Below are 57,671 nucleotides of genomic sequence, written 5' to 3'. Positions count from 1 at the left end.
TGTATTCCGGCAAGGGAGATCCGAGAGTTACCAAGGTAGGAAAGTTTATCCGTGCGACAAGTATCGATGAACTTCCTCAGTTAATAAATATTTTAAAAGGCGATATGGCGCTTATCGGCCCCAGACCGCCGCTGACTTACCATCCGTGGAAGTGGGAGGAGTACACCGACGAGCAAAAGCGTATGTTTGAGGTTCGTCCGGGCATTACCGGTTGGGCGCAGACACACGGCAGAAAAGACGTCGAGTGGCACAAGCGCATTGAGCTGAACGTGTGGTATGTCGACCACATTTCCTTCGGGCTGGATTTCAAGATTTTCTGGCTCACGATTTTCAAGATTTTTACGAATGCAGATAATGAAAACAAAGGCGAAACAGTGAAGAAATAAGGTTACATTATGGCGCTGAAATTAATGTACATCACGAATAAGCCTGAGATTGCGCAGATTGCGGAGTCGTCGGGCGTCGACAGAATTTTCGTTGATATGGAATACATCGGCAAGGCAGAACGCCAGGGAGGATTGGACTCCGTACAGAATCACCATACGGTTGAGGACGTGCGTACCATGAAGCAGGCGGTTGAGAGTGCCGAGGTTTTGGTGCGCGTAAACCCGATTCATGAGGCGACTGATGAGTACACTTCATCCAAGCAGGAGATTGACGATGTCATTCAAGCCGGCGCGGATATCATTATGCTGCCATATATCACAAGCGTTTCGCAGGCGGAAGATTTCCTGTCCTACGTTGGCGGCAGGGCAAAAACCATGCTGCTGATTGAAACGCCGCAGTCTGCTGAAGCTTTGGATGAAATTCTGGAGCTTGACGGCATCGACGAAATCTACATAGGGCTCAACGATTTGAGCCTTGGTTATCATAAAAAGTTTATGTTTGAGCTGCTTGCCGACGGCACGGTTGAGGGCTTGTGCCTAAAGTGCAAGCTGAAAGGAATTCCCTACGGCTTTGGCGGCGTCGCATCGCTCGGTAAGGGAATGTTGCCCAGTGAGTATATTATCCGAGAGCATTACCGCCTTGGATCGACCTGCGCTATTTTATCGCGCAGCTTTTGCAATGTTGATAAAGTAAAGCACATCGGCATTATCAGCTCGACCTTCATCGACGGAGTAAAGGAAATCCGCGAGCTTGAAGCCGAATGCGAAAGCAAAATGAGCTATTTCAGAGAAAACGAAAGGGTAGTCGCAGAGCGCGTTCACGCGATTTGCGAGGGATAAGCGATGAATCTGTTGGTGACAGGCGCCTGGTCTGACGGCAAAAATTGCATAGCAGAGCTTGAAGCGATGGGGCATACCGTCACCTTTATGCAGTTTGAAAAAGATGCGTTACCCTGCTCTTATGATTGGGCAGAAGGCGTTATTTGTAACGGCTTGTTCCTAACCCACCCGATTGAACAATTCACGAATTTACGATATATCCAACTGACCAGTGCAGGTTTTGACAGAGTTGATATGGACTATGTCAAATCGCATGGAATAGAAATACACAACGCACGCGGCGTTTACAGTATTCCGATGGCAGAATTCGCCCTCTGCGGTGTTTTGCAGCTATACAAACAAGCGGCGTTTTTCCGAGAGAATCAGAGAAAACATCTTTGGGAAAAGCACCGCGGTTTGCTGGAATTGGCAGGCAAAAAAGTCCTGATAGTCGGCTGTGGCAGTGTGGGAAATGAGTGCGCGAAACGATTTAAGGCGTTTGATTGCTCGATGACAGGTGTTGACTTGTTTCCGAGAGAGGACAGCTTGTACAGTGAGATGTTGCCATTAGATAAGCTGGACAACGCACTCAAACAAGCGGATATTATTGTTATGACACTGCCCTTAACCGAGCAGACAAAACATTTGATAGATAATAGTAAGTTAAGTTTAATGAAAGACAGCGCAACGCTCGTCAATATCGCAAGAGGCGCAATCGTAGATACAGAAGCGCTGATAAACCACATAGATCACTTCACCGGCGCTGTTCTTGATGTGTTCGAGGAAGAACCGCTGAACAAGAACAGTCCCTTGTGGGAAAAACCAAACATCATCCTAACCCCTCATAACAGTTTTGTCGGTGACAGAAATGCGGAGCGGTTGAGAGAGGTTATTATTAAAAATCTATATAGATAGAGGGAGAAAACAATGAATAATAATGATTTTATCACATTGCTTGCAAAATACCCATATCTAAAAGAAGATCTGTTTATTCGCGGCTTTTTATTGACCGATAAAAAGCAAACAAACACAAATGACTTTCCATTTTACGGTAATTGGAAGGAAGAGGAACACTGCGGATATTATTTCATGGCGCATAAGCTTGCCGGAATGAATGTAATAGAGCAAGATGGTTCCGCGTTTTTTATTCTTGGACACGCCTATAATCCGTTTACAATGGAAATTGATGAAAAGATTATCTTGAAACGTATCGCTGATGCATACGGCACAGATGATTATATTGACCGTATTAATGAGATTACCGGCGTTTTTGTGTATGGCTCTATTGTAAATGGTACTGTGGAATATTTTGTTGATCCATCCGGTATGCAGTCTGCTTGCTATGGAGTTGTTGACGGTAACTTTTATTTGTCCTCTCACCCCCAATTGATATGTGATATCTGTAATCTGGAGATGGACAGCTTTGTTAAAGAGTTAATTGCTTATAAATGGTACGGCAGAGTAATGGGACCTTATTTGCCTGCTGATTTGTCTCCGTTTGCGGAGGTTAAGCGTATTGTACCGAGTATTCAATATTGGTATAAGGATAAGAATGTAACGCATAAGCGTTTTTGGTATTTAACGGAGAATAAAATTGCCAACGATACTGATGAGTATAACAAAGTGATTGAACAGGCAGGCGATATTCTTCGTAATAATATGACATTGATTTCTAAAAAGTGGCAGCGTCCGTGGGTTTCTTTGACCGGAGGAATTGATAGTAACACTACTTTTGCCGCTGCAAACGGTAATTACGATAAATTTGAAACTTTCAGTTATATCTCTGCCGAGAAAGAGATACCTGACGCTGCAGCAGCAAAGAAGATTTCCGAGCGGTTCGGCGTTACCAGACATGAGTACAAAATCCCTGATAACAACGACGCAATCAAGGATTTTGAAGCAAGGCGTGAGCTGTTCCGCCATAACAACGGTTACATTGCGGAATTATATGATAATGAAATTCGCAAGAAACTATATTTGAGAGATAACGCAAAATGCGATGTTGAAGTAAAATCTTGGGTTTCCGAAACTATCAGAGCGTACTGGTATAAGCATTATGGACGTAAAAAGTTTCCACCGCTCTCACCAAAACTTTTTAGGAATCTCTATAAGATTTTTATTATGAACAGAAGCTTGGCGCATAAGATTGATAAGCTGTTTGCACAGTATATTAAAGATTTTGAATACGAAAAAATCCCAGAATCCTTTCCGCCTGCTGATATGCACTATAACGAGGTGACTTGGGGCAGCTGGGGCGGTTTGAACATCACCGAGATGAAGTATTGCTTTGACATTACTTTTGCGTATAACAACCGCAAATTCTTGGATTTGATGTTCCGTGCTCCGCTTGAAAAGAGAATTTCAGACCAACATCATTTGGATGTAAAGAAATATTTGAATAAAGACCTTTATGATATGAACATTCGCGTTGTAAATCTTAAAGAGACCGATAATCGTGCGCGTGCGTTGAATGTGATTTTTACTATTAATTCGTTTTTGCCATTCTAAGGAAGTTAGATAATGAAAGTTTTGCTGACTGCAACCGTGCAGAGCCATATTTGCCAATTTCATAAGCCTTTGGTTGAGGTACTGCACGCTCATGGTTGTGAGGTTCATGTCGCGGCGCGAAACAATCTTGCCGAAAAAAACGGCTTGAAGCTTGACTTTGTTGAGAAGGTTTTTGATATTCCCTTTTCCCGTTCTCCAAAGAGTAAGGATAACCTGAAGGCAGAGAAAATGCTCAAACAGATTATCAACGAAGGCAATTATGATGTGATTCATTGCAATACCCCGATGGGTGGTATTGTAACACGAATCGCTGCAAAGCAAGCGCGAAAAAACGGTGCAAGGCTGATTTATACAGCACATGGTTTTCACTTTTATGAAGGCTCACCTAAAAAGAATTGGATGATTTATTATCCGATAGAAAAGTATTTTTCGCGTAAGAATGATACTTTGATTACCATTACTCATGAAGACTACCGCTTGGCAAAGAAGAAATTTCACTGTCAGGTAGAGCATATCCATGGCGTTGGTGTGGATGAGAAGCGCTATTTCCCTGTGAGTAAAGAAGAAAAACTTCGCCTCAGAAAGAAAATGGGCTTTGGTGAGAATCAAAAACTTTTACTCTGTGTAGGTGAATTGTTACCAAACAAAAACCAGAAGATGGCAATTCGCGCTATGAGGAAGATTGTAAAGCGTTATCCTGACGCAATTCTCTTTATCGCAGGCAATGGTCCTGAGAAAGAGAATTTAGAGCACGAGATAAAACAGTGTGGTTTAGAAAACAACGTAATAATGCTTGGCTATTGTACCCACTTGCAAGATTATCAGCATATTATTGATGTTCTTGTTGCGTGTAGCTATCGTGAAGGCTTGCCTCTCAATATTGTTGAGTCAATGCTCTCAGGTAATCCTGTTGTTGCAAGCATCAACCGAGGACACAAGGAACTGATACATGACGGCGAGAATGGCTATCTTGTCAGTCGGGATGATTCAGAAACGATGGCTGATAGAGTTTTAGAGTTGTTAGCCGATAATCAAAAAGCCGACAGGATTCAAAAACAAGCATATGAATTCGCGTTGGATTATAGTTTTACTTCAGTAAAAAAAGAGTTGGAAGATATATATTTTGGAGATAAAAATGCCAAATGGTTATGATTGTTCACAAATAGAGAATTATCAAACGCTGCGAAAACTACAAATGGTTCAACTGGAAATACTTAAATATATTGATTCCTTCTGTAGAGAAAACAATATACGCTATTCGTTAAGTGGAGGCACGCTATTAGGTGCAGTCCGACATGGCGGGTTTATTCCTTGGGATGACGATTTGGATATTTGTATGTTACGAAGTGAATATAATCGATTTGTTCAATTGTGGAATTCTTGTCAACACGATAAGTATTTGCTACAAAGCAAGGATAATACCCCTGCGTTTACACAGTCTTTTGTTAAAATTCGAAAGGATCATACTACTTTCTATCAAGAAGGAGAGTTGCCTGGAATTTATCATATGGGGATATTTGTAGATATTTTTCCAATTGATAGAATCCCCAGCGGAAAACTGAGAAAGTATTTGTTTTATTGGCGAGTAATTAGATATCAAATCTTCATTAGGGAGTTTATTCCATCAGATGCAAGTATTATATCTAAGTTTTTATTACGCATTATTTTTTCTTTGAATTCGACTGAAACTAGGAAAAAGAAAAGAGATAAATTATTAAAAAAGATAACACAATATAATGATGATACTCGTTTTAGATTAGTTGGTATTGATACAATTAATGCTATGAGAAAGTCTTTTTCTTCTAATTTATGGGATGAATTAACTACAATTGAGTTTGAAAAATCATTTTTTCCTTGTTACGCAAACTGGAAAGAGTATTTAACAAATTTTTACGGTGATTATTTGAAGCTTCCTCCAAAAGAAGAACAGACATGGTATCATCACCCAGTAATACTTGATTTTGAACATAATTATGAGGAATTAAAAAATGGGAAGGAACCAGAATAATGAGAATTTTAGCAATTGGTGCACATTTAGATGATATAGAAATAGCGTGTGGAGGAACACTGGCTAAGGCAGTAGAATCTGGTCATACCGTAAAAGTGCTTATCATGAGTAAGTCTGGATACACAAATAATGATGGTAAGATTCAGCGTTCAGATGAACTTGCTGTTGAAGAAGGTGTTCATGCTTTACATACCCTTGGTATTCAGGATATTGATATTCTTGATTTTGCCACAAAAGATATTCCGTTCTGCTCAGATGTTGTCCACGCAATTGATCTCGCGTTGGCTGATTTCAAGCCTGACATAATTTTTACGCACCATCCGTTTGACACTCATCAGGCGCATGAGGGAGTTGCCAAGGCAACTATCGCTGCGGCGAGAAGAATGAACACTGTGTTCTTCTATGAGCCGATTACGCCTTCCGGACGTTCTTATGTGGCTTTCAAACCTCACCTTTATGTTGATATCGAATCCACTGTGAAAAAGAAAATTGAGTCACTCAAATGCCACACCAGCGAATATAACAAATTTGGAGCGGAGGATTGGATTGAGGGCGTTAGATGCCGCAGCGGGTTCCGTGGATATGAGATTGGTAAAAAATTTGCTGAGGCATTTGAAATCCTTAGATTAGAAATGAGCTTTAATGAGTTATGCAATTTGATGTAAACACGATACGGAATCTGGAGCAGCTATTTGGCTCGCCGCTTTATGTTTTTGATGAAGTGGATTTTACAGAAAACTATCGCAGATTTGAAAAGACTTTTCAAAATGTATATCCCGAATATTGTGTTTCATATTCGTATAAAACCAACTATACCCCTTATATCTGCAAACTTATCAATCAGCTTGGCGGATATGCGGAGGTTGTTTCCGGTATGGAGTACTATATTGCTCAAAGTGTTGGATATAAGCCGGAGAGAATCATCTTTAATGGCCCCGATAAAGGTACGGACGGTATAAATGCTTTTTTGAATGGAAGTATCGTAAATGTTGATAATCTCACTGAGTTAAGTGCCCTTTGCGAGATTGCACTAACCAATTCCAACAAAAGTTTCAAGTGTGGGCTTCGTGTAAATTTGGATGTCGGACAGGATTTTGTTTCCCGTTTCGGAATGGATAAAAAAGATATCGCAGAGTCATTTCAAATCGTATCCCAAATACCTAATTTTGCAATAAATGGATTGCATTGTCATATAAGCCGTTGCAGAGGAATTGAAGCTTGGAAAAAACGTACAAAATTCATGCTATCGCTTGCTGATGAGTTTTTTGAAGGAATTCCCGAGTATTTGGATTTGGGCAGCGGCATGTTCGGCGCGATGGCACCGTCGTTTTATGCTCAGTTTTCTGATGTGCCCACTTATGAGGAGTATGCGGAAGTTACCGCTAAGATGGTTGCAGAGCATTACCTGAAAGAAAACAAAAAACCAATTCTTTTTACAGAACCGGGAACTACGTTAATAAATAAATATGTATATTTTATCGGCAGAGTAGATGCGATAAAAAATATCAGAGGAAAAACATTTGCTGTTCTTAATTGCAGCGAACATAACCTTGGGGAAACCTGTCTGTTAAAACAATTGCCGATTGAAGTGATTCATACATCAAGTAATCAACAGCAGTTTGATGATGTAGATTTTACAGGATACACCTGCTTGGAACAGGATGTGATGTATACAGGATACAGCGGAAAGCTGGCTGTTGGAGATTATATTGTTTTCGGCAATACAGGAGGCTATTCCAATGTATACAAGCCGCCTTTTATCAAGCCGAATTGTGCGATGATTTCCGTTAAGAGGGATGGAACTCCCGTGCTGATGAAGCAAGCGGAAACCTTTAATGATGTTTTACATACATATGTGTTTTAAGGAGAATATGATGAAACCGTTACGCGAGGTAACAGTGCTGATTACTGCCGCAGGCAATGTGTTTATGCCTGGAACAACAGCTTGCTTAACCAAAAACGGAGAACGCAAGATTCGATTAATCGGAGCAGATATGAATGATGATAAGACCATGTTGGAAATGGTTGATGCGTATTATCCCGTTCCAAGAGGTGATGACCCTGCTTATATAGATGTTCTTTTGGATATCTGCAAAAAAGAAAAAGTAGAGGTTGTTCTCCCGATTATGTCTGTTGAGCTGAACGCTTTAGCGGGAAACCGTGATCGATTTGAAGCAATCGGTACAAAGGTTGGTGTTTCTGATATTGAAGCGTTGAACATTGCGAATGATAAGCTTAAGCTTTTTGATTATTTGTCTTCCGTCGAAATTCCATGTGCAGCGTATCAAGCAGTACATAGTATGGAAGAATTGAAAAAAGCAGTACAAGCGCTTGGTTATCCTGAAAAGAGAGTGTGCCTGAAAGTGACAAACGGTAGCGGGAGCAGGGGATTTAGAATCTTAGATGCTAGCCAGTCAAAATTCGATGCCTTTATGCATCAAAAACCCACTTCGTGCTTTGCAACATTAGATGAAGTTATAGACATCTTATCGGAAGCACTGTATTTCCCTGAGATGCTTGTGATGGAATATCTGCCGGGAAATGAATACACAGTAGATCTGTTGGCGGATCACGGTAAAGTGTTGTATAACTGTTGCCGTAAGAGTATGAATATGGAAAACAGCATTATGCTTGACGGAATCGTTGAGGATAACAAGGCTGTGAAAGAACTATGTGCAACAGTTACAGAGTCGCTTGGCCTTGACGGAAATATTGGCTTCGACATTCGAGACCGCGAGGATGGAACTCCTGTTATTATGGAGTGCAATCCTAGGATTACGGCAGGGATTCCGACCTTTGCTGCGGCAGGAGTTAACTTGCCTTATTTGAATGTAAAGAGAATGATCGGTGAGAAACTGCCGATCTGTGAACAAAAATACGGAACCATCGTTAAAAGAAGATGGATGGAAATGTATACAGAGGAATAAACAATGGAATTGATCACCGTTTTCACACCGACATATAATCGAAAAGATCTCTTAAAACGCTGTTATCAATGTCTGATTGACCAAACCTCCTATAACTTCAAGTGGCTAATCATTGATGACGGCTCATCTGACAATACTGAGGAAGAGGTCAGAAAGTGGATTGAAGAGGAAAAGAGATTTAAGATCGATTATGTATATAAGGAAAACGGTGGTTTATATACAACCTATAATACAGCCATTCCGTTAATGGATACTGAGCTTTGTATTTGCTACGAATCGGATGATTTTTTCCCTGTAGACAGTATTGAAATTATTGAACGTTTTTGGCCTGAACTGCATAATTCTGAATATGTTGGTTTGATGACAATGTGTAAAGATACTGAAGGTAATTATATTGGAAATACATTTCCGGATGATATCAAATCAATGTATCTTTATGAACGTTTTTTGCGTTATGACAACGGTGGAGATAAGATGTATGTTTATAAAACTGACATCTTAAAGAAAGTTGCACCCATGCCTGAGTTTAAAGGGGAGAAAAATCTCAATCCATTATATTTGATGTACAAAGCAGATAAATATGGTGAATTATTAGTATCAAATGAAGTTTTGTGTATCTGCGATTACCAACCAGGTGGAATGACCGATACTGTTTTGTGGCAATACTATAATAGTCCTAACAGTTTTGCGGAGTGGCGTAAGCAACATATGATGTTTCCCAACGCTCCTAAAAAGTACCTATTCAAAGAGAACATCCACTATGTTTCTAGTTGTTGCTTGGCGGGCAAACTGGGCAAAGCAGTGAAAGAATCACCTAAAAAAGGATATACTGTTCTAGCGCTTTTTCCCGGAATATTATTATCATGGTGGATTCGGTATAAAAACAGAGATAAAAAGAAGTAGTTGATTTTTTTGAGGTAAAAACTATTAGTAGAGGTGGTTGGCAATTTGTTTCCATATATTATCGATGTAGCATTAACGGCATGGATTTCTTCTGCTATTGTCAATCGCTATGATTATAACGGTATTGCACAGTATCAAAACAGAAGAAAAAAGATAATGTTGCTTGGGCTTATATTGTTTATTTGGGTGTTGCTGTTCGCTTTTAGGGGAAAAACTGGTAGTGATACAGCCGGGTATTATGGTGGATATAAAACAATATATAATGATTCATTATCTTTAGATTTTTTATTGAATAATTATCGCGACAAGCTGTATCAAGTAGTAGTTTGGGTATTAAGTAACACTTTTCATGGAAGTTGGTTCTGGGGAAGTTTTGTTGTTGGCATTATTATATATTTCCCTGTTTTATATGTAATAGAAAAAAAGAGTTTAGATGTAAATTTTTCGTGTCTTATATATCTTTCAACTTTATTAGCTTTTTTCTGTTTCAATGGCCTAAGGCAAGGTCTTTCAATTTCATTTACCTTTGTTGCGTATTATTGCGCGCTCCGAGAAAAAAAATACATACGGTATGCTATATTTATGGCAATAGCTTATGGATTTCATGCTGCAGCGTTGTTGATTATACCTTTCCATCTTATTTCTCTTAAAAAGCTAAAGTCAATTTCTACAATTATCCTATTGTTGGTTGCGTTTGTTATGAGTTTTTTCTTGATTAATGTTTGGGGAGATGTGATTGGCTTTTTTAAGGGAGATAATTTGGTTTCAGATTATAAAGATGTTTTTGTTAACGCACATGGTTCAAGTATAATAAGAGCACTGTTTTGGGCGATTCCGTCTATAGTTGCGATATTCAATTATTCAAGGATTAAAAAGCATTTTAGTGATATCGATCACGATATCATTATGGGGATATTTGGCGTTGTTTTTATGATTTATAGTATGCAAAGTGTATCTTTTTCCCAGATGGCGCCATACTTCACAATTACTTCAGTTATTATGTTCCCGAAAATTGTGTTCTCATTTGATAGTGAAAGAAGAAAAAATATTAAAGTTTTAACAATTATTGTATGTTTGGGATATATGCTTTTTTTGTTATGGAATGGGGATTTAGGAATAAATCCATATATTCCGATGTGGGAATCTGGAGCCTATTAGGGATGATAAAAGTTTTGTTTTTTATACCAACTCTGGATAGAGGCGGTGCAGAGAATGTATTAGTGAATCTGGTAAATAATATGGATTATGATAAGTTTGATATAACTGTTCAGACGTTATTTGATCAAGATTCGCAGAAAGATAGCTTAAATAAATGCATAAAATATAAATCATTTCTAAAAAAACAGTTTAAAGGAAATAGCAGGTTATTCGCACGAGTTTCAGCCAATTTGTTGTATAAACAGATTGTTAAAGATAAATATGATGTTGTAGTATCTTATTTAGAAGGACCAACAGCACATATTTTAAGTGGATGTCCGTATAAAGATACTAAAAAAGTTGCGTGGATTCATACTGCGTTTGAAAATGAGCGTGGATTTTATGCTGGGTTCTCGTCGAAGCGTAAAGCCGTAGAGTCATATAAACAATATGACATGCTTGTATTTGTTGCAAAAATGGCACGTGAAAGATTTGAGTGGTTTGCTCAAGGAGAACTAACTCAAAGTTGTGTTTTATATAATGTCGTTGAAAGTGAAAAAATAAGGAGATTATCAAAAGAAGTAGTTACCGATATTGAGTTTGATAAAGATGTTTTAAACTTGATTTCAGTGGGGAAAATTCAACCGGTTAAGGGTTATGATAGGCTTGCTAAGATACACAAGAGATTGATTAAAAATAGAATAAAAGTGCATACATATATTATAGGTGTTGGTGAACAGAAAGCAGAGATAGAAAAATATATTGATGAAAACAAACTAGGTGATACGTTTACATTTTTAGGATTTAAGAATAATCCGTATAAGTATCTTGCTAAAGCAGACTTATACGTTTGTTCATCGCGTAGAGAAGGCTTTTCGAGTGCTGTTACGGAGGCGTTGATTGTTGGTACACCTGTAATCAGTACAAATTGCAGTGGAATATATGAACAACTTGGGAAAAGAAATGAGTATGGAGTTGTTACGGATAATGATGTAGACAGTTTATATACTGGATTGTATCGACTCCTGACTTCTCCGAATCTTCTTTCGCATTATCGTAATCAGGCGAAAATAAGAGCCAAGATGTTTAGTAAGGAAAAAACAGTAACAGCAGTTGAGGATATGTTACTTAACCTATAAAAAGGAGATAATTATGACTGACAGAAAGTTTGATTGTGAGCCATTAATATCTATTGTTGTACCGGCTTATAATATTGCGCCATATATTGTTCGATGCGTAAAAAGCATTCAAGGTCATACTTATTCCAATATAGAGATTATTCTGGTTGAAAATGGCTCTACTGATGGTACTTCAGAAATAGTCGATACATTTTTTTCCGGCGATAGAAGAGTTATAGTGATTCATGAGCGTAGTCAAGGTGTTACACATGCTAGATTGACTGGTGTAAAAGTTGCGTCTGGTGAGTGGATTGGCTTTGTTGATGGAGATGATTATATAGAACCTGATATGTTTGAGCGATTATTGTTCAACGCTAGATTGTATCAGGCTAGAATATCACATTGCGGCTACCAAATGATCTTTGAAGATGGACGCACCAGATTTTTTTATAATACAGGTCGTCTTGTCCGTCAAGATAGATTAACAGGATTACGCGATTTATTGTCAGGACCATTTATAGAACCCGGTCTTTGGAATAAGCTTTTCCATTATAGTTTGTTTAAACAGTTTTTTTCTAGTAGTTTAGTAGATTATTCTATCAAAAACAATGAAGATTTATTAATGAATTTTCTTTTGTTTAAAGAGTCAAATTGTTCAGTTTATGAGGATTTTTGTCCATACCATTATATTATAAGATCTGGTTCTGCTTCAAGAAAAGGGTTAAATGCTAATAGAATTTACGATCCTATTAAAGTTAAACAAAGAATTATAGAAATAGCTCCAGATGAATTGAAAGATGAGGCTATAGCAGCATATATAGCTACTTGTATCAATGTTTATAATATTCTAGCATGTGAAAAGGGACATCGGTATGATACTGATAAAACTAAGATTCGAGAATTAATTCTAAAATGTTCATCTGATTTTGATTTGTTAAGTAAGAGAAGCGGGATGCTTGTAAAGATGATTGTACAAATACCATCGTTGTATCCATTTATCTATCGTTTCTATACAAAGACCTTCCAAAAGAGAAGATATGAATGACAATGAAAAAACGAATAAGTGTGATTGTTCCAATTTATAATGTCGGTGAGTATCTGAATCGTTGCATTGAAAGTATAGTATACCAAACATATACAAAGCTGGAGATTATCTTAGTTGATGATGGTTCTTCTGATAATTGTCCACAGTTGTGTGAGGATTGGTCAAGCAAAGATAATCGAATTAAGGTTATACATAAAAAAAACGGAGGTTTATCCGATGCGCGAAATGCAGGCATGAAGATAGCAACCGGAGAATATATCGGTTTCATAGACAGTGATGACTATGTTGCTTTGGATTTCTTTGCTACCTTGCTAGCAGTAATGGAAAAAGAGAACAGTGACGTAGTAGAGTGTAGTGTGGTAAAGTTCTATGAAGATGAAAGAATTGAGAAATACTCAGATGATTTAGCTGTTACCACATTTAAGACAGAATCGGCATTGTCCGGATTGATTGCGGAGAATCCTTTTCATCAACACGTTTGGAATAAATTATATAAGGCTGATTGCCTCAAGGGTATACTTTTTCCTGTAGGAAAACTTAATGAAGATGAGTTTTGGACGTATCAGGTCTTTGGCAGGACTCAAAAGGTTTCAAAAATCAATAAGACTATGTATTATTACTTCCAGAGAGGCGATAGTATTATGGGAGAGAATTACAGTATTCGCCGTTTAGACGCACTGGAAGGAAAAGCTAAACGACAGAAATATATCGAAAAGAATTATCCCAATCTTGCTGTACAAGCCAAAATAGATTTTTATGGATCTTGCATGTTTGCTTATCAGTGTGTTTTAAAATATTTAAGCGGCAAGGAAAAACGAGAGGCTATAACAAGAATCAAAAGGTATAAGCAAGAATGCAATCTATCTGTATCAGAAATAAAAAAAATACAAGGCTCATCAAAAAAATACTTTGTTTTTTCAAGAATAAGCTTTGATCTTTGCTGTAAGTTCAGAGCGCTTGCTAATATTGGATTTTAATATGAATAGATTAATTAGCGTAGTTGTTCCGGTCTATAACGTTGAAGATGTTTTGCACTTTTGTATTGATAGTATATTGAATCAAACTTATTCTGATTTTGAACTTTTACTTGTGGATGATGGGTCTACTGATAAAAGTGGCGATATTTGTGATCAATACGCAAGAAAAGATACAAGAATTCGTGTGTTTCACAAGGAAAATGGCGGTGTTTCATCTGCAAGGAATCTTGGAATCGATAACGCAAATGGGGAGTATATATGCTTCATTGATAGCGATGATTATGTAAATTCAGAATTCTTAGACTCATTAATTAAAACCAAAACATTATATCCGCACTGTGATAATGTTTGGTGTTGCTTTTCAACCGTTTCTTTTCCCGGCGGAAATCCTGTAAACAGCAATAAAATAAAAATGGAAGAAGAGTATATTGAATTTAGCAGAAGACAGATTATGACATTGCACGATAATTGGTTAGATGCCGGTCCGGTGTGCAAGCTATATCAAAAAGAGATTATAGATAAAAATAATATTCGTTTTAATGAATCAATTTCATTAGGAGAACCCTGATTTACTTGTGCATTACAAAAAGAAAGCAGAAATCAGAGGAAAAGAATTCAGCATAGAAAAGACCGTTAAAGCAGTGGAAGATATGTTGTTGAGTTTATAAGAGAAGATTATGAGTATATTAAAAGAATGGATATACCGCTTGCGCGGAGAATACACAACTGAAAAATTGATTTCAATGGGTATGAAAGTCGGGAAGAATTTTGGGCGTCTAAACGGAGTTATTCTGGATCCGAGTCATTGTTGGCTAATTGAAATCGGCGATGATGTCACATTGGCACCACGCGTACACATTTTATGTCATGACGCAAGTACCAAGGCTTTTATGAATTTTACTAAAGTCGGCAATGTGACCATCGGAAACCGCGTTTTTATCGGAGCTGAATCTGTTGTATTGCCTGGAGTGACAATTGGAGATGACGTCGTAATCGGGGCAAATAGTACCGTGACACAAGATATCCCAACTAATTCTGTTGCGGTCGGATCTCCTGCAAGAGTTATTTGCACTTTGGAAGAGTATATTCAGAAAGAAAAAGAGCGTATGAAATCCGCGCCTGTATATGATGAATCATATACTTTAAGAAAGGATATACCTATGGAGCTTCGTTTGAAGCAGAAAGAAGAATTAGACGGTAAAATAGGTTACATAGATTGATGAACGAAAACAAAATATCAGTAATAGTTCCTGTATACAATATTGAAAATTATATTGAAAAGACAGTAGAGAGTATCAGAAATCAAACATATCAAAACCTTGAAATTATTTTAGTCGATGACGGATCAACCGATAACAGTGGTGCTGTAATTGATTGTATCAAAGAGAAAGATAATCGTGTAAAGGTTATTCATCAAGAAAACTGTGGCGTGACAAGTGCTAGAATAACTGGTACCAAAGAAGCAACGGGCGATTGGATTGGATTTGTTGATGGCGACGATATAATTGAGCCGGATATGTATCAACGACTGCTTGAGAATGCGTTGAAGTATTCTGCTCAAATATCGCATTGCGGCTATCAAATGGTATTTCCGAGCCGTGTTGATTACTACTACAACACAGGCCGTCTTGTGCAACAAGACAAGCTAACAGGTCTTTATGACCTGTTAGACGGTTCATTTATTGAACCGGGCCTGTGGAACAAGCTTTTCCACAAAACCTTGTTCCACAGCTTGTTACACGAGGGATTAATAGATTTATCAATTAAGAATAACGAAGATCTGTTGATGAACTATTATTTATTTAAATCCGCCTCAGCAAGTGTATTTGAGGATATTTGTCCTTATCATTATGTTCTGCGCAAAGGTTCAGCGGCTACATCAAAGGTGAATAAGCATAAGTTGTACGATCCTATAAAAGTTCAAAAAATAATTCTCAATGATGTTAGGGATAATAAAGAATTATCTGATGTTGTATATGGGAGACTTGCTAGTTTTTACATAAATGGTGCGGTTATGACTAATCCGGGCAGAGAAGCGTATATTGATGAATATATTAAAATGTGTCGGGGAGAGTTAAAAAAGATAAAAGAACCTTTTTTGGCAGGAAATAGAAGTAAGATTTTAAAAATCCGATATCATCTTTGTAGTTTCTCTCCTGCTTTATATCGTGCATTTCATAAGATATATGCTAAGGCAAGAGGAACTGATAATAAATACGAAGTGAGATAGATTATGGAAAATCCGCTAATCAGCATTATTGTACCGATATTTAACGTCGAAGCATACCTGAATAGATGTGTTGAGAGTATAGTTAATCAGACTTATCAAAAACTTGAAATAATCTTGGTAGATGATGGCTCACCTGATAATTGTCCGCGAATGTGTGACGATTGGGCTAAAAAAGACAGCCGCATAAAGGTTATACATAAAGAAAACGGAGGCTTATCCGATGCGCGAAATGCAGGGATGAAGATAACAACTGGTGAATATATTAGTTTTATTGATAGTGATGACTATATAGAAACATGCATGATTGAGATTCTTTATGAAGCAATAAAAAAATATGATTGCGATATCGCATCTTGTAGAGTAAGAATAGTTATGGATGATAAGCCGTCTATTCCACTCACTTCGGCTATAGATAATAAAAAGGTTTTTGATAACAGCTTACAATCAATGGAAGATTTGATAAATGGAAAACATCTGCTTCAAACTGTTTGGAATAAACTATATAGAAAAAAAACTATTGAAAATATAGAATTCCCAATAAACAAGATTAATGAGGACGAATTTTGGACTTGGAAAGCAATTGCAAATTCAAAGCGTGTCGTTTGTGTGAATTCCATTCTTTATAATTATTATTTACGTAGCGGAAGTATAATGCAGGGAGGGATTAATTATAGCCCAATGCCAGTACTCGAAGCAAAATACGAGCGACTCAAATTTATTGAAACAAACATGCCTGCTTTAAGAAATGTTGCTCGCGTTGATTTGTTAAATACGTGCCTTTTTCAAGCCTTACGTTCAAAACGATTATTACAAAGAGATGATAATCAACGTTACTTTAAAGAAATAAAAAAAATAGCAAATCAGTGTTGCCCAGATATTGAATATGTCAAATCTTTAAAACTTAAGAAACGATTAAGAGTAATCAGTCTATGTCATTGTTTTAGATTTGTTTTTTATGCACAAAACATACTGGGAATAGGCAACAAATCTAATATATGAAGGAGGCATACTGTTGAAAAGAGTTATTAAAAAAATAAGAAAATTATGGTACGGCTATAAAAACAATGAAGAAAAAATACTCGAATTGAAAATTGAACAGTTTAATAAATTAGGAGGAAAATGTGGTAAAAACTTTAAGTTTTATTGTGAAATGCCAGGAGAACCATGTTTGGTTGAAATAGGTGATAATGTTACGATTGCTTATGATACAGCATTGCTAACTCATGATAACTCTGTTATTAAATGTGATTTGGATGTTACAGATTATTTTGGCAAAATTAAAATAGGAAATTCATGCTTTATTGGTGCTAAATCTATTATTTTGCCAGGGGTAACTTTGGGAGATCATACTATAGTCGGTAGTGGTAGCGTTGTTACAAAAAGTTTTCGCGAGGGTAATGTTGTAATTGCTGGTAATCCTGCAAGAAAAATATGTGATTTTGAAGATTTTAAAAACAAAAAAAAGAGAATTTCAATAAATATGGATTATGGACATAGAAGGCAAAGAAAAATTGAATTCTTGGCATCTTTGCCTGATGATATGTTAGAACAAAAGAACTAACAATGAAGAAGATATTACAATAGGTGATAGAGTCTGGATTGGAACCGGAGTGAACATTTTAAAAGGAAGCGTTCTTCCTGACGGCACTATTGTAGGTGCACGAAGCGTTGTTACTAAACAGTTTCTACGCGAAAATACTGTGGTTGTCGGTAATCCTGCAAGGGTTATTAAGGATAACGTGCGATGGACAATGGAGAGATAATCAATAAGGGCAAGAGTATAAATGGAAAAAATCATGGTAGTCTTTGGCACAAGACCGGAAGCAATAAAAATGTGTCCTTTAGTTAACGAACTAAAGTCGAGAGAAAACATCATAACAAAAGTCTGCGTCACCGGACAGCATCGTCAAATGCTGGATCAGGTTCTTGAAATATTCAATGTCGTTCCTGACTACGACCTTTCCATTATGAAAGACAAGCAGACGCTGTTTGATATTACCACAGGTATTTTAAACCGTATCAAAGAGGTATTGGAGCAGGAAAAGCCGGATGTAGTTTTGGTTCACGGCGATACTTCCACGACATTTGTAACGGCGCTTGCGTGTTTCTATATGCAGATTTCCGTCGGACATGTCGAAGCGGGATTACGGACATACAACATCTATTCTCCTTATCCGGAAGAGTTTAATCGTGAAGCTGTTGGTATTATTTCACAGTATAATTTTGCCCCGACAGAGGTTTCTAAGGAAAATCTTTTGAGAGAAGGAAAAAAGCCGGAGACGGTTTATGTTACCGGCAACACAGTAATTGACGCGCTAAAAACGACAGTGCGCGAGAACTATAAACATCCTGAATTGGAATGGGCTGACGGCAGCAGATTGATTATGCTGACAGCTCATCGCCGGGAAAATCTTGGCGAACCGATGCACCGAATGTTTCGTGCAATTCGAAGGATTGTAGATGAGACGCCTGATGTTAAGGTGATTTATCCGATACATATGAATCCGGTTGTGCGCAAGGCTGCGGATGAAGAACTCGGCGACGATGATAGAATCCATATCATTGAGCCGCTTGATGTGTTAGATTTTCATAATTTCATGGCACGCAGTTATTTGATCCTTACTGACAGTGGCGGTATTCAGGAAGAAGCTCCTTCTCTTGGAAAACCTGTGCTTGTAATGCGCGACACAACCGAAAGACCCGAGGGTATAAAAGCGGGTACGCTTAAGCTTGTTGGCACCGACGAAGAGGTTATCTATCAAGAGTTCAAGAAGCTGTTAACCGATAAAGCTGAATATGAAAAAATGAGCAAGGCGAGCAATCCGTATGGTGATGGGTTTGCCTGCAAGAGAATAGCAGATATTTTATGTAATTAGGTGATTATTTGGACGAACTAGTAAGCATTGTTTTGCCGGTATATAACGGAGAACGCTTTCTGGCAGAAAGTATAGACAGCATTATTGCTCAAACCTATCAAAACTGGGAATTGATTATCATTGATGATTGTTCATCAGATTCATCTTCTGAAATCGCAAAAAGCTATTTATCTAAAGATAATAGAATTCATTATTATCGGAATGAGCAAAACCTTAAGTTACCGAGGAGTTTAAACAGAGGTTTTTCTTTGGCGAAGGGTGATTATCTTACTTGGACATCGGATGACAACAAATATTTACCCGTTGCTATAGAAAAGATGGTTAACACCTTAAAGCAAGAAAAAACCGAGTTTGTATTTGCAACCTGTGATGTGATTAATGCCGAAGGAAAGATAGTCGATATTTGGACTGCTCCAAAAGATTATCAAAACGCCATCATTGGCGGTAACTTTGTAGGCGCGTGCTTCCTGTACACTAGAAAAGTTTACGAAGCAATTGGTGAGTATAATCCGAATAAGTTTTTGGTGGAAGATTATGATTATTGGCTGAGAATATTTGCAAGATTTCCTGTTTCAAATATTCCGGATGCTTTGTATCAGTATAGGTGGCATGACGGTACACTGACCAGTACCGAGAAAACGGATAAGATTAACAGAGGCTGTGAAAGCGTGATTCTCGAACACTTGCCTGACTATGGGAGGCTTTCCGTTCTTCAAAAATACTATTTGTATTCCAACTTGCATCGATTAAGACAAACCAGAACATCACCTGAAGAGCGAGATTGTTATAAGAGCAAAGCTAAATTGTATAATACATATTATTTACTGAAACACAGAATTCCAAATAAAATTGTTCGAACCTTTAAGACCAAGTAAAGACGGTGATAAGTTGCATCCGATTAAATCTATTCAGGAGAGAAGAAAAGGGTATATCCTCAGCCATTTTTCGGAAAGTAAATACGCTAAACAACTGAAACAATTTAAGAATATCCATAATGGAGAAACATGTTTCATTATTGGAAATGGGCCAAGTCTGACAGCACAAGATTTAGAGAAGCTTTATCAAAGGCACCTTCCGACCTTTGCGTTTAATCGTATTTACCTAATGTTCGATCATACAAACTGGCGTCCGACGTATTATGTGTCCCAAGACGAGAAAACTCTTAAGAATTGTGTGGAACCAGTTAATCAGATGGACTTGAAATATAAGTTTATTCCGCTTTTCATACATTTCTATCATGACGTGAATATTGACAACGCATTGTTTTTTAATCTGAACCCGCAAAGAACCGAGTATCCTGTTATGGAAGAAGATATTTCCAAGTTTATTGGTGATTCCACAACCGTAGCCGTCACTGCCGCTCAAATGGCAGTATATATGGGGTTCAAAAAAATATATTTAATCGGCGTAGATCATAACTTTAGTACGTGGAAAAATGATAAAGGAGAAATCATCAATGATTCATCAGTCAAAGATTATTTCACCGATGAATACAACAAGGACAAAGCAGAGCTTTATGTTCCTAATATAGACGCAAGCACACGCGCGTTCATATCCCTAAAGAAATTCTGCGATGAAAAGGGCATTGAAGTCTACAACGCGACCCGCGGCGGCAAGCTTGAGGTTTTTCCGCGGGTGGATTTTGATGAAGTAATCAATAACATATAAGGTGGTTTAATAATGGCAGATATTCATGCTAATTATCAAAAGTATCATTCTCACATATCGTCAAAGCACAAATGGTTTGACTTAAAGCTAAAAGAAGTTTGGCAATATAAAGATTTGATTTGGCTTTTTACCAAGCGTTCCTTTGTAGTTACCTATAAGCAAACGATTTTAGGCCCTGCGTGGTTGGTGTTGAATCCGATTATCACCAGCTTTATCTACGCTTTTGTATTTGGCGGTATTGCCGGAATGGGAACCGACGGCGTTCCGCAGATGGCATTTTATCTTCCGAGTACGGCAATCTGGTCGTTCTTTGCGTCATGTGTAACGAATAACGCTTCCACATTTACGTCAAACGCCGGAGTTTTTGGTAAGGTATATTTTCCACGGCTCACAACGCCGATTTCCAATGTCCTGTCCTCGATGGTTCAGTTCTTAATTCAGTTTGCAGTCGCATTGATGTTCATTATTTTCTTTGTGATTCAAGGAGAGGTTTCCCCAAATTGGTGGGCATTCTGGATGATTCCGATAGCTCTGATTCACCTCGGTATGATGGGAATGGGTCTTGGTATCATCATTTCCAGTATGACGACAAAGTACAGAGATTTGTCTGTCTTAGTCGGATTCGGCGTACAACTTTGGATGTATGCAACCCCAATCGTATATCCGCTTTCTCAGCTTACTGAAAAATTCCATGCTGAATGGATTCAGACCATCGTGAAATTTAACCCGGTAACAATGCCGGTTGAAATGTTCCGTTTTGCCGTCATCGGCAAGGGTACAATTGAACCACTGTATCTGGCGATTTCATGGGCATTTACAATTGTTGTAGTCATTTTCGGCATTATGGTTTTCAACAAGGTTGAAAGAACCTTTATGGATACAGTTTGATGGAGGGTAATATGTCAGCAAATGAAAACAGACCTGTTGCCATCCGGGTATCAGGTGTCAAAAAAATGTACCGCCTCGGTCAGATCGGCGGCGGAACCCTGCAAGCAGATTTACAGAGCTGGTGGGCGCGTGTTCGCGGTAAAGAAGATCCCAACACAAAAATCGGTGAAGGTGAACGCGTTAAAGGGCAAACCTTTATGGCGCTTAACGGCATTGATTTGACCATTTATCAGGGAGAAGCTGTCGGCATTATCGGCAGCAACGGCGCCGGAAAGAGTACACTTCTTAAACTCCTTTCAAAAGTAACCGCACCGACCGAGGGTGAAATTGACATCTATGGTCGAATTGCTTCTATGCTCGAAGTTGGTACAGGCTTTAATGGCGAATTGACCGGACGTGAAAATGTCTACATGAACGGTGCCATTCTCGGTATGACGAAACAGGAAATCGACGCAAAGATGGAGCAGATTATCGAATTCTCAGAAGTCAGAGATTTTATTGATACTCCTGTCAAGCGTTATTCGAGCGGTATGTTTGTTAAGCTCGCATTCTCTGTTGCGGCTCACCTAGATTCGGAAATCATGATTATGGACGAAGTGCTTGCTGTTGGTGATATGGCGTTTCAGAAGAAATGTCTTACAAAGATGCGTGAGGCTGCGCAACAGGATGGAAGAACAGTTTTATATGTATCTCATAACATGAATACAATTAGACAGCTATGTGATAGATGTATTGTGTTAGATAAAGGAAAGATTGTTTATCAAGGAAATATTGAAGACAGCATAAAAAGGTATATTGGTAACAAAGTTGATCAGTTTAAAACTGAGTATTATAGAGATGAATTGAATTATTATAACAAAGACTCAGAACTAGGAAAATATGCTTTGTTTGAAAAACTAACAATACTAAAGTGCGAAGAAAGTTTAGAATCTAATAAGGATTCAATAATCGAAATAGAAATTATCTGTAATTTGAACTGCACTTTTGATAGATTGAAATTGGGAATTCAGTTGTACGATGATTACGGTGATACATTAGGGTTTGGTAGTTTGGATTTATTAGGCATTAAGACGGGTTTATCTACTATACGCTTATCGTTTGATCACTCTTTTTTAACTAAAGGATCATATTCCTTTAGATTAAACTTATTTACAATTGATGATAATTATATATATATGGGGAGTTTAGCACAAAGTAATCATATTTTTTTTAATATTTTTGAATCAGAAAACGAACTAGTCTGGCACAAAGAATGGTGGAAAAATATTAGATTTGATTCAATGTTAAGTTATGAGGTGGTAAAAAATGAGATTGCTAATTTGGGGAGAACAATTAAACGGTGGACCATATGATGTTTTTCGGCAGTTAGATTATAATTGCGTTTACAGTGAACTTGTAAATAATTATCATGCCAATGTTACCAATATCGGAAATAAAGTTTGGATACAAGGAATTATTTCTTGTTTATCAACTGAGGATAATCAACTGTTTTTTTTGAATCCAGATGAAACGTGGGCTCAAATAAACGAAAAATATGATGCGATTATTTACTCTGCTGCTAATCTTTTATCAGTGACATATAGAAATGTAATAATTCAAATTTCCCAAATATTCAAAAATAGTAAAATACCTGTTTATGTAATATCTGTAGGAGCACAAGCTGATAGTTATTCTGATTTAGATTTACTTGTTAGTCAAATCAAGAATGAAACAAGTGATTTTATCGAGACGATTTATTCTACTGGAGGAGAAATAGCTTGTAGAGGATACTTTACAAAGATGGTATTAGATAAAATAGCTTATAATACAGCAAGTGTAATAGGATGCCCCTCATTGTTTCAAAATGGTTGTAATCTTCATATTGAAAAAAAGCAGGAGATTATTCATCCTGTTTTTAATGGACTATTATTGAATGACAAAACGCTTTTTGATGAGTATAGTAATAGTGTATTTATTGATCAAGATCAGTGGTTACAAGAAAGTTATGATGTTTCATTCTATAATGATTCGTACTCTAAGATTTTGCGCAAGTTAATTGAAAATAAGGGGACTTTTGAAACCGAGTTATTTCTCGCAAATAGAATTAGATTGTTTTATGATGTGCCGCATTGGAGAGCGTATTTGCAACAAGAAGATTTTAATTTTTCTTGCGGAACTAGAATACATGGAAATATTATGTCTTTATTAAGTGGTATCCCTGCTTTAGTATTAGCATGTGACTCGAGAACTCAGGAAATGGCAGAGTATTATGATATTCCTTGGATGAAATACTCAAAAAAACATTTGGATATTTCTAAACTATTCCAAGAAACAGATTATAGTAGATTTAACAGTAATTATATCAAGAAATATGAAAAGTTTGAGGACTTTTTGGTTAGTCATAATCTAGTGAAAAAAATGAATCAGAATAATATATTTTGGTGTAAATCTACCCCTGTTCCAGTTAACACTATTGAAATCAAAAAACGTCATGTTTTAAAGTTGTATAACCGTATTAGTCTATTTGGAGACTTAGGAAGAAAGGTGTTCTATAAAGTAACAAATAAATATTTAGATAGCATTGATTATAATTGTAAATTTACAGAAGAACAATATGATAAAGGAGCATACAATAAGTAAATTATTGTTGAATATTAGGAAGCGCTATTAAGTAATATAGAGTATGTATTAGTTCACTTTTTGGTGTATTAAAGTTATAGTGCATTAAATACTTCATGATGCTTTCATAGTAGGAGTGATTGTTTGAAAGAAAAGGATTACAGTATCAGCGCGATTAGGTTGATAGCATTCGTTTTCATTGTTAGTTGTCATTTGTGTCAATACTATCAATACCCATTACGTAGTTGGCTAAATGTCGGAGTTCAAATATTTTTGTTTATTTCCGGTTACCTTTACGGGGGGGGGAGAGAAGAAAAACGCTGGACTTTTATATTATTCGAGCAAAGAAAATACTATTACCCTATTACCTTACAATTAGCGCCTTTTTGTTAGTTCATATTTTCATCTTGAACGCATCCTATTCTAGGATGGATATTTTCCGGCTATATATTTGTAATGCTAATACTACGATAGAAGGGGGAGAGCATCTCTGGTATATTCCTTTGATACTTCTTTGCTATTTTTTGACCTCTATTTTTATTGATTTGATTAGTGTTACTAATAAACGGAAAATACTAATTGTTGTTTTGATAGTGTGTTTAGCTATTATAATCTTTTTCCGTTTCTTTATAGACCTCTATTTTTATAATCCCGCATGGATAATATGTTACTTTTTGGGGCTAGTATATGGCAGAAATGAAAAACATTCTTCTGCTAAACAAATTAATCGTTTCAATTTAGTTTTTATCATACTTTCTTTTCAGAATGTGTTTCAGATTCTGAACGATTATTGTTTTCATATCATTGATAAAGAAAACACCTATTACAGACTGTGGTGCAACTTTAATCATGTTTGGTTAGGTATTACCATCTTTATTGTATTAAGGTGGGTATTTATTAAGATTGGGATTGCAAAAACTGAAAACAAAGTTTTATTGAGTGTACTAAATGTTTCAGACAAATATTCTTATGAGGCTTACCTTGTTCATCAGTTTATAATTTTGGGACCGTTATCCTTGATGACGCTAACAAAATATGCCGTCGTAAATATTTTCATAATTGTCTTATTGATTTGTGTTATGGCTTTTAGCTTGAAGTCTATTGTATCGTTATTTGAGCATTTGATATCAAGAATAAAACAAAAGCGGGCGTAGAAACTGAACAAGTAGCTTGATTTTATTATGAAGAAGGAGCTTGGATAATGGACAAGCTGGTATCAATCGTTTTGCCGGTATATAACGGTGAAAAATATCTTGCGCAATCTATAGAAAGCGTGCTAAATCAAACTTATAAAAACTTTGAACTGATTATTGTCAATGATTGTTCAACCGATTCATCGGAGGAAATAATACTCAAGTATAAGTCTCAGGATGACAGAATTGTATATATCAAAAATGAAGCTAACTCAAAGCTGCCGAAATCATTAAACAATGGCTTTGCAATAGCGAAGGGTGAGTATTTCACATGGACTTCGGATGATAACATGTATCATATAGATGCTATTGATACTATGGTTGGATTCATGGAACAACATACTGATGTAGGCTTGGTTTATTGTGATTTTAATATGATTAATGAAGAAGGTGAATTTAAGTATAAAGTTACAGTTGGTAACCCGGAAGAACAGAAGTATAAAAATACAATTGGTGCATGTTTTTTGTATAGACGTTCTGTAGCTGAAAATGTCGGTGACTATGATACGTCATTGTTTTTAGTAGAAGATTACGAGTATTGGCTAAGAATTAGTTTATCGTATAGAATTAGCCCGCTACATATGTGTTTATATGATTATAGGTGGCATAACGATAGTCTAACACTTACAAGGTCAACTGAGGTGGAGCAGTCTGTTGCACGTCTTCATTGGAAGTATTTGACTGAATATGAGAAAAGTGATATGCCTGAAAATGAGTTGTTTGAATATTTAGATTTTCTAATGAAATATTGCAACCAACAATCAGAACGTATCAGAATTAAGTTAAAGTTTTCGCTAAAACATAAGAAATATGTAATTCGTGAGTTAAGGAAGTTATTTTCAAGAATTAAGTCAAAATAGGAGGCTTTATGAATATACTGATATCCTCGGATAAAAAATATTTAGATAAATATTGTGTAATGTTAAATTCATTGAAAAGAAATGCAAACGATGAGATTAATGTCTTTTTCCTAAACTATAGAGTGGGAAAAGAAGATATGAATGCTTTTTCTGAACGGCTTCAAAAAGAGTTTAGAATGCATTTTTTTGAGATTGATGTAAAAAATATTGCATTCGGAAATTATCCAATTGGATATCACTTATCTGTTGAAACGTATTTTAGGATACTTGCTCAATTTCTTTTACCACATGAACTTGATAGAGTACTTTGGTTAGATGGCGATATAATTATACTTAAAGAAATTTCAGATTTTTACTCACAGAGCTTTGATGGTATGAAGTATGTTGTATGCGAAGAAAGAATTAATAATACTGAGCAAGGAAAAGAATTGAAAAAGAAGCTTGGATTGCCTAAAGAACATGTATACTTTAATGCTGGAGTGATGTTAATGAATCTTGAATCACTTAGAAAGGAAACGAATGCAGAGGCATTGATGAGAGAGTGTTTCAAATTGAAGGACAAGGTTGAATGGTTTGATCAAGATATTCTTAATATTTTATATGCTAATCAATTAAAGTATGATGATTATTATAAATACAATTATCAAATTAGGTATGATAATACTATTCCAAAGGACAGACTCAAGGATATTCATATATTGCATTATAATGCTGAAAAAAAGCCATGGGATTATGATGTAATAAATGAAGCTTCACTTATTTACTGGAAAGCAAAATCGAGGTGTGGTAAGAAAGATAAATCGGTGTGTAAGAAAACGTTTAAAGGTAAAATTCTTGAAACTATTCGTGAATTAACAATTTATGTGAAAGGGTATTTTAGTATATAAAAAATGAAGAATAGTAAAATAACTGTTGTGGTTCCAGTTTATAAAGTTGAAAAATACATAAAACGTTGTATTGATAGTATTCTTGCTCAAACATTTACTGAATTTGAGCTTATTCTTGTAGATGATGGATCACCCGATAACTGTGGGAAGATTTGTGACGAATACGCAGAAAAAGATAACAGAATTCATGTGATTCATAAAGAAAACGGTGGGCTTTCCGATGCGCGCAACGTTGGGATTGATTGGGCTTTTGAGAACAGCAACAGTGAATGGATCACATTCATTGACTGCGACGACTGGATCCATCCAAGATATCTGGAAGCTTTATATGATGCGGTAAAGAAAACCGGGTGCGAGATCAGTATTTGTGCATATGAAGAAACTACAGGAGATAATCCTCAAGTTGATGAAAGTCATTTAGAAGCAGAGATAGTCAATACGGAAGATTTCTTTTGTGAACATAATGTCAATGCAGTTGTCGCATGGGGAAAGCTCTATAAAAAAGAGTTATTCCGAGAAATACGCTATCCTGTTGGTAAATTGCATGAGGATGAGTTTACGACGTATAAACTGTTATTTCAATATGAAAACTGCGCTTTTGTGAATCAGCCGTTGTATTCATATTTTATTAACAATGCTGGAATTACAAAAGTATCTTGGACAACAAGACGTCTGGATGCTTTTGAAGCTTTTGATAACCAACTTTCTTTTTTTAAAGAAAACAGATTCAAGAAAGCGTATGCAAAAGTTTTAGATTCTATCGCTTATACATGTAGCATTCACATTAAGGCAATAGATAACGATTATGAGAATAGGCATTATAAATGTTTATTGAGAAAGAAACTGAGTAAGCACTTAAAAAAGTACAAAAACCAAGTTGGGTTTTCAATAAAAAAGACTCCAATGTATTATGAATACGCATATCCTACATTAATGAAGTATTATTGGTTAATAATATCACAGATAAAAAAGCAAAAAGGAAAAAAGAATGTGTAAAGCTTCCGTTATTGTTCCTGTCTATAACTCAAGTAAGTATTTACATCGTTGCCTTGACAGTATTCTTAATCAAACATTCCGCGATTTTGAACTCATACTAATCAATGATGGTTCCACAGATAATAGCATTGATATTTTACGAGAGTATGAATCAAAAGACAGTCGAATCGTTATGATAGACAAGGTAAACGAAGGCGTTTCTGCTGCGCGTAATCAAGGTATAGAAATTGCAAAAGGTGAATATATCATGTTTTGCGACAGCGATGATTATGTAGACGAAAACTGGATTCTGGTTTTGCTGGATGGGATTAAAAATAATTGTAACTCTTGGGTTAATTGTGAGTATTATACTTTTAATTCTGTTACTGATAGATGTATACTTCATAAACTAAACAGCATAAGCACAAACCAAATAATCAGTTTAGAAAACTATTATATGTATTATACAAATAATTATTCTCATAGTTGTTGGAATAGAATATATAGAAAAGATGTTATAAATGAATTCGATATTAGATTTCCAATAAATATATCTGTTGGCGAGGATGTTTTATTTAATATTCAGTATATAAAACATTGCAAAAGCTTTTATCATATTGCGCAAGGACTTTATTTTTGGAATGATGATAATTGCGATAGTTTGTCGAGAAAAACTGATTTGTTCTATTATGATACTTTGAAAACACTGTATTTTCCAAGGCTAGAGGTAGTGTCTGAAAGAGACAAGCAAGCTTTTATTGACGAATACTTTTTTAGATTTTACCAGTGCTTAGACGATTTGAGTAATTCGGATTATAAAGAAAAAGTAAGATACGGTAATTATATATTAAAGGACAGTGCGTTTATTCATGCACTAAAGAATACAAGCGAAAATAGTTGCAATAACAAATTGAAAACGATGTTGTCTTTACATAGCTTTAATGTTTTTTTGCTGTATAAGAAATTGCGAGGAGAATAACCATGAAAATCATCGGAATGATACCCGCACGCGGCGGGTCGACACGATTCAATAACAAGCCTTTGGCGTTAATCTGCGGCAAGCCCATGGTTTACTGGGTTTGGAAGCACAGCAAAGAAGTATCGGTGCTCGACGAGTTATATGTTGCCACCGACAGCGAGGAAATCAAATCCGTCGCTGAGGGCTTCGGTGCGAAGGTTATCATGACCTCCGATAACTGCGAAACGGCGACCGAGCGTTTGTGGGAGGTATCGCATAAAATTGACGCTGATCTCTATGTGATGGTCAACGGTGATGAGCCTCTGGTGCTTGCGGAGGACATTGTGAAGTGTATTCCCGAAACAATCCCGGAGGACGGTTTCTATGTGTCCAACCTCATGACCGATTTCTCCAATCCGGTTGAGGTTGTCGACCCGACCAATTTGAAAATCGTCACCAACAAGGACGGTATTTGTCTGTTTATTTCCCGCGCGCCGATTCCGTTCCCGAAGGGCGAGATGAATTATGCCTATCAGAAGTTTGTCGGTGTAGGCGCGTTCACGCACGCAGCGCTCGAATATTATCACGATACACCGCGCGGCCCTGTTGAGAAAATCGAGGAAAACGATTCCTTCCGCTTTATTGAGAACCGCAAGGATTGCTACTACATCAACGCTCACTGCAAGACGCTCTCCGTCGACACACCGAAGGACAGAGTACAGGTTGAGCGCTACATGATTGAACACAACATGGCAGAGTGAGGTACATATGTTTAGTTTAATTGCAGGTCCATGCGTCATTGAGTCAGAGGAGATGGTGCTCTCCATCGCCAGGCAGATGAAGGACATCACGGACAGGCTCGGCATTCCCTATACCTTTAAGGCTTCTTTTGACAAGGCAAACCGCACTTCTATCAGCGGTTTCAGAGGCCCCGGCATTGAGGAAGGACTGAGGATTCTTCAAAAGGTGAAGAATACTTACAATCTCCCGATTTGCACGGATATTCACGAGCCGTGGCAGGCAGAAAAAGCGGCGGAAGCTTGCGATATTCTCCAGATCCCGGCTTTTCTCTGCCGTCAGACCGATTTGCTTGTCGCAGCGGCAAAGACCGGAAAATGTATCAATATCAAAAAAGCGCAGTTCCTTGCTCCGTGGGATATGAAGAACTGCGTGGAAAAGGTGCGCCAGTCAGGTAATGATAACGTCATGCTCTGTGAGCGCGGCACGACATTTGGTTACAACACGCTTGTCGTCGATATGACCGGCTTGCGCGTGATGAAGGATATGGGTGTTCCGGTGATTTTTGACGCGACGCACAGCGTTCAAAAGCCTGGCGGCAACGGTACCAGCACCGGCGGCAACCGACAGTATGTCGAATATCTTGCGAAGGCGGCGGTTTCAGTCGGCGTAGACGGCTTGTTTATGGAAACACATCCCGATCCCGATAACGCAAAATCTGACGGTCCGAACATGGTGCCGCTCGGCGAAATGGAAGAATTACTGAAAAAGCTTCAAAGAGTTTACGAAGCGGTGAATGAATAATGGATAAAAAGTTTGATTACATAAACGAAGCGAAAAAAGTTTTTGATAAAGAAATCGAAGCGCTCCAAAAAACGCGCGACGCACTCGGCAAGGATTTTGAGTCGATTCTCAACCTGATTCTCGATTGCGAGGGCAAGCTGATTCTCACGGGAATGGGCAAGCCCGGTCACATTGCAACGAAAATGTCCGCGACCTTTGCAAGCCTTGGCATTCCGTCCTTCTTCATGCATCCGGGCGAAGCCATGCACGGCGACCTCGGCATGGTGGAGAAAAAGGACGTTGTCATGCTGATGAGCTACAGCGGCGAGAGCGAAGAAGTTACGCGTCTGATGCCTGTACTCAAAGAAATCGGCTGCAAGACAATTGCAATTACCGGCAAGCCGCAGTCAACCTTGGCGCAGGAGTGTCAGTATCATTTCTTCTTCCCGGAGTTTGAAGAAGCGTGCTATTTGCACCTTGCTCCGACTTCAAGCACGACAACGCTGCTCGTTCTGGGCGATGCCTTGGCTGTCATCGCGTCAAGAGCGATTAACTATACAAGAGATGATTTTGGACTCCATCATCCTGCCGGTGCACTTGGTAAAAAGTTGCTTGTCAAGGTCAAAAATCTAATGTACTCAGGCGACGAAGACGCGGTTGTTTCGGAAGGCTCAACGCTCCATCAGGCAATTGTCGAAATGAGCAAAAAAGGCTTGAGCATGGTGACAATTGTCGATACCGAAGACAACATCAAAGGCATCATTACCGATGGCGACCTCAGACGAATGCTCGATAAGAATGTTGATGTTTATAACGCTGTTGTCGATGACCTCATGACCAAAAATCCGACCACCGTTGATTACCGCGAAATGGCAGTCAACGCCTTGCAAACCATGAGTGACAAGAAAATCACCTGTATGCCTGTTGTGGACGAGGAAAACAAGCTCGTCGGTACGATTCTTATGCAGGATATTTTTAAGGCGGGTATTGTCAGATGAAGATAAAGCTATTCGTCATGGACGTTGACGGCACCCTCACCGATGGCAAAATATACATGGGCGAAAACGGCGAAATTATGAAAGCGTTTAATGTCAAGGACGGCTACGCCATTGCTCATATGCTACCCGAAATGGGCATTATCCCTGTTATTATCACCGGTAGAAAGTCAAAAATAGTTGAAAACCGCGCAAAAGAGCTCGGCATTACCGAATTCTATCAAGGGGTAGGTGATAAGCTTGCTCAGTTGAAGATAGTTGCTGAGAAATTCAACGTCGCTCCCGAACAAATCGCCTATATTGGTGACGATTTGAATGATTTGGAATGTATAGATTATTGCGGTGTAACGGCTTGCCCTGCGGATGCGGTGGAGGAAGTTAAGCGGGTAGTTACATATGTTTGTAAGCACAATGGCGGCGATGGGGCTGTGAGGGGATTTATTAAAATATCAAATTTAATGGCTACATAAAAGAATAAAGATGTATTTTTATGAGAAAAAGGGAAAATACCAATGAGTTATATTTTAGATTATGTTTATCCTTCAAAAGCAAAAGCGATTGCCGAAGCAAGGGATAAATTTCACAAAGTTGATAGCGCGATTGTAGAAACTTACGATAATGCGACTATTCTTCCTGCTGTAAAATTTGATGACTATGATGTGTCACATGGTCGCGGCGGTGTGATGGACGAAAACGGCAAATACGTTGAACTGTCAAAACAAAAAGCCAGAGTTCAAGGTTATTACAATCCGTCTAAATATGGTATAGAAGAATCAAATGAAACGGTTGTTTATTGTGGTTTTTTTAATAAAGTTTGGGGACATTTTATAACAGAGGTTGTTTCTCGGCTATGGTATGCCCTGAAAAATGATAAGAGCGTAGATGCGTATGTTTTTATTGATTCTCTTGATGGCAATAAGCAATTCTCAGGTAATTACTTTGAGTTTTTAAAATTGCTTGGAATTTCAGATAAAGTAAGAATAATCAATAAACCTACAAAGTTTAAGAAAGTTATTGTACCTGAAGAAGGGCTGGTGTATAACGACCACTATACTCAGGAGTTTATTGATTTATATCAATTTATCAACAAAAAGGGACTCGAATTGTACTCTGGTGAGAAATATGATAAGGTTTTTTTCTCAAAAAGAAAGCTACCGATTAGTGCAGAGTCTAATCTTAATGAGAAGTTCTTAGATAATTATTTTAAAAAGAATGGATACTGTATTTTTTATCCTGAACAGTTATCGTTAATTGATACCATAGGAATTCTGCAAAATGCTAAATACTTTGCGGGTATTGCCAGTTCTTTGTTACATAATCAATTATTCGGTACTCAAAATCAAACGACGATATGTATAGAAAAACAGGCATTTTATAACCCTTATCAGGTGATGATAGCGAAAGTTACAGATTGTAAAACTGTTTTTATTGATGCATGTAGAAGCATTTTTACGGTAGGTTCAGCTGGACCCTTTATCTTTGATTACACAAATTTTCTTAATCAATACGCAAGAGATAATGGAATGAAATTAGGTAAACCATTGTCCGAATGGAAATTTAAACGGATTTTCAAAAGATATCTTGCATATTATTTTGATTTTAATGTCGAATTACCGCCCGACTGGATGTATCGTCAGTACATTATAGATATGACACGCGAGGCATATAACGATACAGTAAAATCTAAAAAAGCATTCAGAATGTCGTTATACAACCGTATGGTTTTTAAAATAAAGAAAATGATGATTTCTAAAAATTGAGGAAAAATGCAATGGGAATTGTTTCATTAGTTATAGAAAAATATAAAGATAGAAAAAAGCGTCAGCAATGGAGTAGCAACTGGAGAGATAAAAACAAACATAATTTTACGACTCTTGCACCAATGGTTTTTCCTGAGGATTATAATATTCATGAAGTAATTTCTGTGGGTAAAGGGACCTATGGCAATATTGATGTGAGATGGTTTTGGGGAAAGGATGAACATTTATCTATTGGCAATTATTGCTCAATTGCGGAAGGCGTTCTGTTTTTGACAGGAGGAAATCATCACTTGGACAGACTTTCGAGTTATCCGTTTTCTCATTACTATAACATAGGTGAAAAAAGTACTGCGCCTACTAAGGGACCGATAGTAGTTCAGGATGATGTATGGATTGGTCAAAACGCATTGGTATTATCCGGCGTTACAATCGGGCAAGGTGCGGTAATCGGTGCAGGAAGTGTGGTTGCTAAGGATGTGCCACCCTATGCTATTTACGTTGGAAATAAAGTGGTTAAATATCGATTTGATGAAGATACAATAAAAAAGTTATTAGCCTTTGATTATTCCGGTTTACAAGAAGATGAAATTATAAAATATAAGAAACTATTTTGTTGTAAATTAGATAATGATTTTTTTAATTCGGAATTATATAATTCTCACAGAAAAGAAATTATAAGTATTGACACGTCAGAGAGAAAAAGCGATAATCTGTTGACAGACAGACAGACAGACAGACAGACAGACAGACAGACAGACAGAGAAGTAATTGCATTAATATTTCTTCTAATAGTAATGGGAAATAATTATGAGAAAGTTTCTTAAAATAGGGATTTTACTTATAGGTAGATGTAGATATGAAAGCATTTGTAACCGGCGTCGGCGGTCAGCTCGGATATGATGTTATGAATGAGCTGAAACGCCGAGAATATGAGGTTTTCGGTTCTGATATAACTGAATCAGCCGATATAAAATTAGATATTACAGATAAAAATGCTGTTGAAAAAGTACTATGTGATATTAGACCTGACGCAGTAATTCACTGCGCTGCATGGACAGCGGTAGATGTGGCTGAGGACGAAGACAACAGAGAAAAGGTATATGCCGTTAATGTAACCGGTACTCGGAATATCGCTGAGGTCTGTAAACAACTTGATTGCAAGATGATTTACATTAGTACCGACTATGTTTTCAACGGTCAAGGAACTGAACCGTGGAAGGCGGATTGCATAGATTTTGCACCGCTCAATTACTACGGACAGACAAAGTTAGAGGGCGAGTTGGCTGTTGCAGAGTTGCTTGATAAATTCTTCATTGTTCGTATAGCATGGGTGTTTGGTTTGAACGGTAAGAATTTCATAAAGACAATGATTAACGTGGGAAAGAAATATGATACCGTTCGCGTTGTTAATGACCAAATTGGCACACCAACCTATACACATGATTTAGCTCGATTGCTGGTCGATATGGTTGAGACCGATAAATACGGATATTATCACGCTACAAATGAGGGCGGTTATATCAGTTGGTATGATTTCTGTTGTGAGTTTTACAAGCAGTATGGCTTGAAAACGAAAGTTATTCCTGTCACGACAGATGAATACGGCTTAAGCAAAGCTGCAAGACCTTTCAACAGCCGACTTGATAAGAGTAAATTAACAGAAATGGGATTTGAGCCGTTGCCGACATGGCAGGACGCGGTTAAAAGATATTTGGAGGAAGTAGATTTATAATGGGACAGATTAAAGTTATACAAGCTCCAATTGAGGGTTTGTATATCATTGAGCCGACTGTGCACGGAGATGCGAGAGGCTATTTTATGGAGACATACAACCAACAGGATATGCAGGAAGCAGGTCTTGATATGGTATTTGTGCAGGACAACCAGAGTATGTCAAAGAAAGGCGTTTTGAGAGGACTGCATTTTCAGAAGCAATATCCTCAAGGTAAGCTTGTGCGTGTGTTCGAGGGGGCTGTTTTTGATGTTACAGTTGACTTGCGCAAGGACAGCCCTACATATGGTCAATGGTATGGCGAGATTTTAAGTGCTGAGAACAAAAAGCAGTTTTATATTTCCGAAGGCTTTGCTCACGGCTTTTTAGTTTTGTCTGATACTGCAACCTTCTGCTATAAATGCACGGATTTTTACCATCCCGGCGATGAGGGTGGACTTGCATGGAATGATCCTGAAATCGGCATTGAGTGGCCTGACCTAACCGGTGAATACCAAGGTAATTGTAAAGGCGATGGATATGCGATGAGCGACGGAACACCGCTGAATCTTTCTGACAAAGATCAAAAGTGGTTGGGCTTGAAAGATGCATTTGTGTTTTGATATAGATAATAAATAATAAAACAAAGCTTTTTTTGTGATTGAGGAGTTTTATAATTGAATGATAGAAATTACACAATTGATTTATTCAAGTTCATATCCTCGATTTTAATCATTGGTATTCATACAAATCTTTTTGTTGATATTAATGATACTTTGAATTTTGCTTTTGTGGATATCGTTTGCCGTTTGGCAGTGCCTTTCTTTGCTGTTTGCTCTGGATATTTCTTGTCTAAATCATTAGCGAAGAATGAATTTAGAGCAAAACCGATTAAAAAGCAGGAGTGGAAGATGATAAAGCTTTATGCTTTGTGGACTCTTTTGTATTTGCTCTATTCCATTCCGACATGGATAAAGACAGGCTGGATGTCATTTGGTGCATTTAAGGATTATGCGCTTGCAACTGTAACCCAAGGTTGCCACTATCACTTGTGGTATCTAATAAGTTTGATTTATGCGCTTCCGCTGTTTTATCTGTGCGTTAGATTTATAAAAAACAGGAAACTGCTTTTTGCGTTAATGATAGCGCTTTATATCATCAAAGCAATTTCCTATGGTTATACTCAATGGCTTCCAACATTTATACAAACTATTTTTGGAATCGGAGGCAAGTTTAGCGCGCTGTTCGATGCGGTATTCTTGTTACTACCGTTGCTGTTGTTAGGCTTCTTTATCTCACAGAAAAAGATTTCCTTAAAGTTCTCGCTAGTTGTATTTATTGTATCATTTAGCTTGTTAACAGTTGAAGCTTTTACCTTGAAGGTGTTTGGACAGGAAAGTGTTTCCTTCATATTTATGACTTTTCCTACGGCATATTTTTTGTTTTCTTTGATTTCTCAAATTAATTGGAATCTGAATGGCAAAGTATGTACCCTGCTTGGCTCTGCAAGCTTAATCATTTATTGCTTCCATCCGATGATTGTGGAACTGTTTATAGATATAGTTCCAAGTTCAATTATATTGTTTTTGGGTACGGCGATTATATCAGTTTTACTATCATTGATATTGATGCTCATCAAAGCAAGAATAAAGAAAACGCATTTATAATTCAACAAATCTACATATTTTAGTTTTTTAGGTGATGATATTGAGTTTTTCAATTGAATCGCATAACCAGAAGTGCTATATAGTAATTAATGAAATTTTAAACAATCCGAAAATAAAGTTTCCAGAACTTGCATCAAAAATTCAATGTGAGAAGGAAGATTTGTTTTCAATTCTTGATTTTATCGATAAATCCGATTACCTTTCTGGAATGAATTTTTCACGAGGTAAGGGAAATGAAATCTTAATTCCATTCTATGATAATGCCCAAATAACTGAAAAAGGAATCCAATTTATCGATTGTTACAAGAAAGAGCATGAGATAAAAAATCAAAAAGTTTTTATTTCTTATAATCAGAATTCCTGCAAGGAATTCATAGATGTTTTGGAAGATGAATTAAGGGATTATTCATTGGTTTCTCGTGATATTAATGAGGTTGGTTACTGGGATAGCTTTAAGGAGTTCATGGATTCTATAAGAGAGCATGACTTGATAATTGCAGTAATATCAGATAGGTATCTTAAATCTGCCAATTGTATGTATGAAATCATTGAAATGATGAAGGATAATAGTTGGAAAAATAAACTGTTAACTATTGTATGGGATGATGTAAAAATCTATAACGCTTCGGATAGATTAACATATACTGAGTTTTGGAATAACGAATATAAAGAACTATCAGTAAGAATAAAATCTATTCCTCCTGAGGATTCAATAAAGGCTAGTGAGGATTTGAGAAGAATCTCGACCATAAAAAGCGACATAGGAATTTTTTTAGATTATATTTCGGATACTAATAATCCAAATAAGTATACGGGTATCAATGCTGTGAAGGAACGTTTGAACAGATTGGGAAGGAATCCTTCATCTCGGACTTTATGAGTTTTTGCTGAACGAGAATTCGCTTGATTTGTAAATTGAAAGAGAGCTTCAGGAGAAAAAGAACATTCTCCCTTGACTTTCCTTCCACCTCATGCTATACTACCAAAAACCGCATAGGAATGGGAAAAATCAGGTTTCACCGACGTGGTGTAATCATCAGGTCCATGTAAAAGAATTAGAACAAAATAGCGAAATTTTTGTTAAAAATTCACATATTTGTTCGAAACGCTAATATCAGCAGAAAGCGAAGTATAAGCTTTCTGCAGTATAATCTATTTCTTTGTTTTTTCATACCCTATTATACCCTTGGCAGACTATCACAGAAAGGGTATAATAGGGTATAATCATTTAGTGGTGTTTTGATGGAACAGAGGTAAGCGTCAAATGAGGTAAAGAAACATCCGCCACAGATACCGGTTGGTACTGTGGCGGATGAGATTATTTTAGGGTATTTTATTCAGTTGAACATGCCGATTTAGAGCGGCAGTCATCCGGCGCGTTCCACGGCAGGAGGGTATCTATGGATTCATTTTTCTTCAGGTTGGGCGCTTTTGTGAATATGAACTTGAGATACTCGTAAGGATCCAATCTGTTTTCCTTCGCTGTTTCGATGATGCTGAAAACGGTAGCGCTTGCTTTGGCACCCGACGGTGTATTGGCGAACAGCCAGTTTTTTCTGCCGATAACAAACGGTTTGATGCTGCGCTCGGCGCGGTTGTTGTCGATTTCCAGCCTGCCGTCCTCGATGTAACGTCGCAGGTACGGCTCTTCTTCGATCAGATAATGAACTGCTTTACCGAGCTTACTCTTCGGAGCAATGTTCCGAAGAGATTTTGCCCACGCAAAGAACGCGTCCAGAAGCGGTTTTGCTTGCTCCTGTCGCTCTTTCAGTTTATCTTTCGGACTCTTGTCCTTCATTTTCTTTTCAATCGCATACAGCTTACCGCAGTAATCCAGACCGATAGCTGCCGTCGAACCCTTGCGTTGTGCTTCCGGCAGAACCTCCAGCGCCTCGCAGAATCTTCTTCTGGCATGTGCCCAACAGCCGACGATTGTAACATTTTCGATTCCGCGGTATGCTTTGTAGCCGTCTGTATGCAGATAACCTTTAAACTCTTTTAAGAAGCTCTCGGCATTCTCCGCCTTGCGGTTCGGTCGATAGTCATAGAGAACAATCGGCGTCTCACAACATCCGCTCGTCCGGTACAACCACATGTAGCTCTTTGTCGCTGTCGGCTTATCCTTTGTTTTGAGCACTTGTAAGGTAGTCTCGTCCGCATGGAGAACACTTTCTTTGAGGAGCAGCTCTTTCATTCTCTCATACAGCGGCTCCAGCCAGAGCTTTGAAGCGGTGATGAACCAGTTCGACATCGTCTGTCTCGACAGTTCAATGCCCTTCTGCTTTAATTCCTGTTCCTGGCGATATAGCGGAGAGTGCATCACAAACTTCTGTGTCATCAGATGAGCTATTGCTTCCGCAGAGGCAAAACTGCCTTTGATGACCGGATTTGGCTGAGGTGTTTCTACAACCGGTGTATCTGCTTCGTTCTCATGACACTTCCTGCACGCGTAGGTGAAGTATACATCCTCACGGATGACGGCTTTTGCCGGGATTATCTCAAGGTGCTTGGTGACCTTCTTACCGATGACTTCCATCTCTTCACCACATTCAGGACACTTGCGTTCTTCTTCGCTGAGCTCGTGTTCAACAGTGTAGGTTTCTATGTTCTCGGGAAGCTTGTCGAAGCAGCCGGTCTTTTTCTTTCGGGTATGCTCCTTGACTGTTGTCTCAGCAGTTTTATTCCCGATGTCCTCTATTAGCTCCGCTTCGTTAAAAAGCAGAGAGATACCTGCATAGAGATCTTCCATACGCTCTGAGCTTGAACCAAAGGTTTTCTTTTTATTGATCAAAAGCTGTTCTTTCAGCCAGTTCAATTCGGATTCGAGCTGAGCGCAGTGAGATTTCAGCGACTCATATTCAGCTTTAGAAATCGTTACAGTTTCACTGCTTTTTACTTCGTTTTTCATGATATTATTATACCACAAAAACGCTGAAAAGTCCAGTGCTTATGCGGATTTATGAGCGATTATCCGAACTTTATTTTCTCCATTTTCCGGTGTGCCTTCGGCTGCCGGATACTCAGTCCTTCCATCAGCCAGCGGTACTGCTGAGGAGTAATACCGAGCGCCTCATTCTCACTACGAGGCCATTGGAACTTACCCTTTTCAAGCCGCTTGTAGAGCAAAAGAAAGCCGTCTCCCTCCCAGTAGAGCGCTTTGATTCTGTCAGTCCGTCTGCCGCAAAACAGGAACAGTGCGTCGGAACACGGATCAAGTTTAAACTGCTGTTCAATGATAGTCGCCAGACCGTCGATACCACGGCGAAGATCCGTGTAGCCGCAGGCAAGGTAGACCTTTGCTCCGCTGAAATCGCTTAACATGATTTGAGTATGCGAAACAGTGCGGCGAGTGTAGCTTCATCTGCGCCGTTATGCACTTCAGCACAGATGCTTCCGATTTTTACCGACGCCGCGATGTTGTTATTATGGCTCTCATCGAAGGATAGCGGGACTTCGACAAACTGAGAACTATTTTGCAACGCTTTCCAAACCTTCTGCCGGCGATAGTGGAAGGTGCTGACAGCGATCTGATGCCGCTCGCACCATGAGCGCACACTCAGTCCGCTGTTGCGACACTCTTCAACCTGCCGTGACCATTCTGCAAGATTATTGTTTTCCTTGATAATTTGTATGCCTTTTGACATGATCCACCCCGTACAATTGTGTGCGATTGCATACGATTGTTTCCGTTCGAATACAGTTGACTACAACCGCACACTTCGTTTTTGCTTATATTTTCTCACATTCACCGGGCAGAGTTCAATACGGTGTTTTATTTGACGGTTACGAACAGAGCGAGATAATAAATCTCATTGATGAACTTGAACGTGAGGTTGCGCTTTTGCTGGATCTTTCACAAACACAATTATTGTGTTTGATTATGTTTGTAAGCGTCAAATGAGGTAAAGAAACATCCGCCACAGATACCGGTTGGTACTGTGGCGGATGAGATTATTTTAGGGTATTTTATTCAGTTGAACATGCCGATTTAGAGCGGCAGTCATCCGGCGCGTTCCACGGCAGGAGGGTATCTATGGATTCATTTTTCTTCAGGTTGGGCGCTTTTGTGAATATGAACTTGAGATACTCGTAAGGATCCAATCTGTTTTCCTTCGCTGTTTCGATGATGCTGAAAACGGTAGCGCTTGCTTTGGCGCCCGACGGTGTGTTGGCGAACAGCCAGTTTTTTCTGCCGATAACAAACGGTTTGATGCTGCGCTCGGCGCGGTTGTTGTCGATTTCCAGCCTGCCGTCCTCGATGTAACGGCGCAGGTATGGCTCTTCCTCGATCAGATAATTAATCGCCTTGCCGAGCTTACTCTTCGGCGCGATGTTCCGAAGAGATTTTGCCCACGCAAAGAACGCGTCCAGAAGCGGTTTCGATTGCTCCTGTCGCTCTTTTAGTTTATCTTTTGAACTTTCGTCCTTCATTTTCTTTTCAATCGCGTACAGCTTACTGCAGTAATCCAGACCGATAGCTGCCGTCGAACCCTTGCGTTGTGCTTCCGGCAGAACCTCCAGCGCCTCGCAGAATCTTCTTCTGGCATGCGCCCAACAGCCGACGATCGTAACATTTTCAATCCCGCGGTATGCCTTGTAGCCATCTGTATGCAGATAACCTTTGAACTCTTTCAAAAAGCTCTCGGGATTCTCCGCCTTGCGGTTCGGTCGATAGTCATAGAGAACAATCGGCGTTTCGCAACATCCGCTTGTCCGGTACAGCCACATGTAGCTCTTGGTCGCTGTCGGCTTATCCTTTGTTTTGAGCACCTGTAAGGTAGTCTCGTCCGCATGGAGAATGCTTTCTTTAAGGAGCAGCTCTTTCATTTTCTCATACAGCGGCTCCAGCCACAGCTTTGACGCGGTGATGAACCAGTTTGACATCGTCTGTCTCGACAATTCAATGCCCTTCTGCTTTAATTCCTGTTCCTGGCGATATAGCGGAGAGTGCATCACAAACTTCTGCGTCATCAGATGCGCGATCGCCTGAGCAGAAGCGAAGCTTCCTTTGATGACAGGATTCGGCTGAGGCGTTTCGAAGACCGGTGTATCTGCTTCATTCTCATGACACTTTTTGCATGCGTAGGTAAAGTACACATCCTCACGAATGACTGCTTTTGCAGGAATTATCTCCAGATGCTTGGTCACCTTTTTACCGATAACCTCCATCTCTTCACCGCACTCGGGACATTTGCGTTCTTCTTCACTGAGTTCATGCTCCACGGTGTAGGTCTCAACGTTCTCGGGAAGCTTGTCGAAGCAGCCGGTCTTTTTCTTTCGGGTATGCTCCTTGACTGTTGTCTCAGCAGTTTTATTCCCGATGTCCTCTATTAGCTCCGCTTCGTTAAAAAGCAGAGAGATACCTGCATAGAGATCTTCCATACGCTCTGAGCTTGAACCAAAGGTTTTCTTTTTATTGATCAAAAGCTGTTCTTTCAGCCAGTTCAATTCGGATTCGAGCTGAGCGCAGTGAGATTTCAGCGACTCATATTCAGCTTTAGAAATCGTTACAGTTTCACTGCTTTTTACTTCGTTTTTCATGATATTATTATACCACAAAAACGCTGAAAAGTCCAGTGCTTATGCGGATTTATGAGCGATTATCCGAACTTTATTTTCTCCATTTTCCGGTGTGCCTTCGGCTGCCGGATACTCAGTCCTTCCATCAGCCAGCGGTACTGCTGAGGAGTAATACCGAGCGCCTCATTCTCACTACGAGGCCATTGGAACTTACCCTTTTCAAGCCGCTTGTAGAGCAAAAGAAAGCCGTCTCCCTCCCAGTAGAGCGCTTTGATTCTGTCAGTCCGTCTGCCGCAAAACAGGAACAGTGCGTCGGAACACGGATCAAGTTTAAACTGCTGTTCAATGATAGTCGCCAGACCGTCGATACCACGGCGAAGATCCGTGTAGCCGCAGGCAAGGTAGACCTTTGCTCCGCTGAAATCGCTTAACATGATTTGAGTATGCGAAACAGTGCGGCGAGTGTAGCTTCATCTGCGCCGTTATGCACTTCAGCACAGATGCTTCCGATTTTTACCGACGCCGCGATGTTGTTATTATGGCTCTCATCGAAGGATAGCGGGACTTCGACAAACTGAGAACTATTTTGCAACGCTTTCCAAACCTTCTGCCGGCGATAGTGGAAGGTGCTGACAGCGATCTGATGCCGCTCGCACCATGAGCGCACACTCAGTCCGCTGTTGCGACACTCTTCAACCTGCCGTGACCATTCTGCAAGATTATTGTTTTCCTTGATAATTTGTATGCCTTTTGACATGATCCACCCCGTACAATTGTGTGCGATTGCATACGATTGTTTCCGTTCGAATACAGTTGACTACAACCGCACACTTCGTTTTTGCTTATATTTTCTCACATTCACCGGGCAGAGTTCAATACGGTGTTTTATTTGACGGTTACTTATGTTTTAGGAAATACGCATTTGACTTACAACTGTTCACTTGAGATTTTTTCTCCTTAGAGTTATAATGATGGCAGATGAATTGGATTCAGAATTTGTCGAAACAGGAGGAACAAATGATGGATTGTGTCAAGCGCTATATTGAAGCTATCATTAAGAATTTGGATCGCACATTCAAGTGTGTGCTGGTAACCGGAGCAAGACAAGTGTCAAATGAAACAAAGAAATAACTGCCGCAGACGCTGGTTTGAAACTATAATACTATCCGCGACTATCTTGAATATCAACCCTGATAAGAAAGGGAAAAACACTCTTTCACAGAAGGGCGTACCCATCAAATTCAGATACTCGGGAAGATATTATTTCAACTGTATTCGGACCACAGAATCCCGCCGAGAAAAACATACATTAAGACAAAAAATGTTAAAGAATTTGACGGGGTATTGATGGAACGAAACTTTTAGGTGGACACAAAAGCAAGTGAAATTAAGCAGTGAAAAATGTAGAATATTCACAATTTTTTGTAAATTATTTATTGAAAATGTTTAAGTTTCCCCAAAACCTGCGAGCAAAAGCTGAGGTGAAGGCGTGGGAATAGCGAGCAGGCGCTTCAGCCCCGACTTGACGTACTTCAAGGTTTCATAGATACCGTCTGCGATGGCGTAATAGACGAAATCAGGCGCTCCGAACAGACGCTTTGAAACCTCGATGATCTCAAAGCGCATACGGGTAAAGAACGGCTTGTCGGACAGCATGGAAATATAACCGATGGCAAGCGTCAGAAGCAAATCGAGAGTACGGATAGATTGCAGAGAACGCACCCTCAGATTCTCGTAATCGAATTTTTGCTTTTTGAATTTGAAGTATTCCTCGATTCTCCAGCGCATCAAATACGCCTTGCAAACCGAAATCCCGATTCGTTTATCGTCCGATGACAGATTGGTGATCAACAGCATTGGTCCCTCGCCGAAACCGTATACAACCACTAATTGTAATTCAACATTTTTGTATTTAGGCAGTTGAATCGAAATAATACTGATTTTGACGTCTACTTGTTTGCCGCTTTTGTTCTTGAATCTCAGGCTGTATTTACCCTTGAAGCGATTGGCGACAGACATGATGTTTTCGGTTTTTCCATTATAGATAACATTACGGTTCTTTTTGGCTCTGATAATGAACTTTTCGTTGTTTCTGATAAAGTAACGGTAGTATTTGTTGTTGTCAAAGCCTCTGTCCATCGTCCTGACATTGTCTTTGGAAAAGTGTCTGCTGATATATTCAAAGCAATCAAGATATTCCTCGATTTCGCTGACAAAGTCTTCATCCTTGGTTGAGTAGATACGGCTGTATATACCGAAGGGCAGCTTGTTTTCGCTTGAGAGAACCGCTGCGCCGATAGTATGGTAACCGATCCCGATCTCACCTGTGCTGCCGTCGCGTACCTCGCAGAGCTTTTCAAGGTGTTTGCTGGCGGGCTTGGTGATGTCGGAACCATCGACAATTATCAAGCTGTCATCATTATACCGGCGTTTGATTGCTTTGAGATAGTTTTCACGCACGGTTTCGGCGTCTGCTGCTTCAAAATCCGCAAGATTTCTCGACAATCTGTTGACTGTTTTGATCAGCTTGATGTTTTCATGCAGGCTGCGGCTGATTTCAGACAGCATACAGCTTCCCGAGGCAAGCGTTCCGTACAACATATCTGTTACGAATTTCTTATCAGGACGGTTCAAGCCTTTTGAAATTTTTTGAGAATAATTCAAAATACCCCTTTTCAAATTACCGTTGAGTGTGTTATAATTCAACATAGTGCAATACGCTCCTTTGGTATGGTTTTGTTCCAATTTAATTATACCATTTTTCGAGCGCTATTGCACTTCTTTTTTTACCCGATTTTCATTTTTTTATTGCCGAGTTTTCCCTTAACCACGCCATTTTTTCAACATTCACGATTGCGTTTTGGGGAAACTTAAATTAGTGAAAATGATATTGACTTTTTAGCTTTAAGTATACTATAATATATAATACGGCAGAATATGTGCTTCATATTTTAAAATTCGTGTATTAAAAAGTGATTTGTAGAAATACAAAAATAGTTAGGGTTGTGTAGCAATGCCTGAAATTCCAAGTTGGGATAATCTGTGGAAAAAATTATTATCAAATGAACAGATCAACGCAAAAATAAAAAGATTGGATGCTTTGGATTTGAAATTCGGATTCGGGGAACAGCATACTTATAATCTGTGCAAAGAGATTTATTCTGATTACTCAATACTGATTAAAGATGAAAAAAATCCGCTTATGGAACTCAAAAAAGAGTTTAATGATTTGTTAAAAGAGTTTCCTCATGTTTATTCCGTTGCGGCAAGGGTAAAAGAAATTTATAGCTTAATACAGAAAATTATTCTCAGAAGAGATAAGTATTATGCTAACACTGTTATCGGAGAAAAATATAGAAATCTTTCGAAGGATACATATAGACTTGTTATTACTGATTTACTAGGTGTTCGAGTTACAGCTCGAAACACAGAAGAATTCAGAATATTTGACAATTATTTAAAACAAATTTTTGGCGCATTGTAAAATGAGGTTGCAACAATAAAATAAATAGTCCACAGTGACGATTCTGTAGTAGAATTGAGTTTGCGCTCACCAATTCGAAAGGAATCATCACTATGGACAACCCTAATTGTAGCACGGAACACAAGAAATATCAACACCTGTCTTCTGAAGAACGACACATAATTGAAGTGCGCTTCAATGAGGACAAGTGGACGATCTACGCAATCGCCAAAAGTCTTGGCAGACCATACAACACAATCAAAAACGAGATCAACCGTGGTACGGTATATCTCTACAACGGAAAGATAGCCAGATATAAGGCTGACAAAGGCGAGGAAGCATATCGTGAACATCGCAAGAACAGCTGCCGCAATTACCGTTGCCTTGAAACTGCAAAGTTTCTCAGATATGTTGAAGATCAGTTTTTCGATGAAGGATGGTCTTTGGACGCCGCAGTAGGTCATGCAAAAGCCAACGGACTGTTTTCCTCTAAAGAAATGGTGTGTACCAAAACGCTGTATAACTATGTTGATTCAGGTCTGCTTAAAATCAAGAACATCGATTTGCCTGAGAAACTGTCGAGAAAGACTAAAACCAAGAAAGATCGAGAAAACAAGCGAAAACTCGGCAATAGTATTGAGCAGCGTCCCGATATTGTAGATACCAGAGAAGAGTTCGGACACTGGGAAATCGATAGTGTAATCGGCAGGAAGGTCGAAGGCGAATCTCAGGTGATGACAATAGTCGAGCGCAAGCTTAGAAAGTCCATATGGATCAAGGTGAGAAATCACTCTGCCGAAGCGATAGATGAGGCGCTATCCGCTCTGATTGATCAGTTCGGAGATAAATACAATGAAGTATTCAAAAGCATTACCGGTGATAACGGATCCGAATTCGCTAATCTATCTCAGATTGAATCAAAAGGCATAGCCGTATATTTCACTCATCCGTATTCGTCCTACGAAAAAGGAACTAACGAGTGCCACAACAAAATGCTGCGCAGATTTATACCGAAGGGCAAAAGCATTGACGACTACAGCGCTGACGACATCCTCTACTTTGCGGATAAGATCAACAACCTGCCCAGAAAGATTCTGGGCTACAGAACCCCGGAAGAGCTGTTCGAGCAGGAACTCGACCGCATATATGCTGCCGCGTGAGCCGCGTCGCCGCGAGTTTTCCTCGCTCGTCGCTACGCTCCTCCCTCGAAAAACTCGCGGCGATCTACTACAGACTCAAAAAATGTTGCAACTTGCTATTGCAATTTGCGTTAAAAAAATAAGAAAATTATGGTACGGCTATAAAAACAATGAAGAAAAAATACTCGAATTGAAAATTGAACAGTTTAATAAATTAGGAGGAAAATGTGGTAAAAACTTTAAGTTTTATTGTGAAATGCCAGGAGAACCATGTTTGGTTGAAATAGGTGATAATGTTACGATTGCTTATGATACAGCATTGCTAACTCATGATAACTCTGTTATTAAATGTGATTTGGATGTTACAGATTATTTTGGCAAAATTAAAATAGGAAATTCATGCTTTATTGGTGCTAAATCTATTATTTTGCCAGGGGTAACTTTGGGAGATCATACTATAGTCGGTAGTGGTAGCGTTGTTACAAAAAGTTTTCGCGAGGGTAATGTTGTAATTGCTGGTAATCCTGCAAGAAAAATATGTGATTTTGAAGATTTTAAAAACAAAAAAAAGAGAATTTCAATAAATATGGATTATGGACATAGAAGGCAAAGAAAAATTGAATTCTTGGCATCTTTGCCTGATGATATGTTAGAACAAAAGAACTAACAATGAAGAAGATATTACAATAGGTGATAGAGTCTGGATTGGAACCGGAGTGAACATTTTAAAAGGAAGCGTTCTTCCTGACGGCACTATTGTAGGTGCACGAAGCGTTGTTACTAAACAGTTTCTACGCGAAAATACTGTGGTTGTCGGTAATCCTGCAAGGGTTATTAAGGATAACGTGCGATGGACAATGGAGAGATAATCAATAAGGGCAAGAGTATAAATGGAAAAAATCATGGTAGTCTTTGGCACAAGACCGGAAGCAATAAAAATGTGTCCTTTAGTTAACGAACTAAAGTCGAGAGAAAACATCATAACAAAAGTCTGCGTCACCGGACAGCATCGTCAAATGCTGGATCAGGTTCTTGAAATATTCAATGTCGTTCCTGACTACGACCTTTCCATTATGAAAGACAAGCAGACGCTGTTTGATATTACCACAGGTATTTTAAACCGTATCAAAGAGGTATTGGAGCAGGAAAAGCCGGATGTAGTTTTGGTTCACGGCGATACTTCCACGACATTTGTAACGGCGCTTGCGTGTTTCTATATGCAGATTTCCGTCGGACATGTCGAAGCGGGATTACGGACATACAACATCTATTCTCCTTATCCGGAAGAGTTTAATCGTGAAGCTGTTGGTATTATTTCACAGTATAATTTTGCCCCGACAGAGGTTTCTAAGGAAAATCTTTTGAGAGAAGGAAAAAAGCCGGAGACGGTTTATGTTACCGGCAACACAGTAATTGACGCGCTAAAAACGACAGTGCGCGAGAACTATAAACATCCTGAATTGGAATGGGCTGACGGCAGCAGATTGATTATGCTGACAGCTCATCGCCGGGAAAATCTTGGCGAACCGATGCACCGAATGTTTCGTGCAATTCGAAGGATTGTAGATGAGACGCCTGATGTTAAGGTGATTTATCCGATACATATGAATCCGGTTGTGCGCAAGGCTGCGGATGAAGAACTCGGCGACGATGATAGAATCCATATCATTGAGCCGCTTGATGTGTTAGATTTTCATAATTTCATGGCACGCAGTTATTTGATCCTTACTGACAGTGGCGGTATTCAGGAAGAAGCTCCTTCTCTTGGAAAACCTGTGCTTGTAATGCGCGACACAACCGAAAGACCCGAGGGTATAAAAGCGGGTACGCTTAAGCTTGTTGGCACCGACGAAGAGGTTATCTATCAAGAGTTCAAGAAGCTGTTAACCGATAAAGCTGAATATGAAAAAATGAGCAAGGCGAGCAATCCGTATGGTGATGGGTTTGCCTGCAAGAGAATAGCAGATATTTTATGTAATTAGGTGATTATTTGGACGAACTAGTAAGCATTGTTTTGCCGGTATATAACGGAGAACGCTTTCTGGCAGAAAGTATAGACAGCATTATTGCTCAAACCTATCAAAACTGGGAATTGATTATCATTGATGATTGTTCATCAGATTCATCTTCTGAAATCGCAAAAAGCTATTTATCTAAAGATAATAGAATTCATTATTATCGGAATGAGCAAAACCTTAAGTTACCGAGGAGTTTAAACAGAGGTTTTTCTTTGGCGAAGGGTGATTATCTTACTTGGACATCGGATGACAACAAATATTTACCCGTTGCTATAGAAAAGATGGTTAACACCTTAAAGCAAGAAAAAACCGAGTTTGTATTTGCAACCTGTGATGTGATTAATGCCGAAGGAAAGATAGTCGATATTTGGACTGCTCCAAAAGATTATCAAAACGCCATCATTGGCGGTAACTTTGTAGGCGCGTGCTTCCTGTACACTAGAAAAGTTTACGAAGCAATTGGTGAGTATAATCCGAATAAGTTTTTGGTGGAAGATTATGATTATTGGCTGAGAATATTTGCAAGATTTCCTGTTTCAAATATTCCGGATGCTTTGTATCAGTATAGGTGGCATGACGGTACACTGACCAGTACCGAGAAAACGGATAAGATTAACAGAGGCTGTGAAAGCGTGATTCTCGAACACTTGCCTGACTATGGGAGGCTTTCCGTTCTTCAAAAATACTATTTGTATTCCAACTTGCATCGATTAAGACAAACCAGAACATCACCTGAAGAGCGAGATTGTTATAAGAGCAAAGCTAAATTGTATAATACATATTATTTACTGAAACACAGAATTCCAAATAAAATTGTTCGAACCTTTAAGACCAAGTAAAGACGGTGATAAGTTGCATCCGATTAAATCTATTCAGGAGAGAAGAAAAGGGTATATCCTCAGCCATTTTTCGGAAAGTAAATACGCTAAACAACTGAAACAATTTAAGAATATCCATAATGGAGAAACATGTTTCATTATTGGAAATGGGCCAAGTCTGACAGCACAAGATTTAGAGAAGCTTTATCAAAGGCACCTTCCGACCTTTGCGTTTAATCGTATTTACCTAATGTTCGATCATACAAACTGGCGTCCGACGTATTATGTGTCCCAAGACGAGAAAACTCTTAAGAATTGTGTGGAACCAGTTAATCAGATGGACTTGAAATATAAGTTTATTCCGCTTTTCATACATTTCTATCATGACGTGAATATTGACAACGCATTGTTTTTTAATCTGAACCCGCAAAGAACCGAGTATCCTGTTATGGAAGAAGATATTTCCAAGTTTATTGGTGATTCCACAACCGTAGCTGTCACTGCCGCTCAAATGGCAGTCTATATGGGGTTCGAAAAAATATATTTAATCGGCGTAGATCATAATTTTAGCACATGGAAAAATGACAAAGGTGAAATTATTAGTGATTCATCAGTCAAAGATTATTTCACCGATGAATACAACAAAGACAAAGCAGAACTCTATGTTCCTAATATAGACGCAAGCACACGCGCTTTTATTTCTATGAAAAAGTTCTGCGATGAAAAGAACATTGAAGTCTATAATGCAACCCGCGGTGGAAAGCTCGAAGTTTTCCCGCGAGTGGATTTTGATGAAGTAATCAATAACATATAAGGTGGTTTAATAATGGCAGATATTCATGCTAATTATCAAAAGTATCATTCTCACATATCGTCAAAGCACAAATGGTTTGACTTAAAGCTAAAAGAAGTTTGGCAATATAAAGATTTGATTTGGCTTTTTACCAAACGTTCCTTTGTAGTGACTTATAAGCAAACGGTTTTAGGCCCTGCATGGTTGGTAATAAACCCAATCATCACCAGCTTGATTTATGCTTTTGTATTTGGCGGTATTGCCGGAATGGGTACTGATGGAGTGCCGCAAATGGCATTCTATCTGCCTAGTACTGCGATATGGACGTTTTTTGCTGCATGTGTAACGAATAACGCAACCACATTTACTGCAAATTCGGCTGTGTTTGGAAAGGTGTATTTCCCACGCCTTACAACTCCGATTTCCAATGTTTTGTCTTCGATGATTCAGTTCTTGATTCAGTTTGCAGTCGCGTTATTATTTATCGTTTTCTATGTTTTTCAAGGAGAAGTTTCCCCGAATTGGTGGGCATTCTGGATGATTCCGATTGCGTTGATTCATCTTGGCATGATGGGAATGGGTCTTGGTATCATCATTTCCAGTATGACGACAAAGTACAGAGATTTGTCTGTCTTAGTTGGATTCGGCGTACAGCTTTGGATGTACGCAACACCTATTGTATACCCGCTTTCTCAGCTTACTGAAAAATTCCATGCAGAATGGATACAGACGATTGTTAAGTTTAACCCGGTAACAATGCCGGTTGAAATGTTCCGCTTTGCTGTCATCGGCAAGGGAACAATTGAGCCGCTTTATCTGGCAATCTCATGGGCATTTACAATTGTTGTAGTCATTTTCGGCATTATGGTTTTCAACAAGGTTGAAAGAACCTTTATGGATACGGTTTGATGGAGGGTAATATGTCAGCAAATGAAAACAGACCTGTTGCTATCCAGGTATCAGGCGTCAAAAAGATGTACCGTCTCGGCCAAATCGGCGGCGGAACCCTGCAAGCAGATTTACAGAGCTGGTGGGCGAGGGTTCGCGGTAAAGAAGATCCCAACACCAAAATCGGCGAGGGCGAGCGCATTAAAGGGCAAACCTTTATGGCGCTTAACGGCATTGATTTGACAATCTATCAGGGCGAAGCTGTCGGCATTATCGGTAGCAACGGCGCCGGTAAGAGTACACTTCTTAAACTGCTTTCTAAGGTAACCGCACCCACAGAAGGCGAAATTGATATCTACGGTCGTATCGCTTCTATGCTTGAAGTTGGTACCGGCTTTAACGGCGAATTGACCGGACGTGAAAATGTCTACATGAACGGTGCCATTCTCGGTATGACGAAACAGGAAATCGACGCAAAGATGGAGCAGATTATCGAATTTTCCGAAGTGCGCGATTTTATTGATACCCCTGTCAAGCGATATTCCAGTGGTATGTTTGTTAAGCTTGCTTTCTCGGTTGCTGCACATCTCGATTCTGAAATAATGATTATGGATGAAGTGCTTGCTGTTGGCGATATGGCGTTTCAAACAAAGTGCCTTGATAAAATGCGAGAGGTTGCCACAAAAGAAGGAAGAACAGTATTATATGTTAGTCATAATATGAATACAATCAGACGCTTGTGCGATAGATGTATTGTACTTGATAAAGGTAAAGTCGTTTTTCAAGGTGATGTAGAGAAGGCTATTGAAAGATACATTAGTTCCACTAAAGAAATGAATCTTGTGAATGAATATAGCAATGTGCGCGAGCGCAAAGATATCGATCAGAGTATTATAATCAAGAAAACTATTTTCGAAAAGAAAGAGGACTATCCTATATTCTATGATGATGAAAAAATCGAATTAAGTATTGAGTATGAATCTACAAGTGCGTTTGATAATCTTGCGTTTCGTTGGACAATTCATTCAATCGACGATCTTAGAGCGGGTATGGCAACGACAGATTGTTCGATAAAAGTGGTTCCGGGCATCAACAAAACAGTTTTGTTGGTGCCGACAGATTGGCTAGCCCCCGGAAAATATTTCGTGGATTTAACTGCATATACTGTGGATCGGTATGGTAATAATCAATTACATGATGTTGTAAACTGCGCTTTTACTTTTGAAAAAATTATACATATAGATAGTAATAATAAAATGCAATGGCATCCAAACTGGTGGGGCTTTGTCATGTTTCCCAAAATTCAGATTCTTTAATTGGTTATTAGGAGCAAACAATGGCTATTCAAACACAATTGAGAAAAATAAAGTATAACGCAAAAGAAACAGCGTCTCTTGTTTTGTCAAAAAACGCTTTTGTATTTGGAGAACCCTTCCACAGTAATGCAGGGGATCAAGCTCAATCATATTGTATTCAAAAATGGATAATAAACCATTATCCGGATTATAAAATTAGATGGTATGATTCGCAAGGCTTATTCTATTTGAACTATGAGCCTATAAGACGAATAAAAAAGATAATTAAAGCTAAAGATTTAATATTCTTGCATAGTGGATATCATACTACCGACTTATACATGTTGGAAGAAGAACTTCAGCGCCAAGTAATAAAAGCATTTCCAAATCATAGAATAATTGTTTTGCCTCAAACTATAAATTATACTACAGAGAAAGAAAAGAATAAATCTATTCAAATTTATAATCAACATAAGGATTTATTCTTCTTTTGCAGAGATTCTGTGTCCTATAAAGAAGCTAAACATCTATTTTATAATAGCCGCTTATACTTGTTCCCTGATATTGTAACATCAATGATTGGACAGAGAAACTATAACCACATTCGTAAGGGTATTTTACTATGTTTGCGCAATGACAAAGAAGCAGTTTTGACGGCTGATGAACGGGAAAAACTTAAACTTGATCTAGGAAAAATAGATCAGGTTACTGAAACTGACACTACCTTAAAGATAGAACCAAATGAATTCAAGAAGAACAGAGAAAAAATATTAGAGGATTTATGGAGCGAATACGCTAAGTATAAAGTTGTTATTACAGATCGCTATCACGGAACTATTTTTTCATTAATTGCTGCTACTCCGGTATTAGTTATTCCTTCATCGGATCATAAGTTGAGTTCTGGTGTGGATTGGTTTCCTGAAAGTTACAAGGAATATGTTAAATACCTTTCAGACATCTCTAGTATTCCTGATGAAGTTGCACGTATTTACCAAACTGATTATCAGTATCGACTTCCCTCGTACTTTAAAGAGAATTACTACGACAAATTAAAAAGCATTATCGAGAGTGACTAAAATGGAGTTGTGTAAAAAAAGTGAGTGTACAGGCTGTATGGCTTGTATAAATATTTGTCCGCGAAAAGCAATTGTTTTACAGCAAGATGAGGAAGGATTCTTGTACCCAATAATTCTTAAGGATAATTGTATTAAATGCGGAGCATGTGCAAAAGTATGCCCACAAATGAATTCTAAAAGAAGTGAAGAAAACTATGATAAAAAAGTATATGCTGGATGGATGAAGAATCGTAGATTACGCAGAAGAAGTACTTCGGGTGGCGCGTTCACAGCATTTGCAAAAGAAATCATGAGCAATAATGGCGTGGTGTACGGTGCAGGTTTTGATAAGGATAATAAGGTGATTCATAAACGTATAACCAAGAAAAGCGAATTGAAACAATTAAGAGGTTCTAAATATGTGCAAAGTTATATTGGAAACACCTTCAGTCAAGTAAAAGATGACATATTAAATGGAATGCCTGTTCTTTTTTCCGGAACCCCTTGTCAGATTGACGGTTTATATTCATATCTTGGTAATCGTTACGAAAAACAATTATTTACAATTGATTTAGTGTGCCATGGTGTTCCATCGCCTGAGATTTATTCAAAATACCTTGAGTATCTTGAAAAACAGTACAAATCAAAGGTGAATAAAATGTATTTTAGGGATAAAGAGCCTGGGTGGTATGTGTTTGGAATGCGCGTGGAATTCCAAAATGGGTTTGTTTATAAGAAAAATACATATGAAGATCCTTTTGCTAGAGGGTTCTTGAGGAATCTATTTTTAAGACCGTCATGTCATAGTTGTCATTATGCAAATAACCAGAGAATTGCAGATGTAACATTAGCGGATTTTTGGGGTTATCAGTCTACTAATGAAAAAGATTATGACGATGATAAGGGAATCTCAATGATAATGATAAATAGTAGTAATGGGGATGTTTTATTTCAGCAAGCTAAACATCAAATGAGATATTTTGCTCGAGATGTCGAGCAAGCTGTACAGGGAAATCCGGCATTATCGCACTGCTTTCCTCCAGCAGAAAACAGAGAACAATTTTGGTTGGACGTTCATTCTAATAGTTTTGAATATGTAATAGAAAAATATATGTATTCCGAAGAAATTCCTGAATGGTTCAAATTTAGAGAGCAACAGATAAAGAGTTATAAAAATGATAGAAGAAAACATTTACCTAATAGGGTGTTTCGACGAGTGTTAGGTAATAAGCTATATGAAAAATTAAAAAAGATAAAATGAATAGTAAGACTTTTATTAGTGTAATAGCAAACTTAAGGTGTAGAAAGGGATCAAACTGGTATTCTGATGAGATGTATTCATTTTTAAATTCAAAACTGAATGAATCAAACAAAGAATATGGTGCATATAAAAAATGGAAGATCAATTCTGATCACAAGGTTTACAGAAAAATAAGAGGAAAGGCCTCGGCTATTAAACACAAACTCATAAAGTGAGCGTGATGGTTCTTGGTGATATTAAACCATATTAAATCTATAAAAAATAGAATATTCATCAACTATCGCTATTATAAGTTGCTTCGATTTCCATTAGGGAGGAAAGCTTTCTTTATTGGTACCCCGGAGTATACAAATCTTGGTGACAGTGCAATTGCAATCGCACAAATGCTGTTTCTTGAAAAATGTGGTTTTCCCAGGTCAAATATCAAAAAGTTTACTCAAAGTGAGTATATCGAATATGCAGGATTGTTTAGCAGATATATCAATAAACGGCATTTGATTTGTGGTATTGGCGGAGGTAACTTGGGAAATCTATGGCCTAATGAAGAAGAGTTTCGCTACCGGTTTATTGATGCATTTCCAAATAATCCAATAGTTATTTTTCCTCAGACAGTATTTTTTACTGAAGATGAAGAAGGAAGAAAGGCAATTGAAGCATCGAAACAGCATTATGAAAAACATAGAAAGCTTACCATAGTTGCCAGAGAGCAAATATCCTTTGATAGATTAAAAACTCTCTACCGCAATCCTGCAAAGCTACTGACACCGGATATTGTTCTATCTACAACTATGGATGACTATGGAGTTACGGTCACAAAGAGATCAGGCGGTTTGCTGGTTTTTCGAAATGACGCAGAGAAAGCTATGGCTGATGAAGATAGACAAGCGATTGTTGATTACTTGAACGAGAATAGCTTTGTTTTCCGTACTACAGATATGTATTCTGATGAACCGGTAACAAAAGAAAACCGTATGGAACTTGTTAGAAAAAAATGCAGGAGTTTGCCGACGCGGAATTTGTAATCACTGACAGACTTCACGGAATGGTTTTTGCTGCGATTACAGGAACTCCTTGTATTGCGTTAAGCAATAATCATCATAAGGTTAGCGGTACATACAATTGGATTTCGTATTTGCCATATATTAAATATTCGCGCGTTGTAAAATGAAGTTGAAACAATAAAATAAAAGAGTCCACAGCGACGATTCTGTAGTAGAATTGAGTTACCACACACCAATTCGAAAGGAATCATCACTATGGACAATTCCAATTGTAACACGGAGCACAAGAAATTTCAACACATAACATCAGAAGAACGACACGAAATAGAGGTTCGACTTAAAGACGGTTGGTCAATTTATGCTATCGCCAAACACCTTGGCAGACCATACAATACCATCAGAAATGAAGTTGAACGAGGTACTGTATATTTGTATAACGGTAAGGTTGCGAGATATAAAGCAGATAAGGGTAAGGAAGTTTACCTTGAACGTCGCAAAAACAGCCGCAGAAATATCAATTGTCTTGAAGTGGTCGGTTTTCTTCAGTATGTTGAAAAGAAATTCCGTGAAGAAGGCTGGTCGCTTGATGCTTGCGTAGGTTACGCCAAAGCAAATCATCTGTATACTGATAAACAAATGGTTTGCACGAAAACGCTGTACAACTACGTTGATTTAGGTTTGCTAAATATCAAAAATATAGATTTACCTGAAAAGCTAAAGCGTAACACCAAAGGAAACCGAATCCGAGAAAACAAGCGAAATCTCGGCAACAGTATTGAAATGCGACCTGATGATGTTGATACTCGTGAAGAATTCGGTCATTGGGAGATTGACAGCGTTATCGGCAGAAAAACAGAGGGTGAATCTCAGGTAATGACAATAGTTGAGCGTAAGCATCGTGAATCAATATGGCTGAAAATAAGAGATCATTCTGCTGAAGCTATAGACGAAGCTCTATCCGGGTTAATTGAGCAATTCGGAGATAAATATAACGAAGTGTTCAAGAGCATAACCGGAGATAACGGATCTGAGTTTGCCAATCTTTCTCAGGTTGAATCAAAAGGGATTTCAGTGTACTTTACTCATCCGTATTCTTCCTATGAGAAAGGAACAAATGAATGTCACAACAAAATGCTTCGCAGATTTATTCCAAAAGGGAAGAGCATAGATGACTACAGTGCTGATGATATCCTCTTTTTTGCTGACAAAATCAACAATCTGCCCAGAAAGATACTCGGGTATCATACTCCGGAGGAACTCTTTGAGCAGGAACTCGACAGGATATACAGGGCAGCTTGAGCCGCGCCGTCGTGAGTTTCTCTCACTCGTCGCTACGCTCCTCTCTCAAGAAACTCACGACATTCTAATACAAACGTTAAATTTGTTTCAACTTGCTATTGCAATTTGCGTATATTAAATATTCAACCAATATAGAAGAAGTCCTCTCTCTTTTACCAAGAATCACAAAAATGGGGAACTGTACATTTGATAGCGAGCCTTTGCTGAAGCGCTATGATGGTCTAGCGAAAGAGATAAAACGATATGTTAATTAGCATAGTTGTACCAATATACAAAGTTGAAAAATACATACATCGCTGTATCGAGAGCATTCTCACTCAAACCTTTACAGATTTTGATTTGATTCTTGTCGATGACGGATCCCCCGATAATTGCGGAAAAATTTGCGATGAATATGCAGAGAAAGATAACCGAATTCATGTGATTCATAAAGAAAACGGCGGACTGTCTGACGCACGAAATGCCGGAATCGATTGGGCTTTTGCCAATAGTGATAGTGAATGGAT

62 protein-coding genes and 1 pseudogene (2 of these 63 cut by a window edge) are annotated in these 57,671 nt (G+C 38.4%); 56 read left to right on the top strand and 7 right to left on the bottom strand.

The window, feature by feature from the left end; translation table 11 throughout:
• The 41 genes and pseudogenes from AB1I50_RS05360 to AB1I50_RS05160 all read left to right on the top strand — a co-directional run.
• On the top strand, positions 1 to 386 hold the 3' portion of the coding sequence (locus tag AB1I50_RS05360) for a sugar transferase (protein ID WP_407725182.1). The gene continues 220 nt to the left of window position 1, outside the view; 386 of the gene's 606 nt are visible here — the last part of the coding sequence; its start codon lies off the left edge, out of view; it ends in the stop codon at positions 384 to 386.
• A gap of 9 nt (positions 387 to 395) precedes the next feature.
• Positions 396 to 1,226, top strand: coding sequence for an aldolase/citrate lyase family protein (locus tag AB1I50_RS05355; RefSeq protein ID WP_407725181.1), 831 nt, complete (start codon positions 396 to 398; stop codon positions 1,224 to 1,226).
• A 3-nt stretch (positions 1,227 to 1,229) separates the two neighbouring features.
• A complete protein-coding gene (locus tag AB1I50_RS05350; protein ID WP_407725180.1) occupies positions 1,230 to 2,120 on the top strand; it encodes an NAD(P)-dependent oxidoreductase in 891 nt (296 codons plus the stop codon).
• 12 nt (positions 2,121 to 2,132) lie between these two features.
• Complete coding sequence (locus AB1I50_RS05345; protein WP_407725179.1) at positions 2,133 to 3,713, top strand: asparagine synthase-related protein; 1,581 nt, start codon at positions 2,133 to 2,135, stop codon at positions 3,711 to 3,713.
• A 12-nt stretch (positions 3,714 to 3,725) separates the two neighbouring features.
• Positions 3,726 to 4,865: a glycosyltransferase family 4 protein gene (locus AB1I50_RS05340; RefSeq protein WP_407725178.1), complete on the top strand. Its 1,140-nt coding sequence runs from the start codon at positions 3,726 to 3,728 to the stop codon at positions 4,863 to 4,865.
• A complete protein-coding gene (locus AB1I50_RS05335; protein WP_407725177.1) occupies positions 4,837 to 5,721 on the top strand; it encodes a LicD family protein in 885 nt (294 codons plus the stop codon). The genes AB1I50_RS05340 and AB1I50_RS05335 overlap by 29 nt, the downstream gene beginning before the upstream one ends.
• A complete protein-coding gene (locus AB1I50_RS05330) occupies positions 5,721 to 6,386 on the top strand; it encodes a PIG-L deacetylase family protein (protein WP_407725176.1) in 666 nt (221 codons plus the stop codon). The genes AB1I50_RS05335 and AB1I50_RS05330 overlap by 1 nt, the downstream gene beginning before the upstream one ends.
• On the top strand, positions 6,371 to 7,585 hold the full coding sequence (locus AB1I50_RS05325) for a type III PLP-dependent enzyme domain-containing protein (protein WP_407725175.1): 1,215 nt from the start codon (positions 6,371 to 6,373) through the stop codon (positions 7,583 to 7,585). The genes AB1I50_RS05330 and AB1I50_RS05325 overlap by 16 nt, the downstream gene beginning before the upstream one ends.
• Positions 7,586 to 7,595: 10 nt before the next feature.
• Complete coding sequence (locus AB1I50_RS05320; RefSeq protein WP_407725174.1) at positions 7,596 to 8,648, top strand: ATP-grasp domain-containing protein; 1,053 nt, start codon at positions 7,596 to 7,598, stop codon at positions 8,646 to 8,648.
• Between the two features lie 3 nt (positions 8,649 to 8,651).
• Positions 8,652 to 9,551 (top strand): glycosyltransferase family A protein, encoded by a 900-nt coding sequence (locus AB1I50_RS05315; protein ID WP_407725173.1) that lies wholly within the window; start codon positions 8,652 to 8,654, stop codon positions 9,549 to 9,551.
• 45 nt (positions 9,552 to 9,596) lie between these two features.
• Positions 9,597 to 10,709, top strand: a complete 1,113-nt coding sequence (locus tag AB1I50_RS05310; protein ID WP_407725172.1) for an EpsG family protein — start codon at positions 9,597 to 9,599, stop codon at positions 10,707 to 10,709.
• Between the two features lie 2 nt (positions 10,710 to 10,711).
• On the top strand, positions 10,712 to 11,827 hold the full coding sequence (locus AB1I50_RS05305) for a glycosyltransferase (RefSeq protein ID WP_407725171.1): 1,116 nt from the start codon (positions 10,712 to 10,714) through the stop codon (positions 11,825 to 11,827).
• Positions 11,828 to 11,840: 13 nt separating this feature from the next.
• The gene (locus tag AB1I50_RS05300; RefSeq protein ID WP_407725170.1) at positions 11,841 to 12,851 is read left to right on the top strand and encodes a glycosyltransferase family 2 protein; all 1,011 of its coding nucleotides are present in this window, start codon (positions 11,841 to 11,843) and stop codon (positions 12,849 to 12,851) included.
• Positions 12,848 to 13,828 (top strand): glycosyltransferase, encoded by a 981-nt coding sequence (locus AB1I50_RS05295; RefSeq protein ID WP_407725169.1) that lies wholly within the window; start codon positions 12,848 to 12,850, stop codon positions 13,826 to 13,828. Before AB1I50_RS05300 ends, AB1I50_RS05295 begins: the two co-directional genes overlap by 4 nt.
• A 1-nt stretch (position 13,829) precedes the next feature.
• Positions 13,830 to 14,396 carry a glycosyltransferase family 2 protein gene (locus tag AB1I50_RS05290; RefSeq protein WP_407725168.1) on the top strand — a complete coding sequence of 189 codons (567 nt, stop codon included), beginning with the start codon at positions 13,830 to 13,832 and terminating at the stop codon, positions 14,394 to 14,396.
• A 109-nt stretch (positions 14,397 to 14,505) separates the two neighbouring features.
• Complete coding sequence (locus AB1I50_RS05285; RefSeq protein WP_407725167.1) at positions 14,506 to 15,048, top strand: acyltransferase; 543 nt, start codon at positions 14,506 to 14,508, stop codon at positions 15,046 to 15,048.
• On the top strand, positions 15,048 to 16,058 hold the full coding sequence (locus AB1I50_RS05280; protein WP_407725323.1) for a glycosyltransferase family 2 protein: 1,011 nt from the start codon (positions 15,048 to 15,050) through the stop codon (positions 16,056 to 16,058). Before AB1I50_RS05285 ends, AB1I50_RS05280 begins: the two co-directional genes overlap by 1 nt.
• A gap of 3 nt (positions 16,059 to 16,061) precedes the next feature.
• A complete protein-coding gene (locus AB1I50_RS05275; RefSeq protein WP_407725166.1) occupies positions 16,062 to 17,057 on the top strand; it encodes a glycosyltransferase in 996 nt (331 codons plus the stop codon).
• Between the two features lie 13 nt (positions 17,058 to 17,070).
• Positions 17,071 to 17,619 (top strand): acyltransferase, encoded by a 549-nt coding sequence (locus tag AB1I50_RS05270; RefSeq protein ID WP_407725165.1) that lies wholly within the window; start codon positions 17,071 to 17,073, stop codon positions 17,617 to 17,619.
• Positions 17,620 to 17,632: 13 nt separating this feature from the next.
• Complete coding sequence (locus AB1I50_RS05265) at positions 17,633 to 17,821, top strand: LbetaH domain-containing protein (RefSeq protein ID WP_407725322.1); 189 nt, start codon at positions 17,633 to 17,635, stop codon at positions 17,819 to 17,821.
• A gap of 21 nt (positions 17,822 to 17,842) precedes the next feature.
• Positions 17,843 to 18,934, top strand: a complete 1,092-nt coding sequence (wecB, locus tag AB1I50_RS05260) for a non-hydrolyzing UDP-N-acetylglucosamine 2-epimerase (RefSeq protein ID WP_407725141.1) — start codon at positions 17,843 to 17,845, stop codon at positions 18,932 to 18,934.
• 8 nt (positions 18,935 to 18,942) lie between these two features.
• Positions 18,943 to 19,809, top strand: coding sequence for a glycosyltransferase family 2 protein (locus AB1I50_RS05255; RefSeq protein WP_407725140.1), 867 nt, complete (start codon positions 18,943 to 18,945; stop codon positions 19,807 to 19,809).
• Positions 19,784 to 20,602: a 6-hydroxymethylpterin diphosphokinase MptE-like protein gene (locus tag AB1I50_RS05250; RefSeq protein ID WP_407725164.1), complete on the top strand. Its 819-nt coding sequence runs from the start codon at positions 19,784 to 19,786 to the stop codon at positions 20,600 to 20,602. Before AB1I50_RS05255 ends, AB1I50_RS05250 begins: the two co-directional genes overlap by 26 nt.
• Positions 20,603 to 20,614: 12 nt before the next feature.
• Positions 20,615 to 21,490, top strand: a complete 876-nt coding sequence (locus AB1I50_RS05245) for an ABC transporter permease (protein ID WP_407725163.1) — start codon at positions 20,615 to 20,617, stop codon at positions 21,488 to 21,490.
• A gap of 11 nt (positions 21,491 to 21,501) precedes the next feature.
• Entirely contained in the window at positions 21,502 to 22,842 is a 1,341-nt protein-coding gene (locus tag AB1I50_RS05240) for an ABC transporter ATP-binding protein (protein WP_407725162.1), read from the top strand.
• Positions 22,796 to 24,109: a polysaccharide pyruvyl transferase family protein gene (locus AB1I50_RS05235; protein ID WP_407725161.1), complete on the top strand. Its 1,314-nt coding sequence runs from the start codon at positions 22,796 to 22,798 to the stop codon at positions 24,107 to 24,109. The genes AB1I50_RS05240 and AB1I50_RS05235 overlap by 47 nt, the downstream gene beginning before the upstream one ends.
• Before the next feature lie 123 nt (positions 24,110 to 24,232).
• Positions 24,233 to 25,242, top strand: a pseudogene (locus AB1I50_RS05230) (acyltransferase family protein).
• A 47-nt stretch (positions 25,243 to 25,289) separates the two neighbouring features.
• Positions 25,290 to 26,141 carry a glycosyltransferase family 2 protein gene (locus AB1I50_RS05225; protein WP_407725160.1) on the top strand — a complete coding sequence of 284 codons (852 nt, stop codon included), beginning with the start codon at positions 25,290 to 25,292 and terminating at the stop codon, positions 26,139 to 26,141.
• A gap of 8 nt (positions 26,142 to 26,149) precedes the next feature.
• On the top strand, positions 26,150 to 27,028 hold the full coding sequence (locus tag AB1I50_RS05220) for a glycosyltransferase family 8 protein (RefSeq protein WP_407725159.1): 879 nt from the start codon (positions 26,150 to 26,152) through the stop codon (positions 27,026 to 27,028).
• A gap of 3 nt (positions 27,029 to 27,031) precedes the next feature.
• Complete coding sequence (locus tag AB1I50_RS05215; RefSeq protein WP_407725158.1) at positions 27,032 to 28,024, top strand: glycosyltransferase family 2 protein; 993 nt, start codon at positions 27,032 to 27,034, stop codon at positions 28,022 to 28,024.
• Positions 28,017 to 28,982, top strand: a complete 966-nt coding sequence (locus AB1I50_RS05210; protein WP_407725157.1) for a glycosyltransferase family 2 protein — start codon at positions 28,017 to 28,019, stop codon at positions 28,980 to 28,982. The genes AB1I50_RS05215 and AB1I50_RS05210 overlap by 8 nt, the downstream gene beginning before the upstream one ends.
• Before the next feature lie 2 nt (positions 28,983 to 28,984).
• Positions 28,985 to 29,722: a 3-deoxy-manno-octulosonate cytidylyltransferase gene (locus AB1I50_RS05205; RefSeq protein WP_407725156.1), complete on the top strand. Its 738-nt coding sequence runs from the start codon at positions 28,985 to 28,987 to the stop codon at positions 29,720 to 29,722.
• 7 nt (positions 29,723 to 29,729) lie between these two features.
• Positions 29,730 to 30,503 carry a 3-deoxy-8-phosphooctulonate synthase gene (gene kdsA, locus AB1I50_RS05200; RefSeq protein ID WP_407725155.1) on the top strand — a complete coding sequence of 258 codons (774 nt, stop codon included), beginning with the start codon at positions 29,730 to 29,732 and terminating at the stop codon, positions 30,501 to 30,503.
• The gene (locus AB1I50_RS05195; RefSeq protein WP_407725154.1) at positions 30,503 to 31,480 is read left to right on the top strand and encodes a KpsF/GutQ family sugar-phosphate isomerase; all 978 of its coding nucleotides are present in this window, start codon (positions 30,503 to 30,505) and stop codon (positions 31,478 to 31,480) included. Before kdsA ends, AB1I50_RS05195 begins: the two co-directional genes overlap by 1 nt.
• A complete protein-coding gene (locus tag AB1I50_RS05190) occupies positions 31,477 to 31,947 on the top strand; it encodes a KdsC family phosphatase (protein WP_407725153.1) in 471 nt (156 codons plus the stop codon). The genes AB1I50_RS05195 and AB1I50_RS05190 overlap by 4 nt, the downstream gene beginning before the upstream one ends.
• A 42-nt stretch (positions 31,948 to 31,989) precedes the next feature.
• The gene (locus AB1I50_RS05185; RefSeq protein ID WP_407725152.1) at positions 31,990 to 33,237 is read left to right on the top strand and encodes a glycosyltransferase 61 family protein; all 1,248 of its coding nucleotides are present in this window, start codon (positions 31,990 to 31,992) and stop codon (positions 33,235 to 33,237) included.
• Positions 33,238 to 33,248: 11 nt separating this feature from the next.
• The gene (locus AB1I50_RS05180) at positions 33,249 to 34,061 is read left to right on the top strand and encodes a CatB-related O-acetyltransferase (RefSeq protein WP_407725151.1); all 813 of its coding nucleotides are present in this window, start codon (positions 33,249 to 33,251) and stop codon (positions 34,059 to 34,061) included.
• 32 nt (positions 34,062 to 34,093) lie between these two features.
• The gene (gene rfbD, locus AB1I50_RS05175) at positions 34,094 to 34,969 is read left to right on the top strand and encodes a dTDP-4-dehydrorhamnose reductase (protein WP_407725150.1); all 876 of its coding nucleotides are present in this window, start codon (positions 34,094 to 34,096) and stop codon (positions 34,967 to 34,969) included.
• On the top strand, positions 34,969 to 35,571 hold the full coding sequence (rfbC, locus tag AB1I50_RS05170) for a dTDP-4-dehydrorhamnose 3,5-epimerase (RefSeq protein ID WP_407725149.1): 603 nt from the start codon (positions 34,969 to 34,971) through the stop codon (positions 35,569 to 35,571). The genes rfbD and rfbC overlap by 1 nt, the downstream gene beginning before the upstream one ends.
• A gap of 54 nt (positions 35,572 to 35,625) precedes the next feature.
• Entirely contained in the window at positions 35,626 to 36,615 is a 990-nt protein-coding gene (locus tag AB1I50_RS05165; protein WP_407725148.1) for an acyltransferase family protein, read from the top strand.
• A gap of 40 nt (positions 36,616 to 36,655) precedes the next feature.
• The gene (locus AB1I50_RS05160; protein ID WP_407725147.1) at positions 36,656 to 37,495 is read left to right on the top strand and encodes a toll/interleukin-1 receptor domain-containing protein; all 840 of its coding nucleotides are present in this window, start codon (positions 36,656 to 36,658) and stop codon (positions 37,493 to 37,495) included.
• A gap of 453 nt (positions 37,496 to 37,948) precedes the next feature.
• Here AB1I50_RS05160 and tnpC (AB1I50_RS05155) read toward each other — a convergent pair whose 3' ends face one another.
• From tnpC (AB1I50_RS05155) to AB1I50_RS05125, 7 genes are all read right to left on the bottom strand, one after another.
• Entirely contained in the window at positions 37,949 to 39,523 is a 1,575-nt protein-coding gene (gene tnpC / locus AB1I50_RS05155) for an IS66 family transposase (protein WP_407725146.1), read from the bottom strand.
• 59 nt (positions 39,524 to 39,582) lie between these two features.
• A complete protein-coding gene (gene tnpB / locus AB1I50_RS05150; protein ID WP_407723760.1) occupies positions 39,583 to 39,936 on the bottom strand; it encodes an IS66 family insertion sequence element accessory protein TnpB in 354 nt (117 codons plus the stop codon).
• A complete protein-coding gene (gene tnpA, locus AB1I50_RS05145) occupies positions 39,930 to 40,259 on the bottom strand; it encodes an IS66 family insertion sequence element accessory protein TnpA (RefSeq protein ID WP_407723759.1) in 330 nt (109 codons plus the stop codon). Before tnpA (AB1I50_RS05145) ends, tnpB (AB1I50_RS05150) begins: the two co-directional genes overlap by 7 nt.
• 322 nt (positions 40,260 to 40,581) lie before the next feature.
• Complete coding sequence (gene tnpC / locus AB1I50_RS05140; RefSeq protein WP_407725145.1) at positions 40,582 to 42,156, bottom strand: IS66 family transposase; 1,575 nt, start codon at positions 42,154 to 42,156, stop codon at positions 40,582 to 40,584.
• Between the two features lie 59 nt (positions 42,157 to 42,215).
• The gene (gene tnpB, locus AB1I50_RS05135) at positions 42,216 to 42,569 is read right to left on the bottom strand and encodes an IS66 family insertion sequence element accessory protein TnpB (RefSeq protein ID WP_407723760.1); all 354 of its coding nucleotides are present in this window, start codon (positions 42,567 to 42,569) and stop codon (positions 42,216 to 42,218) included.
• On the bottom strand, positions 42,563 to 42,892 hold the full coding sequence (gene tnpA / locus AB1I50_RS05130; RefSeq protein WP_407723759.1) for an IS66 family insertion sequence element accessory protein TnpA: 330 nt from the start codon (positions 42,890 to 42,892) through the stop codon (positions 42,563 to 42,565). Before tnpA (AB1I50_RS05130) ends, tnpB (AB1I50_RS05135) begins: the two co-directional genes overlap by 7 nt.
• Before the next feature lie 689 nt (positions 42,893 to 43,581).
• A complete protein-coding gene (locus AB1I50_RS05125; RefSeq protein ID WP_407723105.1) occupies positions 43,582 to 44,844 on the bottom strand; it encodes a transposase in 1,263 nt (420 codons plus the stop codon).
• Between the two features lie 304 nt (positions 44,845 to 45,148).
• Between AB1I50_RS05125 and AB1I50_RS05120 the strand changes: the two genes are divergently transcribed.
• The 15 genes from AB1I50_RS05120 to AB1I50_RS05050 form a co-directional block, all read left to right on the top strand.
• A complete protein-coding gene (locus AB1I50_RS05120) occupies positions 45,149 to 45,619 on the top strand; it encodes a nucleotidyltransferase family protein (protein WP_407725144.1) in 471 nt (156 codons plus the stop codon).
• Positions 45,620 to 45,711: 92 nt separating this feature from the next.
• A complete protein-coding gene (locus tag AB1I50_RS05115) occupies positions 45,712 to 46,758 on the top strand; it encodes an IS30 family transposase (protein WP_407725143.1) in 1,047 nt (348 codons plus the stop codon).
• An 82-nt stretch (positions 46,759 to 46,840) separates the two neighbouring features.
• Positions 46,841 to 47,404, top strand: a complete 564-nt coding sequence (locus AB1I50_RS05110; protein WP_407725142.1) for an acyltransferase — start codon at positions 46,841 to 46,843, stop codon at positions 47,402 to 47,404.
• Positions 47,405 to 47,417: 13 nt separating this feature from the next.
• Positions 47,418 to 47,606 carry an LbetaH domain-containing protein gene (locus tag AB1I50_RS05105; protein ID WP_407725322.1) on the top strand — a complete coding sequence of 63 codons (189 nt, stop codon included), beginning with the start codon at positions 47,418 to 47,420 and terminating at the stop codon, positions 47,604 to 47,606.
• 21 nt (positions 47,607 to 47,627) lie between these two features.
• The gene (wecB, locus tag AB1I50_RS05100) at positions 47,628 to 48,719 is read left to right on the top strand and encodes a non-hydrolyzing UDP-N-acetylglucosamine 2-epimerase (RefSeq protein WP_407725141.1); all 1,092 of its coding nucleotides are present in this window, start codon (positions 47,628 to 47,630) and stop codon (positions 48,717 to 48,719) included.
• Positions 48,720 to 48,727: 8 nt separating this feature from the next.
• Complete coding sequence (locus AB1I50_RS05095) at positions 48,728 to 49,594, top strand: glycosyltransferase family 2 protein (protein ID WP_407725140.1); 867 nt, start codon at positions 48,728 to 48,730, stop codon at positions 49,592 to 49,594.
• On the top strand, positions 49,569 to 50,387 hold the full coding sequence (locus AB1I50_RS05090) for a 6-hydroxymethylpterin diphosphokinase MptE-like protein (protein WP_407725139.1): 819 nt from the start codon (positions 49,569 to 49,571) through the stop codon (positions 50,385 to 50,387). Before AB1I50_RS05095 ends, AB1I50_RS05090 begins: the two co-directional genes overlap by 26 nt.
• Positions 50,388 to 50,399: 12 nt before the next feature.
• Entirely contained in the window at positions 50,400 to 51,275 is an 876-nt protein-coding gene (locus AB1I50_RS05085; protein ID WP_407725138.1) for an ABC transporter permease, read from the top strand.
• An 11-nt stretch (positions 51,276 to 51,286) separates the two neighbouring features.
• Positions 51,287 to 52,570 (top strand): ABC transporter ATP-binding protein, encoded by a 1,284-nt coding sequence (locus tag AB1I50_RS05080; protein ID WP_407725137.1) that lies wholly within the window; start codon positions 51,287 to 51,289, stop codon positions 52,568 to 52,570.
• Between the two features lie 20 nt (positions 52,571 to 52,590).
• Complete coding sequence (locus AB1I50_RS05075; protein ID WP_407725136.1) at positions 52,591 to 53,625, top strand: polysaccharide pyruvyl transferase family protein; 1,035 nt, start codon at positions 52,591 to 52,593, stop codon at positions 53,623 to 53,625.
• Between the two features lies 1 nt (position 53,626).
• The gene (locus AB1I50_RS05070) at positions 53,627 to 54,865 is read left to right on the top strand and encodes a Coenzyme F420 hydrogenase/dehydrogenase, beta subunit C-terminal domain (RefSeq protein ID WP_407725321.1); all 1,239 of its coding nucleotides are present in this window, start codon (positions 53,627 to 53,629) and stop codon (positions 54,863 to 54,865) included.
• A 230-nt stretch (positions 54,866 to 55,095) separates the two neighbouring features.
• Entirely contained in the window at positions 55,096 to 55,887 is a 792-nt protein-coding gene (locus AB1I50_RS05065) for a polysaccharide pyruvyl transferase family protein (protein ID WP_407725135.1), read from the top strand.
• Positions 55,857 to 56,033 (top strand): polysaccharide pyruvyl transferase family protein, encoded by a 177-nt coding sequence (locus AB1I50_RS05060; protein ID WP_407725134.1) that lies wholly within the window; start codon positions 55,857 to 55,859, stop codon positions 56,031 to 56,033. The genes AB1I50_RS05065 and AB1I50_RS05060 overlap by 31 nt, the downstream gene beginning before the upstream one ends.
• Before the next feature lie 88 nt (positions 56,034 to 56,121).
• Positions 56,122 to 57,165: an IS30 family transposase gene (locus tag AB1I50_RS05055; RefSeq protein ID WP_407723232.1), complete on the top strand. Its 1,044-nt coding sequence runs from the start codon at positions 56,122 to 56,124 to the stop codon at positions 57,163 to 57,165.
• Between the two features lie 243 nt (positions 57,166 to 57,408).
• Positions 57,409 to 57,671, top strand: the beginning of a protein-coding gene (locus AB1I50_RS05050) for a glycosyltransferase family 2 protein (RefSeq protein WP_407725133.1). It continues 721 nt past the right edge of the window; only the first 263 of its 984 coding nucleotides appear in the window; it begins with the start codon at positions 57,409 to 57,411; the stop codon falls past the right edge of the window.

Source organism: Ruminococcus sp. NATIVEDY161, from assembly GCF_045819895.1.
In the GTDB taxonomy this organism is placed as follows: Bacteria; Bacillota; Clostridia; order Oscillospirales; family Acutalibacteraceae; genus Ruminococcoides.
Note: the sequence above shows the minus strand (reverse complement) of the source record. Positions and strands in the feature narration are given on the sequence as shown.

Bases quoted from the DNA above. Each gene is read 5' to 3' on its own strand.
- AB1I50_RS05355 (WP_407725181.1), top strand. From the start codon at position 396: ATGGCGCTGAAATTAATGTACATCACGAATAAGCCTGAGATTGCGCAG.
- AB1I50_RS05350 (WP_407725180.1), top strand. From the start codon at position 1,230: ATGAATCTGTTGGTGACAGGCGCCTGGTCTGACGGCAAAAATTGCATA.
- AB1I50_RS05345 (WP_407725179.1), top strand. From the start codon at position 2,133: ATGAATAATAATGATTTTATCACATTGCTTGCAAAATACCCATATCTA.
- AB1I50_RS05340 (WP_407725178.1), top strand. From the start codon at position 3,726: ATGAAAGTTTTGCTGACTGCAACCGTGCAGAGCCATATTTGCCAATTT.
- AB1I50_RS05330 (WP_407725176.1), top strand. From the start codon at position 5,721: ATGAGAATTTTAGCAATTGGTGCACATTTAGATGATATAGAAATAGCG.
- AB1I50_RS05325 (WP_407725175.1), top strand. From the start codon at position 6,371: ATGCAATTTGATGTAAACACGATACGGAATCTGGAGCAGCTATTTGGC.
- AB1I50_RS05320 (WP_407725174.1), top strand. From the start codon at position 7,596: ATGAAACCGTTACGCGAGGTAACAGTGCTGATTACTGCCGCAGGCAAT.
- AB1I50_RS05315 (WP_407725173.1), top strand. From the start codon at position 8,652: ATGGAATTGATCACCGTTTTCACACCGACATATAATCGAAAAGATCTC.
- AB1I50_RS05305 (WP_407725171.1), top strand. From the start codon at position 10,712: ATGATAAAAGTTTTGTTTTTTATACCAACTCTGGATAGAGGCGGTGCA.
- AB1I50_RS05300 (WP_407725170.1), top strand. From the start codon at position 11,841: ATGACTGACAGAAAGTTTGATTGTGAGCCATTAATATCTATTGTTGTA.
- AB1I50_RS05295 (WP_407725169.1), top strand. From the start codon at position 12,848: ATGACAATGAAAAAACGAATAAGTGTGATTGTTCCAATTTATAATGTC.
- AB1I50_RS05290 (WP_407725168.1), top strand. From the start codon at position 13,830: ATGAATAGATTAATTAGCGTAGTTGTTCCGGTCTATAACGTTGAAGAT.
- AB1I50_RS05285 (WP_407725167.1), top strand. From the start codon at position 14,506: ATGAGTATATTAAAAGAATGGATATACCGCTTGCGCGGAGAATACACA.
- AB1I50_RS05280 (WP_407725323.1), top strand. From the start codon at position 15,048: ATGAACGAAAACAAAATATCAGTAATAGTTCCTGTATACAATATTGAA.
- AB1I50_RS05275 (WP_407725166.1), top strand. From the start codon at position 16,062: ATGGAAAATCCGCTAATCAGCATTATTGTACCGATATTTAACGTCGAA.
- wecB (WP_407725141.1), top strand. From the start codon at position 17,843: ATGGAAAAAATCATGGTAGTCTTTGGCACAAGACCGGAAGCAATAAAA.
- AB1I50_RS05245 (WP_407725163.1), top strand. From the start codon at position 20,615: ATGGCAGATATTCATGCTAATTATCAAAAGTATCATTCTCACATATCG.
- AB1I50_RS05240 (WP_407725162.1), top strand. From the start codon at position 21,502: ATGTCAGCAAATGAAAACAGACCTGTTGCCATCCGGGTATCAGGTGTC.
- AB1I50_RS05235 (WP_407725161.1), top strand. From the start codon at position 22,796: ATGAGATTGCTAATTTGGGGAGAACAATTAAACGGTGGACCATATGAT.
- AB1I50_RS05225 (WP_407725160.1), top strand. From the start codon at position 25,290: ATGGACAAGCTGGTATCAATCGTTTTGCCGGTATATAACGGTGAAAAA.
- AB1I50_RS05220 (WP_407725159.1), top strand. From the start codon at position 26,150: ATGAATATACTGATATCCTCGGATAAAAAATATTTAGATAAATATTGT.
- AB1I50_RS05215 (WP_407725158.1), top strand. From the start codon at position 27,032: ATGAAGAATAGTAAAATAACTGTTGTGGTTCCAGTTTATAAAGTTGAA.
- AB1I50_RS05210 (WP_407725157.1), top strand. From the start codon at position 28,017: ATGTGTAAAGCTTCCGTTATTGTTCCTGTCTATAACTCAAGTAAGTAT.
- AB1I50_RS05205 (WP_407725156.1), top strand. From the start codon at position 28,985: ATGAAAATCATCGGAATGATACCCGCACGCGGCGGGTCGACACGATTC.
- kdsA (WP_407725155.1), top strand. From the start codon at position 29,730: ATGTTTAGTTTAATTGCAGGTCCATGCGTCATTGAGTCAGAGGAGATG.
- AB1I50_RS05195 (WP_407725154.1), top strand. From the start codon at position 30,503: ATGGATAAAAAGTTTGATTACATAAACGAAGCGAAAAAAGTTTTTGAT.
- AB1I50_RS05190 (WP_407725153.1), top strand. From the start codon at position 31,477: ATGAAGATAAAGCTATTCGTCATGGACGTTGACGGCACCCTCACCGAT.
- AB1I50_RS05185 (WP_407725152.1), top strand. From the start codon at position 31,990: ATGAGTTATATTTTAGATTATGTTTATCCTTCAAAAGCAAAAGCGATT.
- AB1I50_RS05180 (WP_407725151.1), top strand. From the start codon at position 33,249: ATGGGAATTGTTTCATTAGTTATAGAAAAATATAAAGATAGAAAAAAG.
- rfbD (WP_407725150.1), top strand. From the start codon at position 34,094: ATGAAAGCATTTGTAACCGGCGTCGGCGGTCAGCTCGGATATGATGTT.
- rfbC (WP_407725149.1), top strand. From the start codon at position 34,969: ATGGGACAGATTAAAGTTATACAAGCTCCAATTGAGGGTTTGTATATC.
- tnpC (WP_407725146.1), bottom strand. From the start codon at position 39,523: ATGAAAAACGAAGTAAAAAGCAGTGAAACTGTAACGATTTCTAAAGCT.
- tnpB (WP_407723760.1), bottom strand. From the start codon at position 39,936: ATGTTAAGCGATTTCAGCGGAGCAAAGGTCTACCTTGCCTGCGGCTAC.
- tnpA (WP_407723759.1), bottom strand. From the start codon at position 40,259: ATGTCAAAAGGCATACAAATTATCAAGGAAAACAATAATCTTGCAGAA.
- tnpC (WP_407725145.1), bottom strand. From the start codon at position 42,156: ATGAAAAACGAAGTAAAAAGCAGTGAAACTGTAACGATTTCTAAAGCT.
- tnpB (WP_407723760.1), bottom strand. From the start codon at position 42,569: ATGTTAAGCGATTTCAGCGGAGCAAAGGTCTACCTTGCCTGCGGCTAC.
- tnpA (WP_407723759.1), bottom strand. From the start codon at position 42,892: ATGTCAAAAGGCATACAAATTATCAAGGAAAACAATAATCTTGCAGAA.
- AB1I50_RS05125 (WP_407723105.1), bottom strand. From the start codon at position 44,844: ATGTTGAATTATAACACACTCAACGGTAATTTGAAAAGGGGTATTTTG.
- AB1I50_RS05120 (WP_407725144.1), top strand. From the start codon at position 45,149: ATGCCTGAAATTCCAAGTTGGGATAATCTGTGGAAAAAATTATTATCA.
- AB1I50_RS05115 (WP_407725143.1), top strand. From the start codon at position 45,712: ATGGACAACCCTAATTGTAGCACGGAACACAAGAAATATCAACACCTG.
- AB1I50_RS05110 (WP_407725142.1), top strand. From the start codon at position 46,841: ATGTTGCAACTTGCTATTGCAATTTGCGTTAAAAAAATAAGAAAATTA.
- wecB (WP_407725141.1), top strand. From the start codon at position 47,628: ATGGAAAAAATCATGGTAGTCTTTGGCACAAGACCGGAAGCAATAAAA.
- AB1I50_RS05085 (WP_407725138.1), top strand. From the start codon at position 50,400: ATGGCAGATATTCATGCTAATTATCAAAAGTATCATTCTCACATATCG.
- AB1I50_RS05080 (WP_407725137.1), top strand. From the start codon at position 51,287: ATGTCAGCAAATGAAAACAGACCTGTTGCTATCCAGGTATCAGGCGTC.
- AB1I50_RS05075 (WP_407725136.1), top strand. From the start codon at position 52,591: ATGGCTATTCAAACACAATTGAGAAAAATAAAGTATAACGCAAAAGAA.
- AB1I50_RS05070 (WP_407725321.1), top strand. From the start codon at position 53,627: ATGGAGTTGTGTAAAAAAAGTGAGTGTACAGGCTGTATGGCTTGTATA.
- AB1I50_RS05060 (WP_407725134.1), top strand. From the start codon at position 55,857: ATGCAGGAGTTTGCCGACGCGGAATTTGTAATCACTGACAGACTTCAC.
- AB1I50_RS05055 (WP_407723232.1), top strand. From the start codon at position 56,122: ATGGACAATTCCAATTGTAACACGGAGCACAAGAAATTTCAACACATA.